The organism is Runella sp. R0.1_18 (assembly GCF_057652155.1).
In genome coordinates this window covers 57,672-115,342 of the sequence record NZ_JBYFCK010000019.1, presented here as the reverse complement: position 1 = coordinate 115,342, position 57,671 = coordinate 57,672, and the positions used below count along the sequence as shown (strand labels likewise).

The window sequence follows — 57,671 nt, the reverse complement described above, 5'->3', positions numbered from 1 at the left end:
TTGAAAAAATATTGTTGAATTTATTAAAAAAGCCAAAGTATAATTTTCCATGTATTAAGTATAACTATCTATCATAAAATCGCCTATTGACTTAAATTTTCCTTGGTGGTCATATAAGGCAATTGAGTTTGTAGATACAATTGTAGAGAATAAAAATATTTTTGAATTTGGTACTGGTGGTTCAACTTTAAGGTATTCAAAATTATCAAACTCGATAGTTTCTGTAGAAGATAATCTATCATGGTTAGAAATAGTTAGAGAAAAGTTGTTAAATAATGGAGTTGAAAATGTTGAAATAATGTATGAGTTTTATGATTTTAAAAATGGTAAAAATTTTGAACAAAGTGATTACCTTAAATCCTTTGATAAGAATTCAGATAAATATGATATTATAATTATTGATGGCCAGGATGAAACATTTAAAAAACGAATTAAATGCTTCAAATATGTAGAATCGAAGGTTAAAGTAGGTTCGTATATAATTGTTGACGATTTTTGGAGATATGAGGAGTTATTAAGTTGTAATAGGGCTAAAGAAATAAAGGTTTTCGAATCGGTTGGGCCGTGTAGGTATGGAGTTACATCTACCGCTGTATTTTTATATTAAATGGTATCTATACTTATTCTCACTAAAAACGAAGAACATGATTTAGCCGAGTGTTTAAACTCCGTGAGCTGGTGTGATGATGTTCATGTTTTTGATTCGTACAGTGAGGATAAAACACTTGACATTGCTAAGTCGTACGGTGCTATAATCACTCAAAGAAAATTTGATAATTATGCCAACCAGCGAAATGCTGCCCTGAGTACTCTTCCTTTCTTATACGATTGGATTTTTATCTTAGATGCCGACGAACGGATTCCTCTAGTACTGAAAAACGAAATAGAAAAAAAACTTCCTCTACTCGCTGAATCTACAAACGCTGTGCGTATTCGTAGAAGAGATTTTCTTGAAAATACATGGCTAAAACATGCCCAGCTATCGCCTTACTATGTTCGATTGATAAGAAAAGGAAAAGCTAAATACCACCGTGAAATCAATGAAGTACTTGAAGTTGAGGGGAAAATAGAGGAGTTTAGTAGCTATTTTGATCATTATCCTTTTTCTAAAGGATACACGCATTGGCTAGCCAAACATAATACATACTCTTCCATGGAAGCAGTACGTTGGATAGAAGAACATAAAGGTAACTTTGAGTTTTCCATTAAAAAGGCACTTTTCAGTCGCGATTTTTCGGAGCGCCGTTACCACCAAAAAGGATTATTTTACAAATTACCTGGGCGTCCATTCATCAAATGGCTTTACATGGTACTTGGGCGTCGTGCTTTTCTGGATGGCAAAGCAGGGATTACCTACGCTTTTTTGCAAGCAATTTACGAATATTTTATTGTTATTAAAACCAGAGAATTACAGCGTAAATCTCCCCGCTAATGCCCGCTTTTTCGCGTCTATTTGTCTTTGGTTTGGTCTTGGTTGGGATAGGGGTTCTTCTACTCAGCTGGCTTCCCGACCCCGATGTAGGCAACGTTCTGCCTGTACCCGCCGCAATTAGACAGTGGGTCAATGCCAACGGCAATCTTCGTACGGCTGTTCCCTTTGTGTTGTTAGGTATGTTGGGGGAAGGGTTACTGCCGCCCCACCGCTTCAACCTCATGGCTCGACTCAAAATGGGGGGCGTGTTTTTACTGCTTGTCGTCATTGCCGAACTGGGTCAGTTATGGCTTCCCAAACGCCACTTTGACTGGGGAGACATTGGATACGGTGCTTTGGGCACGGCCGTGGGCATGGGGATAGGCTTTGGTCTTAAACATTGGTTTTATCGTTCTCAACGTCATATCTAAACAAACACTCCTATGACAGCTATTTTCACACCTTCTGAGCAAGTTTTAGGCATTCCGTTTTACAAAGGCACCGCTGCCGACTGTTATCAGCGGCTCCACCGCCACGGCGGGCTGCTGACTGCCCCCTCGGGGCCAGGGCTTGCCACCGTGTTTAGTGACCAAGTCTATTACCAGTCGGTTTTGGCCTCCGACCTCGTGATTCCCGACAGTGGTTATTTGGTACTGCTGTGGAATACGTTTTTTGGTGGCAACCTCACGCGGCTTTCGGGGTTAGAGTTTATCAATTATTTTGTTGAAGCCTTTCCCCGTGAGTGCCAGCAGCGGTTGTTTTTGGTCAACCCAACCCAAAGCGAGCAGGATGCCAACCTTCGGTACTTGCGTAGTTTAGGCATCCACCTGACCGAAGATGACTGCTACATTGCCCCGCACTACCGACAAGGGGCGATTGTGGATAAGGTATTGCTGGCAAAATTGGAGGAAAAGCGTCCCCAATGGGTATTGATCAACATTGGCGGAGGAGTGCAGGAAATCCTGGGCGCTTGGCTCAAAAAAAGGCTGAGTTATTCGCCCGCTCTACTGTGTACGGGGGCGGCTATTGCCTTCAAAACGGGCAAACAAGTAGCGATTCCCAACTGGGCCGACCGCGTTTATTTGGGTTGGTTGTTCCGAATCGCCTCCGATCCCCGCAAATATTACAAACGTTACTGGGAAGCCGTACCGCTGGCCAAGCTGCTCTGGGTACACAACCGAACGGCGCGTTGGTTTTAACACCACACATCTACACTTACTGACTTTTAATCACAATTACTAAACACGTAATCACTATGAAAAAGCGCTCATTATCGCTCTTCGTGTACGTTCTAGCCCTTACGGCAGTCATGTACAATTGCAAAAAAGGGGATCCACTAGAACCCGATACCCAGCTGGTAGAAGAACTGACAAGTGTCAAGATGGACACGGTGACGTTGACCAAGCCCGCGCCTGTCACCAGTACACCTGCTACCGTCACGCCTTCGGCCCAAGCCACCGCCGTGTCTGGTGGAGTTGCCTCCATTGCCAGCACGGGGACGGTACCTGCTACCGTAACCACTGCCGCCAGTGAGGTGAAGGCCGCGATTACGCCCGCTGAAGTAACCAAACTCGCCACGATTACGCCTGCTACTATCAGCACTGTAGCTAGTGGAGGGGCACTTCCTGCCGACCTTAAAAGCATCTTGGACAAAGCGGGCGCCGATCCAAAGCTGAAAGCTTACTTGCCCACGTTTACATTGCCTACGGTCAACGGCAAAGCCATTCCTGCCCGTACGGGAGGGGTAGAAGGCATTGCCCATACCGATGGTATTGATGGAATCAACGCATCACCTGAGTGCATTGCCAAAGGGCAAGAGGCGTTTGATGCCAAAAAGGCGGAATTAGATAAGACCAAGGCGGATGAACTAGCGCGTGCGCAAAGCGCCTACACCACAGCGACAAGTGGTTTGACGGCGCAAGAAACTACCTGCAAAACGGGGGTGACCAGTAAATACAAGCCCCTCCGCGACGGGGCGCAAGCAGCCTACGCTACTGCTGCCGCCAACATCGCTGCCGCCAAGTCGGTTTTGGGCGAAGAAACGGCCAGTTTATTAGAAGCCCTCAATGCCCTTGCGTTGTTGGGTAACTTAACAGTGGTGAATAACCTAGAGTCGGCTGAAGGAAAAGCCTGTACGGAATTGGTAACGGCTTTGCGCAGTGCCGCCGATGCTGCCAAGAAAATCAACGAAGACGCCGTAAATGCCAACTACCAAAAAGCGTTGAAAGAAGCCGAAGCGAAAAAGGGTGAAGTGATTCAGAGTTGCCACGACCAAGGATAAGTGATGGATGGTTTTCTGTAAATGCACCGACCTATGATTGGCATTAGATGCTACCTAGTACTGGGGATACTGGCGGGTTTCTCTGGTTGGCTAGGCGCGCAAAACAACCTTTCGGGCAAGCCTGGTTTGCTCTTTACGCCTTCGGCGGTTGCCCTGAAAGATGGGGACTTTCGTTTTGGGTACAACTATAACCCCATTCGTTACGGATTACGTGCTAGAACAAAAAACCCCGAGCAAGTGTGGTTTGCCCACGTGGCGATTTTGCCTCGGTTGGAACTGACGGCCACGCTCTTACAGATGTTGGATTCCGACGTTCGGGACGTCAGCGAAGGCATTGGCGACCGCTCCATGGACATTCGGTATTTGCTCTTGACCGAAAAAAAATACCGTCCCTCCGTCGCCCTTATTATGACAATCCCATTCACGATTGACGGGGCCATGCTTACCCACGTCGTAGTAGCCACCAAACATTTCCAATTGCATAAAAACTGGCAACTAGAGGCCAACCTCGGTTTGGGAAGTCCGTATTTTATTTACCGACAAGGCAGCACCCACACCAATAATTCGTTTCTTTCGGGGTTTAGGTGGCAAAAGAAGAGTGAATGGCGTTATAAAAATCACTACCTCGAAGGTCCCTTTGGGGGGCTGGTGTTGCATTATCAGCACAAATGTGGAGTAATGGCCGAATACGATTCCCAACACCTCAACGTCGGCGCCTATGCCACACTCTGGCAACATTGGACGGTGCAAGCAGGATGGCTTAACGGCGATCAGTGGATGGTGGGTACGGCGTTAGGAGTAAATTTACTAAAACAACCAAAGCGTTTTCAAACTTCTCCTAAGCTTTGAAGAATTACTTATACTACCTAGGAACAGGGGTACTTTATTTTTTGCTGGGATTGGCTGCCTGCGCCCAACAAAACCCAGCAGGGGTGGAGTTAGAAAATATGTCATCGACCCACGGGACAGTAACGTACGAACAACGTCTGTATCGAAACCCTTTTCGAGGATTTGAGCGCGTACCATGGCGATCGTCAGATACGCTTGCATTGTTCGGTTACGCTCCGATGATTCAAGGGATAGTGGTCGGCCGTTATACGCTGGATAATGTACTTCGAGCACAGCCAGTAACTGCTTCCGAACGCCACGCGTTCCAACCTGAAAAGCGGTTTCTGCTGCAACGAAACTACCGATTTGATTTTTGGCTCCAACCCGTTTTTGCCGCCAAATTTGGGAATATTAGATTTCCAGTACGGAGTAACTCCAGTATATTACTACAAAGTCAGTTGTACCTGTGGCCAGGTATGAGTTTCAACTGGGGCATATTGCTACCGTTGAGCAACGATTTAGATAACCGTCCTAAAATTGTGCGGCCTGCTCCCCTGTTTTTAAATCAATTTTACGCCCGAGGAACCCATTTTTTTAGTGGCTCCGCAGGTTCGTTTCACAACGACCAGTACGGAATCAACCTCCAGTACCGTAGAAGCGACCTCCAGACCCCGTGGTCATACGGCCTTGAGTTGGGCTTGACGGGCATGTACTATTACCCTCGGGGGGGGCTGTATTACGAAAAGATGGATAACCTACTCGCCTTAGCTGATGTAGAATACCGTTTTCAAAAAATAGACTTGTTATTGAAAGCGACAGCAGGCCAGTTTTTATACGGCGACAAAGGGGTGCGCTTTGATTTTATTCGTCAGTTTACAAACGTAGAAATAGGCTTGTTTGCCGTTGCCACCCAAAATGGCTCTACGGCAGGGTTTAATTTTGCCATCCCGATTCCGCCAGGTAAAATTGTCCAAACCCGTGGCTTTCGATTGCGTACAGGGGAAGAATTTCGCTGGGAGTATTTGTATGCAGGGGGCTTTAAAATAGCGGAGCGGTACCAAACAGGTTACCAACTCGACCAACGGCTTCGTCAGTATCATCAATGGTACTTAAATCGCCAATATCAAAAATGAAATTTGTTGCACTCCTTTTATGCCTGTTGATGGGGTATTCGTCGGTTTTCTCCTCTGAACCCACTAGGACTCCATCGAAGTGGTGGCCGCAGGGAGTGAGCGTACATGCGGGGGTGACGGGGGTAGGGGTACAAGGCGCTTGGCGGTTGCCCAAATACCCGCAGTGGGTAGTACGCGTGGGAGGGAGCTACATTAGCTACAAAAAACAGCACCAAATTGATTTGGGCGACAGTTCTATCGTTGAGTTTCGGCCCGATTTTGTCATTGGCTTGGTGCAGAGTTCGGTCAAATGGCAGCCTTTTCGTCGTTCGTCATTCTTCCTAACGGCAGGGGCAGGCTACACTTGGCGGCCCGACGTTCGGCTTCAGCTCCAAGCATTAAGCCCCATTGAATTAGGCGGCATCCAAATGAAACCCGAAGAGTTTGGCACCATCGACCTACGCGTTCGGTGGTCTTCCGTGGTGGGTTACGCAGGCATGGGCATGGGGCGTTCGGTTCCCAAACGCCGTTGGGGCTTTGGTTTTGAGTTAGGTTGTTATTATTTGGGCAAGCCCAAACTAAGCGCTGATTACGAAGGGTTTTTAGAAACCACTACCCTCGACGAACAACTCCCAATGATAGAGCGCAACATGCGGGGGTATCGGTTTTTACCCAACCTCCAATTCGTTATTTCGTATTCGCTCGTTAGAAAAACTCAAAAATAATGTACCGCATTTCGGCGTTTTGTTTGCTCTTCTTTTGTTTTCTATGGGCGTGTAAAAACCCCTTGGATGGCTTTGAGCTGCGGTTCAAGAAGCCATTTCCAGTGGCGTTGGATGTGCAGTATTACACCAAAGGCGGATTGGAGGTGCCTACAGAGTCGCAGGTACTGATTACGGGCCCTGATGCGGGAAGAGTCATCACGACGGTAGAAACCAAGAAGTTTCGATTGACGGGAGACGGGACGTTGTTTTTGTCGATAGATTCGTTAGGCCCCCGCCCCTCCGAACAACAGCCTTTACGCTTTACGGTGGTGGTCAAATCACCTGGGGCGTTGGATGCAGTGTTACCCGTTGAGCTGAAGGCTGATAAGCAACGGTCGGTTACGTTGGTTTTTCAACCCCAAGAGGCAGTCAATACGAAAGTAAACGTTTCCCAACGGTCGAGCAGCAATGCGGGTCGAATCGACGCTGATTGGATACTCGAAACCCCTGAACTTGTGGGGGCTGCTCAATCAAAAGTCAAAGCTACGGTTTCGCAAGGAAGCATCGTAAAAGATGCGGTGGGAAAAGAAATTTCGGGGAATTTAACGGCCAGATTTCAGGTAGTGGACATTACCAAACCCCATGATAATTTTTTAATCAACCCTATTAGTAACGCTACCATTGCCCGCCCTCTGCTCAAAGATGGTAGCGGAGTGGCTAGTAACCAGCAGTTTACGCAACTGGCGGGGGCTTTTTTGCTGCAAATTTACAATGAACAGTTTCGTCTTGTCAAATCCTTGACCAGCCCCATCAAAGTTCGGTTTTCTGTTTCTTCACAGCTTTACCATCCGCAAGAACGGCGTTTGGTTAAAGAAGGAGATGAAATTCCGCTTTACAGCTACGACGCGGCGACAGATACATGGCAAACGGAGGTCTTTGGTAAGGTAGTAAAAGCAACAGATGGAAGTTTGGCTTACGAAGCTGAGCTGCCCCACTTATCGCTCTGGGTAGCAGGGTTTACCAAGCAAAAATGTGAAACGGGGCCGAGTTTTAAAATCAAAAGCAGCCTCCCCGCTACCGACGTACAGTATCAGTGTGAAGTACTCGCCGACGGTACCAATACGCGTTTACAAGTATTCAAATCGACGATTAATAACGGAGAAGTGATTCGGGTAAACGGTTTAGAAAGTGACCAATATGTACGATTACGAATATCAGATGCGACAAGCTCGGCCACGGTTACCTCAGAAGTAGTCAATGGATGTGGTGGTACTGAACAAGTGTTGGATGTGTCATCGTTCAAAAAACAGATAGTCAAATGCACGAATGGGCCAGGCTTTCAAATAAAGAGTAACCTTCCAACAAGCGATTACCGTTATAACTGTGTCGTTATCAACGCGGAAACGAATGCCACCCTTCAAAGTTTTCAAACGACGGCCAACAACGGGGAGGTGATTCGACTCAATGGTTTAGATAGTGACCAGAAAATTCGTTTGAAGCTATCGGACATTGTAAGTAGTGCCGTGGCAATCTCTGAATCGGTGGATGCGTGTGCCACCTCCGTACAGCCGTTGGATATTAGTTCGTTTAAACTTCCCCCGCAGCGTTGTACGACGTCGCCCATTTTTAAGATACAAAGTACCTTACCCGTCAGCGACCGTACTTACACCTTTGAAGTAATAAAACCTGATTCCAAAAATCGTTTACAAGTGTTTCAATCGACGGCCAACAACGGAGATTTTATTCGTCTGAGTGGGTTATACGACAATACGGGGCCGATTCAGTTACGTATATTTGACATAGTTAGCGCGACGGTTGCCACTTCTGCCGTGGTAGAAGCGTGCAGTAATACCACCTATTTACTGATTCTCGAAGGGTTTCAAACCCCCGCACCTCGTTGTGCTTCGACCCTAAATTTTAGAATAAAAAGCAGTTTGCCCAACAGTACGCACCAATATACTTTTGAAGTGATTAATGCCAAGACCAACGGTACGATGCAAAAATTCCAGTCTTCGGCCAACAACGGTGATATTGTTCGTATTAATGGCTTGTACAGCGATGAAACGGTTCGACTACGGATAACGGATTTGTTTAGTACAGCTACTGTCCAGTCTGTTGGTTTGGCGGCATGTACCACCACTACGCAAGAGCTCGACCTCGCTTCGTTCAAAGCTCCGCCTACCAAGTGTGCCACTCCGCTGACCTTTACGGTGAAGAGTAGCTTGCCAGTAAGCGATCGGGTATATGATTGTGAATTGCTTAATGCCACTACAAACGCGATAATGAGGTCATTTCAGTCCAAAATAAGTAGTGGTAGTTCAATAAGAATCAGCAACTTAGAGTCAGGTGTACAGGTGAAATTGAAAGTTTATGACAACCAAAGCTCGGCCATTGGAATCTCAAGTGCAGTAGATCCTTGTTCGGCCACTGCCCAAACGATTGACTTGTCGGCGTTTAAGGTGCCATCAAGTTTACAGTCAGGAGAAGTGCGTATTACGTTACAGTTCCCTTGTAAAGCATTGGATGAGCCCAAACTTCCGACCCGAGAGCTATTTGGAAGGTTTCGGGAAACGGGCACTTTACAGTGGAAAAACTTGCCAAGCATGAAATATATATCGGGTCAAACGTCTTTCAGCATTGTTACCGATTTATTGGTTGTTGGCAAAACCTACGATTTTCAAGTTGGGCCTGCGCCAGGCTACTATTCCTTCAGCGAAAATGCCTATACTCTCCGAAAAGCCGATTGGGTGATACGTATTGATACGGATGAATATTGCAAGAAATAGAGGTTTTAATATTCGACGATTATGACAGTATTAAATGTAGTATCACCCTCGCCTGATTTTCGTATCAGGCGACGAAAAAATCATTTAAGGTTATTAAGTGATTTAGTCGCAATAAGCATTATATATGTTTTGAGCTCGCTCTTTTGTCAAAGGATGCTCAATCAAGTGACTGTACTGGTTATTATTGGACTGCTTTTAACGTGGTATTTTTCAAGCAAGTTTGTTAAATTATATGATAGTTTTAGATTTTCACTTTTTATCGATGAACTGTTAATTTTAGTCCCTAATCTTATTGTTCAATTAATTGTATTAACTGTATCATTATTTTTATTGAATGACCACCAAAATGCACGAAGTTTTACAGTTGTTTATACTCTTTCTCTGACGGCATTTGTTGCGGTGAAAATGTATTTTACACGGAGGCTGTTATTGTACTGGCATATTAAAGGTGATTACCAAAAAAAGATTGTCGTGGTAGGTGATTTTACTTCAGTGCACGAGTTTATTGATTTGGTACAAAAAAAACCACAGTATGGCTATAAAGTTTCAGGAGCGCGCGTTCATGATTTTGTTAAAAATGATAAGATTTTATTAAAAGAGACACTAAGTTTTTTGCAATCTACATCCACAAATGAAGTGGATGAGTTAGTGATTGCGATCCAAAAATTTAGTGAAACGTACGTAGCGGGTTTAATTGAATGGGCAGATAAACAGGGTGTCCTTGTTAAGTTTACTCCTGGCTTCTTTCAGTTAAATGCGTCACGCTATTCGTTTGAATTATTTGGTCAATACCCGTTGGTAACGGTACGAAGTACTTTGCTCGATTTGAACTATTGGCAGGGAATAAAACGAGCTTTTGATGTTGTTTTTAGCGTATGTTTTTTGTTGCTGATAGCATCGTGGTTGTTTCCAATCATTGCGCTTGCAATCAAAATTAACTCCAAAGGCCCCGTGTTTTTTATTCAAGGTCGTTGGGGACAAAAAGGGAAGATTATCAAAGTGTGGAAGTTTAGGACGATGTATCACGGCGCATCGACCATCAAAAAGGAGGGAGGCTTTAGCCAAACCACTTCCAATGATCCACGGGTGACGCGTGTCGGTCAGTTTTTGCGCAAAACCAACTTGGACGAACTACCGCAGTTTATCAACGTTTTTTTGGGAAGTATGTCAGTAGTAGGGCCTCGTCCACATGCCACAAAGCACAGTGAAGAAACCCTACCGTTGATTGATAATTACATGATTCGGCACCGCGTGAAGCCAGGTATAACTGGTTGGGCGCAGGTAAATGGCTACCGAGGCGAAACCCACGAGATTGGTCTGATGCGTAAGCGAGTAGATTATGACATTTGGTACATCGAAAACTGGAGCCTTTTGTTAGACGTCCAAGTGATTTTTAAAACGGTGTACAACATGTTCAAAGGTGATCCGCAGGCGTACTGATCAAAACTGCATGACCGACTCAGCAAACTACACTTTCTGTTTAATGACTTCGAAGGCGGCGTTGTATTGACTTTGTACTTTTGCCATTGATTGTTTTACGCTCTTTTTAGCTGCGCCATAATCTGCTACCGTTTGTAGCAGCCTGTCGGTGATTTGTTGTCCCGTCGTCTCTTCAATCTCAAACGTCCAGTCTTTCAGTCCCAAGTCATAATACATCTGCCCCTTGATGGTGTCTTGGGGCTGACGTAAATAAAAGGCGGGCGTACCATTGGTCAGTGCAATGATGGGCGAATGGCACTCATAGCTCAACACAGCGTGGGCGTGGGCATACAACGAAGCGGCTTCATCGGGAAGCCAATAGCCGTGTTTTACCACCAATGGCTTGACGTCGTCGGGCAATGGGTTCACCAACAATTCATCAATAATATCTACTTGATAGGTCATTTCGGGGCAAACCACGATTTTGTTGCCCGTCTTTCTTACCCACGCTACCATCGCTTCACGGACTTTGGCGTGGTCGATTTCCTTCCACTTATCATTGAGTTCGTTGACTTGCTTGATACGTTCTTCACTCCAGCCGCTAGGCCTGATTTTATAATAAGGCGTCACGCGGAGGCGGGGAATTATGCAGATGAACTTGCGATGTTCCAACTTGTTTTCTTGAATAAACTGATTGGCTTTTTGGTCGTCATGGATTTCCAAAACAAAAGTTGCATCAGGCGCAAAAGCGATGTGCGGCCCTTGTACGCCCGCATCTTTTAGCTTTTGAATAGAGGCGGTTTCTCGCGTAAAAATGAACGAAGCATGTTGTAAAAGTTCTTTCAACGAAGTCGAAACATCCTGAGTAGTCACACCAAAGATACCAAAAGGCTTCTGGGTTTGCTTGTGCCAGGCTTGTAGATAATCGGTCGCAACAACGGAAGGCCCTGAGCCATGAAGGAAAAAATCGGCCGTTTGGAATGCCTGTTTGACTTCGTCCGTTTGGGGCACAAATTCCTTATCTACTGCCCCGTGAATAATCGTTACGTCGGGATAGTATTTATTGAGCATGGTTTCTACCATCTCACTTTTGCTTTTTTTCCAAAGGATAATCTTGGCTTTGGGAAGGCGTTTTTTCAATAAGCCAATCAACCCTGGCGTGTGGGCAATGTCGCCGATGTTGACATCTTGCCAACCCGACGTAATGAGTAATACGGGGTTGCTTTTCTGGGTTGCTTGCGACAAAAAAGGAAGCATCGCAGCTGCTGACAGCAGGCTGGTTTGTTGTATAAATTGACGACGATTGAGGGGCATGAGATTGGTTTTTTATGTGGATAATGATATACCTAGAACCTCCTCAAACCCCATGCCTTTAGGCTGGGGAAATAAAAGAGGTAGAATTTATTGGGCTTTAGCCCTGATTGTTACTAAAAAAGTCAAGGCTAAAGCCTTTAATTCTACTTAGCTAAGTCATCGCCAGTTTTTTCACGACCAGCATGGTTTCTTTTTGGCGGCTTCTGACAACATTCATGGCTTTTTGAGCTTTGGTTTTGGCCGTTTTGTACTCTTTATAAATTGCCAATACCGCTCCTGTGATGTCGGTAGAAGGAGCTTGGTCGATTTCAAAAAGCCATTCGGGTACGCCAATATCCCGAAACATCCACCCTTTACGACCGTGTTTGAGCGGACGGGCATGAACCACAGGCACGCCCAATGCCAAGCCCATAATGAGCGAATGGGGCTCCATTCCAAACATCGTGTGCGCTCGGGCATACACCGACATGGCTTCGTCGGCACTCCAAAAGGTTTCGCGACATACGACTTTGGCCTTGATGCTATCGTCCAATTGGTCGTAAAGCATCGTTTTGGCATACTTAGTCTCTTTTAACGCCTCGGGTGCAACCAAAACTTTCATGCCCGTAGTAGCAACCCACTGATTGATTAGGTCTTTTACTTTGCCCAGCCGTAGCGTATCTTGTTGCTGCTGCTCTGGTGTTGGCGCAGGGTTCATCATGTCTCCCTTTCCCGTCGTGTTTAAATGCGGCGTATTGGTACGCACTACTACTACCAAAAATTTCCCATCTTCCAATCCTGCCTGACGGAGATAGGCAAGCCCCTTGGCTTCGTCCCGCACGTCTATGCCAAAACATCCGTCGGGGCCAAATTCAATAATGGGCGTTTTGAACTGATTCTCTTTCAGGAATTTGACCGACTCGGTATCACGACAATAGATAAAAGAAGCACGACTCAGTACATCCCGAAAAAGTGATAATGCGGGCGGGGCAAACTTATCGAATGATTGCCCGTAAAGTCCAAAAGGAATGTTGTTTTCGAGGCAATAATAAAAGGGAGCAAGATTGGACATAACTCCAGTCCATTCATAATTGAACAAACCATAGTTCATCGACATTCCTGAGTTATGAATATATACGTCGGCTTGCTCGAATGCCGTTTTTAGTTCTCCTTGCAAACCTTCATCTTGGTTGAAAAACGCCCCATGCACGATTTTTACTTTTGGGAAATTCTTGGCAATCAATGCTTCTGTGACAGGCCGAGATTGGGCGTGCCACAAGATAATTTGTGCTTCGGGGATATGTCTTTCCAACAAACGTAAAGTGCCAGGCGTATGACCAATGTCCCCAATGTTGTTGTCGTTCCACGACGAGCGGAGTAGTATGGTGGGGGTTTTCGCGAGTGGCTTTTCAGGTACGCTCAGTCGTTCCTGTAGAGGCACTTGAATAGTAGTGGCTGCAAGGGTTGAAAGTTTAAGAAAATCTCGACGGGAAGTAGGCATGGCGTTTTTGGGTTTAGGTTGTAAAGACATTCTTTTTCAAGACATTCATGGTTTGTTCTTGCCGTTGTTTCACAAATGCTTGGGCTTTCTTAACCTTCATTTTTGCGGCTTTGGGGTTCTTAGCCATTTCGAGTACCGTGGGGACAATTTTGGCGACATCATTTGGCGTGTCCATGTCGAAGAGCCAATCGCCCAGCCCAATGTCTCGCCACATATAGCCTTTGCTAGTCTGTTCGTCAAATCGACAGACGATGGCGGGGATTCCCTGCGCAATACACATAATAGGCGAGTGCATTTCCAGTCCAAACAAACCCGCCGAACGAATGTACGTACTCACGGCTTCGTCGGTAAGCCAGTATTTATCTCGCCACACCACTCTCTTTTTGACATCCTCGGGGAGTGGGTCGTAGAGCATTTCTTTCCCAATGCGCATTTGGGTCGCATTTTCGGGCACGAGCAATACTTTGAGCGGAGTTTGGCGTACCACTGCAATGATTGCCTCCCGAATGGGGGCGTTATCCTGCTCTTTCATTTTTTCGTTGTGGGCGTGCTTGGCTTCATTGATACTTTGCTTTTTGGAAGGCAACTCCCACCAAGGGGAAAACCGTACTTGAGGAATCGCGCACAAAAACTTACCCGTTTCGAGGTCGTGCTCCCGCAAAAAAGCATCAGCCGCTTGGTCGTCTCGGACATCCACGGCAAAAGCGCCGTCGGGGCAAAATTCCATGATGGGGCAGTTGGCGCTGTGTTTTTTAGCAAACTCCATGGATACCGAATCCCTGAAATAAGCAAAACGGGCTTGGGTCAAGAGCTCTATTTCGAGAGGGGTTACCTTTTGTCGATCTTCTGGGAATCCATAAACGCCAGGAAACGTAATCCCGTAAATGCCGTAAGGTTTGCCCGTGGTTTTGCGCCAACGCTCCACGTCTTGCTTCGCTACCAACGAGGGGCCAGAGCCATGAAGTAAAAACACACATTCCGTAAATGCCTGTTGAATCTCCTCTGGTGTTTGGATGATGCGTAGTTTCGGGAAACGCTTTCGCAGCATTTCTTCTACACCGTTTTTGACATTAGAAGGCCAAAGACGTACTTCTACTTCGGGTAAATATTTTTCTAAAAGCGTCAGCACGCCTGGTGTATGGGCAATGTCACCAATGTTTTCCGTTTGCCAAGACGAACGCAAAATGATGGATTTAGGCACCGCAGCGGAAGCTTCTCCCAACGCCACGTGCAAAGAAGCGGCGAGGAGGGAGGTTTGTTTTAGAAATGTTCGTCGGTTGAGTGTCATATTCATCTTGAGAATTTAATTTTACACCGCAGAAATTCGCAGAGCTTTAAAACCGCTGATTTTCGCTGAAAGCCAAACATCTGCGCCATTCTGCGGTATTAAATCTGCGCTGGTCTGCGGGTAAAATTTAATTGATTAATAGCCTGGGTTTTGCTCAAATTTTGCTCCCGTATTGGCATCAATTACTTTTTGGGGAATGGGCCAAAACTTGTTAAAATCTTGGATTGTTTTGCCCGAAGAAGGACCATTTGCTACCGATGGCTCTGAATTATATTTTCTCACCCTATCCACCAACCGACCCATACGAATCAAGGTGCGCAATCTTGGCTCTTCCACAATCAATTCCCGCGTTCTTTCGTCCAGAATAAAGTCTTCGGTAACTTTTGTCGCACTGATTAAGGTAGCTTTTGCTCTTGCCCGCACTACATTTATGTCTTTCGCCGCATTTTCTAAATCACCCTTTCTAAAATAAGCCTCAGCTCTTAACAAATAGGTTTCGGCAACCCTCATGCGGCTGAAATCTTTAGACGTATTTCCCGATAATATGTCGTTATTGATGGAAGAACCCTCAATTTTTCGGAAATAAGGGTAATATTGGCGCAATGTATCAATGGCTATCGTCGTGAGTGTTCCGTCGTTACGAGCCACAAACAAATTGCCATTAGCTGCTTTTTTGACAATCATCGGCTTGCCAAAGTACTCTTTATCCGCAGGGTTATTGTAGTAAAAAGTGCGTCGGATGTTATAAACCGAATTTCTCATGTCTTTGGGGTCCAACGTCCACACGTCATATTTAGCGTAGTTGGTAGGTGAGTTGACGCCAATACCTCGCCCTATGCTATCAGCTACGATATTTAAAGTTCGATTGGGAGTTTGTAATCGGTCGTATTCGGGGCTCCAATACCGAATGCTGTTATTGGCAGACGAAGTTGAAAAACTCCCGCCTACGTTGGTGCTTTCAAACTGCCACGCCCACATTACCTCTTTGTTGCCCACCGAGTAGTTGATTTGCCCGTTGGCAAAAAGATCAGAAAAAACATCGCCAGGTCGCGAAGCCGCCGCGCCAAACCTCACCGTCATAATTTGATAATCACCCGCTTCTTTATTAATCACTTTGCTGGCCGCCCCGATGGATTTATCGTAGAAGGAAGCATCCTTAGATTCCATGCCTAGTGAGATATAAATTTCGCTCAATAAGTGAAACGCCGCCGCTCGCGGTATGCGGCCGTCTTTGACTTGTAGCGGCAGTAAAGTGATGGCCTCTTCCAAATCTTTGGCCGCAAAATTGAGTACTTCGAGCCGAGAGTTTCTTATAAAATCAAATTTAGGTTCGGTGATTGTTTGCTTTACAATCGGAACACCGCCATAAATATTGGCTAAAAAATTGTAGGTATATGCCCGAAAAAACAAAGCTTGTCCTTTGATGTTGTTAAGGTCTTCGGTTTTAATGCTGAGGTTGGGGTTATTGAGACCGTCGAGAATGGTGTTGGCGCGTAAAATCATGGTTTTGTAGGCCCAATCCCAATACACAATGGTTGCATCTAAGTTGGGGTTGAGAAGACTGTAATCTTTATTCCCGCGCGAGTCGTTTCGCCCCCATTGGGTTTGGTCGGTTCCTACGGTCATGTACTCAAAATTGTTGGACGCAATGATGTGTTCCTGACGTGATCCTTCGTATAAACCTACCACAGCGGCATCAAACCCTGCGGTGTTGGTCAGTAAATTTTCAGGGCTGAATCTATCCAAAGGCACTTCTTTTAAAAAATCGTCATTACAGGCACTGGTCATACCCAAAAGTGAGAGAAGCAATAGCGTTTTATATGTTGATTTCATGTTTCCTGAATGTTAAAATGACATGTTGATACCACCAATGAATGTTTTGAGCAACGGGCCATTGCTGCCTGGGTCGCGGCCGCCTCCACCAAACTCAGGATCCCAGCCGTTCCATTTGGTCCACGTAAATAGGTTTTTGCCGCTGATATACACTTGAAGATTGGAAATCTTGAGCTTCTTCATGAACGCATCCGAAAAATTGTAAGACAACGACACGTCTTGTAATCGGGTGAAACTGCGGCTTTCGTAAAAACCATAGCCGAGCGGATTACGGTAGTTGATTCTTGGATAGGTATTGATGGGGTTGGAAGGCGTCCAGTACGGAACATTGAGAAAATTGGCTTGGTCAAAAAAGTTGGAACCTGGATTTACGAGCGAGTTTGAACTGTAACCTCCTTCTCTGATATTGATGGTAGAAGACAGACTGAACTTCTTGTAGTTGATAATATTGGTAATTCCCAAAATAAAATTAGGCTGATTGCTGTGCAATACCGCTCGGTCTAAAGGCGTAATTTTGCCGTCAGGCACACCATTGGGGCCACTAATGTCCTTAAATTTTATGTCTCCAGGCTTAGAACCTGGTATCAGCGACAAATCGTCTCCTTGCTGAAAAATTCCGTCAAATACGTAGTCGAAATTACTGCCCAACGGCTGCCCGATAAACCATCCACTCGCAATGTCATCGTCTTCGATTCCGTCGTTGTTAATGTCCCTACCCGTGAGCTGTACGATTTTGTTTCTATTGAGTGAAAAAGCGAGGTTGGTATTCCATCCCCAATCGCCTCGTTCAATATTTTTGGTTTTGAGGTCTAATTCAAATCCTTTGTTTTTGGTTTTGCCAATATTCCGTAAGAAAACCTCAAAGCCGTTGGTGTTGGGAATCGTTTGATTGAGGAGGAGGTCGAAGGTATTAGATACATAGAAATTGAATGAGCCAGAGATGCGGCTGGAAAAAGCCTGAACGTCGGTGCCAATATTGAAACTTTCGGTGGTTTCCCAACCCAAATTCGGGTTGGCAAGCGTAGTAGGGACTAGGCCGATTGATACGGGCTGGCCGTCTCCAAAAACATAATTCCGCTGACCAACTTGGCTCAAAGACGAGTACTCGCTCACGCCTCGGTTTCCGTTACGCCCCCACGATGCCCGAAGTTTTAAGAAGTCAATCTTTTTAACATCTTTCATAAAACCCTCGTCACTCACGTTCCAGCTAAAAGCAACCGAAGGAAAAGTTCCAAACTTACGTCCTTCCCCAAAGGCCGAAAATCCGTCTCTCCGTACGCTCAAAGTAAAGAAGTATTTACTTTTCAGCGAATAGCCCAAGCGTGCCATGGACGAGATTTGACGGTTTTGGGTCGCGCCTACGTCAATGCTGTAGCCTTCGCCAATTTCCAATGAATTGTAGCCTAAGGCATCGTTGAAAATATTTTGGCTTGATAAAAATGAAAACTGATTGGATAACTGATAAATACCATAAAGTACTGTCAAGTCGAGGCTGTGGTCTTGGGCAAATCGGCGCTGGTACTTGACTATGTTTTCTAAGGTGAAATTTTGGGTTTCTCCGTGTCTTTTTGAACCTGAACCCAGGCGGTTGGTGGGGGCATAGGTAGGCGCATAAGCAAACGTTTTGGAGTCGGTTCGGGTGTAGCCACCGTTGAGCTTATAGGTCAAGCCTTCCAGCAAGGTTACATCGGCGTAGGCATTGGCAAATAGGATGTTAGTGATGGATTTGTTGGTATTCAGGAGCGTTCCTAACAATGGGTTTGCCACCAAGCCCCAGTTTTGTGGAAGGGGATTGGGCGAAACCCCATCTTCTAAATATAAACTTGCAAAAGGACTCAAATAAGAAGTTGGAACAAGGCTGGCCCTTACCCCTGAATTGTCTCTGGACGAATACCCAGAATTGATGCCCAACTTGAGCCAATCAGTGGCCTGTACGCCCAAGTTTAATCGGCTCGACAAACGATTGAAATTATCACCTTTGACGGGCGATTTAGAGTCGGTATAAGCTCCTGAAAAAAAGTAACTTACCCTGTCTGTTTTTCCCGAAACATTGAGCTCATAATTCGACATCGGAGCACTTTGTTTGATTTCTTGGAAAGGGTTGATTGTTTTTCCTGCGGCAATATTTGCTTGCTCAATCACCGAAAACGGCACACTTCCTCCTTCGGCTTCTTCGGCATCTTTGCGGGCGGCCAAGTACTGCTCGGGCGTGCGGTAGTTAGGCAAAAAAGCATAATCTGACGCCCCCAAATAGGTAGTGAATGTAAACTTAGGCTTGCCTGATTTTCCTTTTTTTGTGGTAATCTCAATGACTCCGTTGGTCGCCAATGAACCATAAATGGCCGTCGAACTGGCATCTTTCAGAATGTCGATGGTTTCAATGTCGTTGGGGTTGATGTCTGCCAAATTCCCTCCTGCATAAATAATACCATCCAATACGATAAGGGGAGAGCTATTGGCTGAAATAGAGTTGATTCCTCTGATTCGTATGGTTCCTGCTTGCCCAGGGCGGCCATTGTCAATGACCTGCACCCCCGCCGTTGTTCCTCTTAGGATTTGCGAGGCGTTGGTGTTGGGCTGTAATCGGGTCGCTTCTATGTCCACACTGGCGATGGCACCCGTCAGGTCTTTCTTTTTCTGAGTTCCGTATCCTACCACCACCACTTCTTCCAGCGATTTGTTGTCAACGTTTAGAGCGATAGGTAGTTGAGTGTGACTGCCCACCACCACCTCTTGCAATACATACCCCACAAAACTAAAAACCAAAACGGCATTGTCGTCGGGTACACTTAACGAAAACTCCCCGTTAGGATTGGTAGTAGTTCCTCGCTGAGTTCCTTTGATAATCACGTTTACCCCAGGCAAGGTTTCTCCTTTTTCGGCATCGGTTACTTTACCTTTGACAATTTTATCCACTACCTGATTGGTTTCAGCTACGGCAGGTGCGAGTGCTTCTATGGTTGCGGGAGAGGACTGGCTCAAGGCTTTTGGGGAGGACGGAACGTCACCTTCGGGAAATCGTGACGCATTTTGCTCCGACCTCCTTTCTGTACGTTTGTCGGTAATGACGTAGCCGCCATTTTTTGACTTTTTGTAATATAACCCCAAAGGTTTCAGCAGTGCTTCGAGATTTTGCTCCAGTTTCGCATTAGGATTGACTATATTGCTCATTACAATGAGTCCGTCAACGTTGCGGTCAAAAAAAAGAATATCTACCCGATACTGATCTTTAAGCTCTCGCAACACATCCTTGAGTTTTTTTTGGGCGGGCTTTTGGGAGGTATCTTTGCTGTGGTTGGTTTGCGCACTGGCCAAAAATTGGGCAAAACTTGGCTGTACTCCTCCCAGCAATACCCCCAACAACAGGGTTTGTATTGTTTTTTTCATTCTAAAAAAATGTTAGGGTTATGGATTGGTGGTTATGATTATTTTCTTCCCTGCTTTCTGGTAAGAAAGATTAGCCGCTTCGGTAAGTGTTTCTAAAAGTTCTTCGGCATTATGTGCCGTAAACGACCCCGTAAGTGTCCATTGAGCAAGTTCGGTCTCGGGGATTTCGACAGTTACGCCAAAATTATCTTTAAACAATTGGGCTACTTCCTGCAACGTAGTTTCTTCAAATACAAACCGATTATCTTGCCAAGCGGCGTAGTTTTGGGGAGCTTGGGTTTGATGTAAATTAACTTTCCCCCCTTCTCTGAGCGTAACTAAGTCACCTGGTTTCATCACAATTTGTTTTTGTTTGTTGCCTTCCTGATACCTTAGTTGGACTTTCCCTTTGCTTAGAACTACCTTCGCAACCTTGGGTCGGGTATTTACCACAAATTCGGTTCCTAGCACTACCACATCAAACTCTTGCCCTGTTTTGACAATAAACTTTTGATGATTTGGCAAATGTGTCACCGAAAAATTAGCCTCGCCCGTCAGATATACTTCACGGGTTTGGTGACCAAAACCAAAACGTGGCACTCGAAGCGACGAATTGGCATTGAGTACTACTTGACTCCCGTCAGTCAGTGTCAAGCGCTGGGTTTGACCATAAGTGGTATAGTAGTTTTGGTACTGAATAGCATCTCTAAATAGCCAACTACCCACTAATAATATCAATACTACCGATGCCGCTGCCCAAAACCACAAAGGCAACCGCCGAGGAGATAATTCCAATGTCTCTACCTCTTGTCTTTGGACTTGATAGCCACCTACTCGTTCTTGGTGCCGAACTAGGGCGGCGTTGGCATCGGCCATGTACTGTGGATGTTCGCTTTCCCACATAGCCAAATACGCATAAAACAACTCGCGATTTTCGTCGTTTTGTGCCCATTCCTCCACCATTTGCTTCTGGAAAACAGTAGCTCTACCAGCGAAGTAATTGAAAAGCATTTCTTTGGTTATGTGCATCTTCATGATGAAATGATTTAAAGACAAGACGTGTTGAAACGTCGATAACAATTAGCGATGTGGATTGACAGTTTACTTTGTTTTTTGCTTCAAAACCATCCGCCACCAATAAGCACTATGATAGCCAGCCACTTATCTTTCAAAGAAGTCCGAATCTGACGGATAGCTTGGTACAAATGAGCCTCAATGGTACGCAGGGATAGGTTCAGTTCATTGGCAATTTCTTGGTACTTTTTTCCTTCAAAACGGTGCATAACATAGATCTGGCGGCGTTTCAAAGGCATACTATTGATGGCGTTTTCGACATCATGATAGAGTTCTTCGTACTGAGTAATGGAATCAGGCTCGTAGGTTGTGGCTGTCGAAAACTGCGTGGCATTGTCTAAAGAGGTATTTCGACGCATTTCATTTCTTACGTAGTCGAAAGCACGGTGCCTTACCGATGTAAACAAAAACGCCCGAAAAGAAGTAGTAATGGTGCGGTATAAATGCTGTGTATGAAACTCGAAAAAAATATCGGAAACAATATCTTCCGCAATGGCTTTGGAAGAAACATAACGTACGGCATGGCTGCATAACAATGGATAATATTGCTGAAACAACAACGCTATGCCAGTGTCGGGGTTGGTCTCAAATGCGACTCTAATCATCCGTTCGGGGTCAAGCACCGTATGTTTGGTTGAGGGGTTTACCTGCTCATGCCTCCCAAAAATCGGTTGCGCCTTATCTTCTTCTTCCATAGTATGCTTGACCATTCTCATTTTCTATCTAAAGATAAGTTTTTTCTTGGAAACGTTTTATTTAAACCCGTGTTTTGAGATAGACGTTTCTGCTCGAAAAAAACACTTAGTGAGAAATGAGTTTTTTTTGCTTATTTATTAGATTTATATCAAAAGAAGGCGTTGGAGATACCAACGCCTTCTTTCTTAACAAACTATTGCAAAATTATTTTTACGGTTTCTCCTGATTATCAACAAAAGACAAACTTGAACACCGTTTGCTCTTTTACTCTAATGCCAATACCTGTTTACCTTCCAGCAGTTTGGCTTTCAATTGGCCATAGTTTACGTTTTGAATCGTAGTTTTATTGTCTAGTGCGAGCGCCACAGCTGTACCCGTCGATTGCCCCAAAATCATAAAAGTCCATTCCAGGCGAATCGCTCCGTAAGCAATATGACTTGATGAGGGGCAAGTAGGCGTAATTAAGTTGGTACATTGGGATGCTTTAGGAACCAACGATCGGTACGAAATTGGCAACGGTTGCCAATAATCTCCCCCAAACACAAACCCTTCGTTGTAAGCGTAGCCGTATTTGACGATGCGCCGCACGCTGTGTACATCTGTAGGCCAATACGCCATACCGATAGGGTCAGATACGGGCGTGGGGTTTTGTTTTTTGACATGATGTTCCGTAATCACGTAATCAGACACCATACGGCGCGCGTCACGTACATAAAACATTCGGGGCCAGCCGTCATTGTCAGTAAATTCGTCTTTGGCCAATCCCCAACTAGCCCATTCTTTTTGCAGAGCGGAGTCGAGTTGACCTACTTCAGAGTCATTGGTTAAGAAATAAAAAAGCCCTTGCGTAAACGTTTTATGTTCTTCCAATATCCTTTCTCGTACAGCGTAGCTACCTTCTGGGTAGTCGATATTCATGCCGTAGAGGTTATGCGATAGGTCGTGCCACGCACCTAAGTCCGTTTTGTCGTTGGGGAGTCCCGCGCCAGGCCGATACAATTTTCCACCTGCTTTGATATACCGCAGATAAATCTCGTATTGACCTCGGTCGTAGTCCTTAGGTTTGGTAAAAAGAATTTGATTGTCAGGGTTTTTGGTCAAACACATCCGAAAACAAAACGCCTGTAGGCGTTTATCTCCCGCGCCAGGTGTTCCTAGAGGTTCGTTCTGAATCGTCGGAATTAACCCACTGTTTGGGTCATTGGGGTCTTTATAAGGGTTTACTTTGACCAAAAACTGTGCATGATCGGTTTCGGCACGAATACCGTTACGGGTTTCATGGTAAACAGAATTGGCCTCACGTCCTACCGTTGTACTGACACCAGCCCGCGCTAGTAAATCTCCTTCAATGGTCGCATCTACGAAGAATTTTCCCTTGAATACTTCTCCTTTTTCGGTACGAATTTCGGTAATAGTGGTATTTTTTTTACTTACTGCTTGGGGCGTTTCGGCCAAGCGCCTCCCCAGAAATACTTCAATTTTGTGTTCTTTTATCCAATCATTAAACACCTTTTCCGCTACCTTCGACTCAAACCGCCAGAGACTTGTGTTTTTTACTTTGTTTTTGAGCGCACTCTCAAAAGCCTCTTCTCTTCCATAGACTTTGGCGATACGGCGATAAAACTCCAAAGCCAGTCCTCCCACGGCGGGGCTATTTTGGAAATCTTTATGATTGTCAATGTCAGTTCCACCAAGCCCTTCTACACTCATTCCGCCAATGTGCTTAGTGGGTTCGAGAAGCGCTACACTTTTCCCCATTTTGGCCAACTGAATCGCCGCCGTCACTCCCGCTGCCGTTCCGCCATAGATGACCACATCGTAAGAAAATTTGGTTTTTTGGGGCTGAAATGAAGTAAGCCCCAAAAAAGTGAAGAACAACGTCAGTGTTTTTCTCATTTTTTACCATCTTTTTCTCCGTCCCAAATTTGGTGATTAATGCTCAAAATCACTCCTTTCTCTTTCAAATTTGTCTGTAAATCAGCGATGTTTAATTTCTGAACGGATTTTTTTTGACGCGCGGCCATCGCTGCGGCAATGCCAGCACTATTTCCTAGCTGCATCCAGGTACATTCCACCCGTGCTGAACAAAACGCGACATGCGACACCGATAAGCATACTGGCACAAGTAGATTGGTGCATTCTTGCTGCTTGGGCAAAATAGTACGGTACGAAAATTCGTAGGGTTTGGTCAATACTTCCCAGATTCGTCCTTCATTGACAAATTGGGTTTTAGATACAGCCACGCGTTGTACGTGATGACTATCTATCCAATGGGAGCCCAAACAAATCGCATCAGGTTTTGTACGTTCTTCCAAAATATCCTTTTGGGTCTGCACCAATTCGCCCTTCATTCGTCGTGCCTCACGAATGTATAGATAATAGGGGAAATTTCCGTTGTCCTTGAACTCATCAGCCGTAAGACCGTATTGATTTACCGCATCGTGTAAATTACGTGGGACCGAGGGGTCATTGGCCAAGTAATATAAAAGACCCAAAGTCCAGTTTTTATGGTCGTCATAAATAGTTTGTCTTTCGGGATAATCGGCATCGGGGTAGTTGACATTCCCGCCAAAGTGCCCTAAAGAGATGATTGATTTCTGTTTGTTGTTGGTTTCGTATTTCCCTTTGGGATAATTCCAACCGTACAAATCAATGATGTCTTTGAACTTGACATTGGGCTCATTTTTAAGCCATCGCGAAAGCAATATATAACGCTGAGGTTCGTAACGTTCGGGTTTGGGAAAAGGAACTCGGTCGTCTCTTGTTGACATCATCACCCGAAAGTTATAATTCATCACTCGTTTATCGGCTTGCCCTTCGGTAAGTGTGCTTCGCTCGGCAAATCCAGGTAGTAGTTTGCCATTATCATCATAGGGAGAAGCTTCAATGGGAGTATCAATAAACCTTACACCCGCCAATGACTCACCATACTGGTCTTTGCTTTCACGCCCATAGGTGTAAGATACTCCCGACCGTGACATCAAATCTCCTTCATAGGTAGCATCAATGAATACTTTGCCCGTAACGGTGGTGCCGTTTGATAATGTAATGGTCTGAATAGCAGCATTTTTCTTTCTTACTTTTTGGGCAAATGCTTCATAGACAACCTTGACGTTTGCTTCTCTCAAAAGGTCATTGAAGACTTTCTCGGCTACATGCGATTCAAAGTAAAACTCGGTTTTAGGTTTTCCGTAAAATTGACTCATACGACTATAAAACTCTAACGGTAATCCCGAAATAGTTTCTTCAATCATGTGTTCAGACTCGGCAGTGCCAATACCGCTGGTATTTAGTCCTCCGACATGTTTTGTCTGCTCTATGAGCATCACTTTTGCTCCTTCACGAGCGGCAGCCACGGCAGCAATGACACCGCCTGGTGTGCCGCCATATACCACTACATCGAAAGAAGCCTGAGCATATACAATCCAAGTATTCAGTATTAATAAGAGGGTAAGACAAATTTTCATATTAAAATAAAAGTGTAAAAGGTGAATATCAAAGCCATTCTGAGGGGTTAACCTTTAAGCTCAGAATGGCCATACTAGTATCAACAATCAATAACCAGGGTTTTGTACCAAAGCTGGATTTACATCAATCTCTTGAATTGGAATAGGATAAAGCAGGTGCTTTGCTTCGGCATTTATTCCTATTTTTTTCATCTTTTCAATGTATTTTCCTGTTCTTAGCAAATCCCAACGACGATGTCCTTCAAAACAAAGCTCCCAACTTCTTTCTTGCCAAATTGCCTCACGCAATTGTGTTTGAGTCAGGTTACTGAAGTCTTTTAAATCTGTTGGCGTTTTTCGTGCCCTTGCCCGCACGGTATTAATGGCTGTATAAGCCTCGGTGGTAGGGCCACTTAATTCATTGAGAGCTTCGGCATACATCAACAATACATCGGCATAGCGAATAACTAAAAAGTTGTTTCGCGCCGACTGCGACCCACAAGCCTGTGGATCCCAATATTTGTCCAAATGAGGCCCCGTACGTGAGGCTACTACGGTGCCGTTGGCTATTTTTTTCTCATAAATCACCGTTACGTCTTTCCGTAAATCTCCTGATAAGTATGAAGCCGCGTGCTGTGGTACTACTTGATAGCTTCCCCCCGTCAAATTAATAGGATAGCTGAAGTATATCGAAAAATTCACGGCCATTGGGCTGCCATACGCAGGCAAGACACAACTGTACTGAATCGAAAAAATATGTTCAGGGCCATTCTCTTTTTCGGGTAAAAAGACATCCTTAAAATCAGGGACTAAAGCGTATGTTTTTGAATCTATGACCTCTTTTGCTTTAGAAGCCGCATTGGCCCAGTCTTTACGGGTTAAATATACCTTTGCCAACATGGATTTAGCTGCCCCAATCGTTGCTCTGCCATTTTCGGAAGCTACGGTATATTTTACTGGGAGCGTTTTTTCAGCCTCTTGTAAATCAGAAATTATTTGCTGATAAACTTTTTCGGCTGGTTCGCGGGGGATTTGCACATTGATAACATCATTGGAAACACTCGTTACAAGGGGTATATCTCCAAAAGCTCGTACCAAATTAAAGTAGGCCAACGCCCGTAAAAACTTGGCTTCGCCCACAATTTGATCCCGTAGCTTGGTATCCATCGTAATCTTAGGAACATTGGCAATCACCCGATTGGCGCGGTCAATTAATACATAACTATTGGTGTAAAACCCATCAAACAAGCTTGTGCCACTGTTAAATAGATTCTTATGTATTTCATCTCCACTGCCATTGTCTTCGCGTACTTCACATTCATCACTATTGAGGTCTGCCAAATTAATCATGGTCATGCCATAGACATTTTTGAGTCGGTCATATACGCCATTGATGGCAGAAGTGGCGTCGGCGGCAGAATTAAAGGAATTTGATTCTTCAAAAAAACTGAGAGGCACCTCCTCCAAATTTTTTTCACATGCTGTCAACAGAAATACTGTGAGCAATGCTGAAAGTAAGGTTGTATTTTTCATCTTTAATTTTTTTAATCTGATTAAGTATGTGTGCAATAATAGACTTTCCAAGTTTTAGGCTCATACTATTGATAATCAGAAGAGTTATAAACTTGGAAAGTCTCGACTAATTCTGCTTAGTTACTTAGAAAGAAAGAGTAGCCCCGCAAGTAAAGGTACGAGCGGCAGGATAAGCGTAATTATCGATACCGTATTGCACATTGCTCGTAAAATCAGAGTTTACTTCTGGGTCAAAACCACGATAAGAAGTAAACGTCCATAAGTTTTGGCCACTTATGTAAACGCGTGCTCGTTTAACAAACTTTGTCCGAAGAGGGAGTTGATAGCCTAACGATACATTTTTGACGCGGAGAAATGAACCATCTTCAATATAGAATGAGTCTGTTCCAGTGTTTCGCCACTGCCGAATCGACGGCAATGTATTCGAGGGCTTATCAGCCCGCCAAGCACCCTCAATGACAGTTCGGAGTAAATTATCACTCGGGTCTGACTGTTCCATTGATTTCCGTGTGACATTCAAGATTTTGTTTCCCTGTGTACCTTGCAGAAAAATAGAAAAATCAAAAGATTGATAAGATAGAGTATTAGTCAGGCCAAAAATGAATTTGGGAAGTCCAGTCCCCAAAATCTGGCGGTCGGTGGCTTCATTAAAGATACCATCTCCATTTAAGTCCTTATAACGAATAGCGCCAGGCAAATCTCCCGAACGAGCCAACGTGCCTGCTGCTTTGATTTCTTCGGCTGTTTGCCAAATACCATCAAAGACGTTTCCGTAAAATGAGCCAACAGACTCTCCAACTTTCACGATGGAATTGCCCGTAAAAAACTGGTCAGCATTGTTGAGGCTGATCACCTTATTACGATTAAATGAGATATTTCCGTTGGTTTTCCATTGAAATTTGCCGTCTATATTGACCGAATTGACGCTCAACTCCACGCCTTTATTCTCCAAACTACCCACGTTTCTAGTAACACTCGTAAAACCAGTGGTGGCGGGTAGTTCAACGCCTAGTAACAAATCGGTGGTCGTTTTGATATAATAATCAGCAGTCAATTGAAGACGATTGTTGAATAATCCCAAATCAAAACCAGCATCAAGTTGGGCGGTTTTTTCCCAGCGCAAATCTGGGTTGGCGATGCGTGAAGCCTGAATCATCAACACTTCTTGGTCACCAAATACCGTGCGTGAAGTGCCATACTGTGAAAGTGAATTGTAAAGACCAATGCCGTCGTTGCCCGTAATACCATAGCTCAAACGCAATTTTAGCTCACTTACCCAACGGTTATTTTTTAGAAAGTTCTCATCCGAAACCCGCCAAGCAAAAGCTCCTGATGGAAAAAATCCGTACTTATTATTAGCTCCAAAACGCGACGAACCATCTACCCGACCTGTTAGGGTCAGTAAATAGCGATCTTTGAAACGATAATTGACCCGTCCTAAATAGGAGTTCAAGCCCCATTCTTGCACAGAGCCCGTTGATGGAAGCGGTTTGTTGGCTAAACCAATATTATTTGCACCAAGGGTATAATTAGGAAAATCTTGCGCTTCGGAGTAGGTGCGTTCTTCACGATTACTCTGAAAAGTTACCCCTGCTACGGCATCAAACGTGTGCTCTTTAAATGACTTTGTATAAGACAAGATGTTTTCATTCAGTAAATTAATGTTGTTAGAGGTACCATTACTTCCATAGCCATTCACGGTATTAGCGATGAGGGTCTGAGGCGTATAGAAGATGTCGCGACGAGAATTGAGAATATCCGTCCCTACACTGATGCGTGCAGTCAAACCCTCCGCGAGCGTAATATCCCCAAAAATACTTCCTAGGACACGGTCACTGGTGAGAAGATTGGTGCTAGTCCTAGCCACCGCTACAGGATTGGCAACTGAGCTAAATCCCGAACCTGGTCCTATATTTAGAAGCTGGTAATTGCCCGTTGCATCATAAATAGGACTGGCAGGGGAAATTCGCAGTGCCAAGCCTAGCAAGCTACTACTTCCCACTTCGTTGACACTGTTGTTATAACTGCGCGTTATGGTAAAATTGGTCCCTATTTTCAGTCGTTTACTGACTCTGGCGTCCAGACTGATACGAGAGGTATAACGCTTGAAATTGGAAGTAATCACGATGCCGTCTTGGTTAAAATAGTTGCCACTAACGATATACCGCAACTTATCTGTCCCACCCGAAACTGACAACTGGTAATTCTGCATTGGCGCTCCCTGAAAAATTTCTTTTTGCCAATTAGTACCTACTCCGTACTCTGATGGTTTTTTGGGGTATGCACCCGTGGGATTTCCGTAGCGTTCGGCAAAATTTAGGTTTCTTAATTGCTCGTTTTTGGAGGCTGTATGCTCCTCAGCGGTAGCCATATCAAGCATCTTGGTGACTTTTTGATAGCCATAATAAACGTCGAAATCAACCGTCGCTTGCCCTTCTTTTCCACGCTTGGTAGTAACCAATACCACTCCATTGGCACCACGAGAACCATAAATGGCTGTAGCAGAGGCATCTTTTAAAATTTCGATAGATTCGATATCGTTCGGATTGATTGTCGATAGTGGGTTAGCGTATAGTGTCGAATTGCCTGCGCCTGTTGCGGGTGCAGGATTAGTAACTGGAAAACCGTCAATTACATATAATGGGTCATTACTAGCTGAAATAGAATTACCACCTCTAATCCGAATCGTAATTCCTCCACCTGGGGCGTTGGAAGAATTGGTTACTTGCACTCCTGATACTCGCCCTTGCAGGGCTTGATTAAATGAACTCACGGGTTGAGCTTTCAATTCAGTTGCTCCGATGGAACTTACAGCTCCCGTCAAATCTCGTTTTTTTACAGCACCATATCCAACTACTACTACTTCACTAAGGGCTTTGGTATCAGGTTTTAATGACACATCTAAGGTAGTTTGGGTGCCGATTGGAAACTCTTGGGTAAGATAACCCACGAAGGAAAAGACCAAAATCTCATTATTGTCGGACAGTACTATGCGGTATTTGCCAACGGCATCGGTGGTAGTTCCTTGTTGGGTTCCTTTTACCAAAATATTTACTCCAGGCAAGCCTTCTCCTTTTTCATCGGTGACAATTCCCGTAATTGTTTGGTTTAGTTGAAGTTGAGAAGCGATAGGAGTGGGCTTGGGTTCGACCTCTTCGGGGACGTTTCCCAAACCACGACGGGTCAAAACAATTTTATTGGATTTAAGCACTTGGTAGTTGATTTGACGCGGGGATAGAATTTGCTGCAAAACGGACTCCAAGGTCTCGTGGTTAATGTCGAGGCTCAATTTTTCGTTATTCGTCAGAACGCCCTTTTGGTAAGAAAAAACAACGTTGGCTTTTTGCTCAATGGTTTTGAGTACCGTCTTAAGCTCGGTATTTTTTAAATGGAGCGTAATTTTTTCTTGCAGTCGTTCTTGGCCAAACGTGTTCTCCGCAAAACTGAGGGTAGTCAGCAGACAAACAAACAGCAAGGGGGTGAGGGTGATTTTCATAAGGTAGAAAATCTCTTTTCTGGTAAAGAAATTTGACATAAATTTGATTGTTTTTGTTGTGAAACGACAAGACGTGAATACGCGAAGCTTCCTACACTTTCGCAGATTCAGTAAGGGAAAGATGTTAGCGCATCTTTCCTCTTTTTTTGATTGTTATACGTTGCTACATATTGGTTAGGTTTAAAAGGTTACTTGTCATGCCGAGGAACGCGGCATCTAAATAGCCGAAATAGATGCCTCCTGTCGTCGGCATGACAAATTTACTTGCATCCTTTGGATTCAATAATAATCTGAGCATCAATCTCTTTGTAAGCCGCACCGATGGTTTGGCAAATCACTTCAAGCTGGTCGTACAGCGAATCATCGCTGATGGTGGTGGTGAGGATACAGTCGGAAAGTGTGTCTTCGTTGTAGCGGATTTCAACGCCAAATAATTTCTCTAATTCTTCAAATACGTTGGCCACTTTTACTTCGTCAAATTGCCTTTTAATCAATGGTTTTTGCGCTACAATCGGCATAGGTGTTTCTACCAAACTTCGGTTTAGAAGCTCGTTACTTCGGTTAAAAACTGCTTGTTGGTTGGGCAGTAGAAGCAATCCTTTGGTTTCGGGGTCGGCGATGTCAATTCGGTTTTGTTTAAAAACGGATACCCTTCCTGTCTTCACTTTTACGGTTACTTGTTTGCCGTTTTCTAAAGCCAAAATGCGAAAACTTGTTCCTAGTACTTTGGTAATTAGCTCGTTGGCGTACACGTAAAATGGTTTTGCAGGGTTTTCGGCAACTTCAAAGAATGCGTCTCCGCTGAGGACTACTTCGCGTTGTTTGGGGTCAAAATGAACAGGAAAACTCAAACGGCTTCCGTGTTCTAAATGGACCAATGTGCCATCTTCGAGGTGGACTATTTTGGTAGAGGTGCCGTTGTTGACTACCTCTTGTCGGGGGCTTTTTTCTTCAATAACTGCGACCAAATCTTGATAATTGACTTGGTGTGCAGGGCGTCTGATGGCCCAAAGCCACGCGACTCCCGCCAAAATTACTAGACTCGCCGCCCACCTAAATGCCCTGGCGTGCCAAAAGCGCGATAAGGGCTTCATTTCTTTGTTGACAGTTGTTTCCTCTGAAATGATTGTAGTGATATTGGTCCAAATGGCTTTTCGGTCAAGGGGTGGGGTATTTTGTTCTTCAGTTTTCTTGACGGTCAAAATCAGTTGTTTGGCTTGGGCTATTTCACTGGCTTTGGCGGGATGTTGTTGGAGAAATTGTTGCCAAAAATGATCATCATCTTGAAACAATACCCATCGTACAAACGAGTCATTGTGCAAAAAATCGTTGTATTGAAATTGGTTATAGTTCATGTTGCTGAAAACAAAAAGTGATTAATGAATAAGGTGGGATAGTTGTAAAAAAAACAGTATGAGCGGCTGTATTCTTTTGATAGTGAGGCGCAATACGCTGTAGGCTTTAAAAAGTAGATTACTGACAGATTGCTTACTGAGCCCCATGAGCTGGGTCATTTGGTCGAGGCTCATGCCGTGGTAGAAACGTAAGTTGATGGCTTCCTGCTGGCGCTGGCTTAATTGCGCAATCGCTTTGGCTACGGCCTGCGTTTGGGTGGTGTGTGTTTCTTGTTCGATGGATTGCTGCTCGGAAGAAAATGAGACCAAAAAATCTAAAAAATCGTTGATGTCTTCTGAAGTTTCAAGCAAATCGTTTCGAGTGTTTCTGATGACTTGATGACGTAAGGCGCGAAACAGGTAAAATTTTACACTTTCGACGTCGGCAAGGTGCTCACGGCGTCGCCATACATCCACAAAGACGTCTTGAATAGCGTCTTCAAGTTGTTGTTTGTCAGTGCTCAACCGATGTCCATAGCTGGCCAACACCTCAAAATAGCGGTTGTACAACTGTTCAAACGCTTGCACATCGCCTTTTTTGAACGCAATCCAGAGGGTTGTTTCGTCGGTATGGTTGGGGTAGTTTTTCTTCATGTTTTGCAAACGCTTGGTTGTCTGCTTGGTATATTGATATTTATTCTCAAACGAGTGATAAATGTCTCACAAGTACAGGTACAAGGTTCGCTAAAAAATACCCTTCGTTGAGGAATTTTTTTTTGGGGGGGGGAAGATAAAGCGAGAAATTTCTCGGGAGCTTGCTTTAGGGAGGTAAGAGGTGGAGATGTTTAATGAGTTATTTTCTAAGCCAAGCTTTTAGAGGTTAATGTATTGGATTAAAAAGTTTTATACCTTCTATCTTTTCAAAATCGACAATATTATTGGTATTGAGTTCAGCGTTGTAATGCAGCGCAGTGGCAGCTATTAGCGCGTCACCAAGTGAGTATTTGCGCTGTTGCTTTAACGAAACCGCAATGTTTATTACGTATTGGTCAATGGGTAGTTGAGGCACAACTTCAAAAACACTCTCAAAAAAACGTCGTTCTTCTTCAGTTAATTTGTGATAGCCCAATGTTTCGGCTTTTGAAATAACGGATACATGGACATCTTCTGAAAGCAGCAAAGGCCGTAAGTACGCAAATTCATCTTTAGCTGCGTAAATAATGATGTTAGAATCAATTAATCTCATTCTGCTCTAAAAGGAAGTTTTCTGCCTTGACGAGCCTGTTTTACATGTTTTTGCATCTTAGCTACATCTAATGTATTCGCTCCGTGCATGATGATTTCTTTTGCACGTTCACGTTTTTTAGTTTCATTAGCCTCTACCTCAAAAGGTACTTGTAAACGATTGAGAAGCTCAACGAGCCATTGAGCTTCGGCTTCGTTGGGTAGGTTGATGGTTATCTGGGTCATCGCTTTCTTTTTTACCCAAATATAAAGATTTTACTAATAACTCGCCACGCTGGCACGAAAGCCAAAGGTAGAAATGGCGGGGTTTTGTCCTTACTGTTTTAGGCCAAAACCAAAAAACATCCAACCATGAAATGTAGAAGTAACCTGCTTTTTTCTCTTTTATTTTTTCTATCCCTGAACCTTTTCGCCCAAAAACCTTGGCAAAAAATTGTGACGGTGGAGGATGTTTGTGAAAGTTATCCCAAAGAAATGCAACGGCTTTTGGGGCAGCTCAATTTGGAAACCAAAGGTTTGGAACAAACCCGTGAAGCATATCAAAAAGGGGACTTGGTAAATGCCTGCAAAGCCTTGTTGGCGTATTATAAAAATAATGGAAAAGTAGCTTTCCTACGCAAAACTCAGCCTGTTAAAGGCACAAAAACAGTTGCCAGCGCCGACACGATTTTGAAGGATGTATTTGTGGTGCAAAATGTAAAAGGGAAAGTGGCGTACGGCGCTGATGGTCACCGCGATTGGTACTACAAAGGCCCCAACAACGACCGTGAATGGGCCTGGCTTTCTAATCGTCATAGTCAGGTGTTGGAGGTGTTTGAGGCGTATTTTGACACAGGAAACCCGAAATATGCCCAGTATATTGATGGTTTTTTGCGCGATTTCATCATTAAAAGTTGGCCTTATCCTGCTGCCAAAGGAAGTGAATCCATCTGGAGAGGACTGGAGGTGGCGGCTCGGGCAAAGGCATGGTCGAAGGTTTTTTATGGCTTTATCAACAGCGAATATCTATCGCCAGCTACTCAATTACTGATGTTGAGTAGTTTGCCTGACCACGCTCACTACAATCGGTATTTTCACGGAGGAAACAATTGGCTTACGATGGAGATTTCGGCTTTGGCAACGGTGGCTACCAATTTTTCTGAGTTTAAATCGTCAAACGAATGGCTTGATTACTCCATTGCGACAATGGCCGAGAGCATGAAAGGACAGGTCTATCCTGATGGTATTCAGACCGAACTAACCTCGCATTATCACAATGTTGCCTTGGATAATTTTGTGCTTTTCAAAGAGATTTGTGACCGTGCTAATAAGCCTTTACCCGCTTTTTTCAACCAAACCATAGAAAATATGTATAGCTACATTGCCCACGCCATACGCCCTGATGGTTTTCGGATTTTAAACAACGACGGCGACCGAGGAAGTGACCGAGCAATCGTATTGGAAGCAGCCCAAAAATTCAATAAAAGCGATTGGGCGTATATTGCGTCCAATGGAAAAACGGGTTTGAAACCAACGGATGGGCCTTCCTATTTTTTCCCTTGGGCGGGGCAACTTGTTTCGAGGAGTAGCTATGACGCTCAGGCGCATTGGTCTTTTTTTGACATAGGACCTTGGGGAAGTGGACACCAACACAACGACAAACTTCACCTTTCAATATCGGCCTACGGCCGCGATTTGTTAGTGGACTCGGGGCGGTTTGCCTATACGGGAGAAACGGCGGACAAGTTTCGTCCCTACGCCAAAGGCAGCGAAGGCCATAATCTTTTGTTGATAGACGGTCACGGCCAAAAGCCAGGCCCGACACACGCCAAAAGCCCACTGGGGGATTCGTATTTTAAGCTACACAAAGACTTTGATTATGCTTCCAATTCCATGAATGATTTTATTGATTTGGAAGGCAAGGCCGAACACAGAAGGGCGCTTTTTTACGTAAGAGGAGCGTTTTGGGTGGTGGTTGATCAAATCAAAACCGATAAGCCTAGGCAAATTGAGGCGCTTTGGCATTGGCACCCGACCTGCCTAGTGGTCAAAGATAACGCAGTCGTAAAAACTCAAAATCAGTCTGGCAACTTAGCCATCGTTCCAGTTAGTTCACAGAAGTTTGACATAACGTTCATCAAAGGGCAGGAAAAACCGACGATTCAGGGATGGTACAGTCGGGAGTATAATTTGTACGAGCCCAATACCATGAGCAAATACAGTACGACTATCCAAGGCAATGATACGTTGGTTTGGTTACTACTTCCTTCTGAAAAAGAAACGCCCACGGTGAAAGCTAAGATTTTAACCCAAAACGAAACTGAAATGAGCCTTGAAGTGAAAATGAAGGGAAAAACATGGCAGCTAACCATTCCCTACGCGGATAGCCGTGGTGCAAGTGTCAAATGAGAAAAATGACAAATTAATCTGGATATAAAAGATATTTTGCCCGAATCGCCTTGAATTTTTGCAATTCAGGCTCCCAACTTTTCCTGATGTCGGCTTCTGACATCCCCGCGATGATTTGCTTTCTAAGTTGATCTGTCCCTATACGTAAATCAAAGGGAGATACACCGTTGGCTCTTTCCTGCTGGAAGAAAATAGCCTTGTCAGGATAGGCATTGTATAGTTCAATGACCCACGCTAAATTAATCTGACGACTTTTGCGTAAAGGGCTTATGTCATAGCCACGAAGGTCGATTCCATAACAAACAGAATCTTTTTGATTGGGGCGTTCGCTCATTCCAGGAATGCTTACTGGTTTGTACGAAAAAGAATATTTGCCTTTCAATGCAGGCGCTCCCAAAATGGTGAAGGGCATGTAAGTCCCTCGGCCTTCGTTGATTACTGTCCCTTCAAACATACATAAACTCGGAAAAAGTACCACCGCTTGTTGTGTATTTAAGTTTGGAGAGGGATTGATAGGTAGGTCATAAGGGGTAGTATGATCGTAATTGGCAACTTTTATCACCTTAATTTTGCATGGTTCTTTGAGGTAGCCTTCACCGTTGAGGTAGTGGGCAAATTCCCCGATGGTCATGCCATGGGTCATAGGCGTATAATGTATCCCAATGGCTGATTTATATTTATCTTCCGTCATTACGGGACCATCCACGACGTAGGCGTTTGGGTTTGGCCTGTCAAGAATCAGCAGTTCTTTGTTGTTTTCTGCACAAGCTTCCATCACATACTCAAGCGTATTGATGTTGGTATAATAGCGGCAGCCTACATCCTGAATGTCAAACACCATCAAGTCGATATCTGCCAACTGTTCTTTGGTTGGTTTCTGATTTTTACCGTATAAAGAGATAATTGGCAGACCCGTTTTTGCATCTTTTTCGTCGCTTACGACCGCTCCATTGCTGGCATTGCCTCTAAAACCGTGCTCAGGTCCAAACACTTTTACAATCTTAATTCCGAGACTCAATAAACTGTCCACACTACTTTTTTTGCCAATAATAGAACTCTGATTGGCAACCAGAGCGATTCGTTTTCCTTTTAAATAAGGTACATATTTTTCAGTCTGGTCGGCACCCGTAATAACTCCCCGCTTGTTGGATTGTGCAATACCTGTACAATTGGAGAGAGTCAGAAGGCTAAAAAAAAGGAAGGAGGCGAATCTCATTATTTTAGAGGGACTTTATTGTTAGTTTTTGTAGGATACGGGGCTAAGTTAGTAAATTTTGGTTAGTGAATGATATATATACGTTGAGTTGCAGGTTAAGTAGCTAAACCTATAAGGTTTTTGAAGCCTTATAGGTCTGAAGGTGAGTTATTTATACGTCAACCAAGCCGTAGCTTCGCAGTTTTTGTTGGCTGAAAAACGAACCCAACGCGCTTGAAAACCAGCAGGGAAAGTGTAGTTGAAAGTTTCCCCCGCCTTCACGGTTACTTCTTTATAATTCATCCAAGGGCCATGACCAATCGGTTCTACTTCTACCGTAAAGGTGACGGCTTCGCTACTTTTGTGGGAAAGTTGGAGGCTTTTTTTGTCATAGAAACCAATTAAATACGGGTCAGAAGGAGTATTGGCACGTACTTGGCTATTTTTCCAAGGCCCACCTTGTCCTGTGGGTTTCCCCAGTTTCCAAAGGTCGTCGATGGTACCCGCCCATACTTTCGCTTTGCCGTCGGTGGAAGCAATGATGTGGTTACTGTTGGGCGTTTGGGCGTCTAAACCTGTCATCACAAATAACCCACGATAAGAGGCATAATCGTGAATCGTCAACGAGTGCGAAGCTACTGGACGAATCTTGGCAAAACCGTCGGCGTTTTCGGCAGGTAGTTCGTAAAAAGTGCCGTGTACGTTCATCAAGTCACGCTCGGTAGCTACTTCCCGACAAATCCGCAAGGAAGCATTGTGCGTTTTGGCGGTAAATGCTTCATTTCCTTTGGGTACGCGCCAGCGGCGGCCTGAGTCATCTACAATCAATACCGAAGCTTCGTCCACACTGACCACGTCTTTGGGAATGGCAAATTCTTTACGAATAAACTGCGCCGTAGCGGCATCCTCTTTACGGATGAGATTGAGCGCGCTATCGAGTTCATAATAACCGTTTTCGCTAAATTGCCCGTTCACAAAATCTCCCGCTAAAATCCCCAACTGACGGCGGTTTTTGCCCAAACCATACAAAAGCCCCGCTTTATAATTGTTGCTATTGATGCTGGCCAATCCGTCAAATGATTTGTCTTTGGCAACGGCAAAACGGCTTTCGTCTGTGTAGTTGAAGTTGACTGTGGCAGTGGTGTTTTTATTGGTTTTTACCCGAATCCATTCACCTTGTTCGGTGGCGGCAAAGGCAACTGACGCTGCTTGCCCCGCTTTTACGGTGACTGATTTGGCTGATTTCCAGCTCCCTTTGCCGTTCGTGTCTATGTCAAACGTAAACGTCACGTCTTCGTTACCCGCATTTTTCACCCACGCCATGCGCTGTTTCCAACCCGCAAATAAAAACGGATCAGAGGCCACGTTTGCTTCTATCTTGTCGTTGAGCCAAATCGCGCCTTGGGCGGTGTTAGGGCCTAATTGGTCGGGCATATTGAAGGATGTAAACCACAAATTAGAGTTCGACTGCCCTGGGCCTTCGATGTTTCCTTTGGTTTTGCGTTTGTTCAAAAACTCTTTTTGAGCTGAATCATCGCAGCCAAAAACGAGGCCATTTTGCCAACGGGTATAGTCGCCAATGACTTTCAAATAAGCCGAACGTGGACGAATACCAGCGGTGTTTTTAGACGAAAACGATTGAGGGAAACGCCAAAATAGTCCGTGCATGGTCATCAAATAATCGGGCTGTGTGGCTGTGCCAATGTCGCGGATTCGTGGCCATTCGGTATTCCAGCCGTGCGCACCGTCGTAGCTGTGGCTGGCTTTGGGAAGCCTAAAGAAAGACCATTTGCCACCATCGCGAACGCCCAAAAGTACCGAACGATGGTCCCAGCCCGTTGCCCAAATGGGGTCGGTTTCGGGGTTTTTGTTGCCATAAATTCCGCCAGGCCCTGTCACCTCCACAAACTGATTACGACGCACCACCTTCCAGTCTTTGCCATTCCATTCGGCCAGCACACCCGCTTCAATATCAAACTGCTTGAGGGCTTGCGGGCCAGGCTCACCGTTGTTGGAATACACCATCACGCCTTGTCCCGAATACAAGCCTTTTCCGTGCGCTCCAGGTAGCAAAGTGCCGTTGTGGTTGTTGGCTACATCGTTGTCTTTTTTGTTTTTGACGTTCCCATCTTGATACAAAAGTTTTGATTCCAATGTTTTAACATCCACCTCGTAAAACCCTTCCTCCATGGTGCCATAGTAAATCTTGTGAGTAGGGTCGGTCAAGTGCCGAGCATTGCCCGTATGACGGCCAGGCATTTGGGTGTAAGGAATGGTTCTAACATTTCCATTGCTGCCAATGGCGTAGGGGCCAATAAATAACTGATTGCTTTCGGCATGAACCATGCGATTGGCGGGCGTTCCACCGATGCTTTCCGAACGGATGGTTTTGTGCAAATCAGGGGTGATTTCGTAAAGCCTGTCCGAAGAGCCGAAGGGCAAGTGCGGGCCGTACGTAATCACCCAGAGCTTTCCGGCCCAAGGGACGACTGCGCCCGTGCCGCACTCTCCTTCGTTGTTATAATAAGCAAGGTGTGGATATATGCCGCTGATTTGTCGGTAGGTGGGATTGTTTTGAGCAGTTGCATTGCTATGTGCTAACACAGCTGCCAGTAGTCCTACGGATAGAGACTTAATTTTTGATTTAATCATAACTTTTAGTTTCGTCTATTCACTTTTTTCACTGCCTGGTTTTTGCATTAAACTGTGCAATTCACCCAAGTAATCAGTATAAACTCCCCTTGGGTTTGTTGACTTTTTAATACAAATAGCTGCTGCTTTACCGACTATTTCACCCATCATTCCACAGGTTCGCATCACCCTAACAGGTCCAAGTCCTGTCTTTGACACACTGATACACCTACCTGCCATGAAGAGATTTTTGATGTTTCGGCTGTAAAGCGTTCGGTAGGGAGCCCAATAAACTTCTCCGTACTGGTATTCAGCACCTCGGGTATAATCCGAAATGAATTCATTGCCCTCAAACCCATTTTGATATTCTTTTTTAGGCGTGTGGAGGTCCACATGCCAAGAACATGGGAAAGCGCTATCTTCAAATTTTCGCTGTTTTTTAAAATCCTCGGCCTCTAAAATCACATCGCCCATCAGTCTGCGTGATTCTCTCTTTCCCGCAATAAAAGCCGACCAACCTAATCGGTGCTTTGGGTACATGTTATCTATATTTTTGAGAACATCCCAAGCCCCGTACATTGCCCTGAAATTGTGGTCACGTATGAGTTCAATTTCATTGACTTGGTCTTTATTAAACCCACTTTCCCAATACCACATATTGGCAAAAGATGAAAGGTCTTCTTTGCCAAAAGTTTTTACCCCCTTTCTTCCTGGAAATGGTTTGTCAGATAAATCCAAAGCCCAAGGACAGCGAGGGAAGGGCTGTTCGTAGTCGCCAATCTCACATTTTAGGGCCAAAGCACTTTTGTCTTTGCATTCGCAGGCCAATACCTCTTCCTTGTTTGTTGTATCAAGTACATTGAAAAGATTTGAGCTACCCATTAAATTTTCGACCTTGTACTCATAATCTGCCCCTGCTTTAAAACCAACAGTTGCATCGCCAGTACAATCGGCAAATAACTTTCCTTGTAGTCTAAGTTGACGAGAAGTAAGGGTGCTTTGAATGATTAGAGACTTAATTTCGCTGGCTTCTGTTTCTACTTCAACCACTCTATGATTCAATAAAAGGGTAATATTGGGTTCTGATTGGACCACCTTTGCTTTGCGGGCATCATCGTAATAAGCAGCGGCGACACCATTTAAAACCTCCCCCGAACGCTTCGTAATGGGAGGGAGAATTTCATTGACTATATCACCTATGTGCGGAAAAAGGCTTTTATTGGTATGACCTTCTGGCCAAACGCGCACTTCTGAGCTACCGTTTCCTCCAAGTACGGGTCTGTCTTGCACAAGGGCAACTTTGATTCCATTGCGTGCCGCAGAAATAGCCGCACAAGTACCTGCTAAGCCTCCACCAGCTACAATAAGGTCAAATTTGCCACCATTTTCAGGTTTTTGGGGAAGCCCAAGCAGTCTGCGCCGAAATTGAGTCAGCGCTGCAATATCATTGGTAGGTGTAAAATCGGTGTCTTTACAAAACAAAATGGCTTCACAACGGCCTTCGAAGCCTGTCAAATCGTGAAGGGCTAGGGTAGCGCTTTTTCCCACGTTCACAATACCTCCGTCGTGCCAATGCCAAGTAGCACTTTTTGTCCCAAAGACTTCTGGAATGGCTTTTCCGTTTAGTAGCAGTTGAAATTTGCCTGGGGCACCTGGGGCATTCCAAGGAGCTACCCAATCTTTTGTGCGTACCCATACCCGATAAGAACCCGCTTTCGGAAATTGAATTTCTGTGGTGGCATCTTGTACTGGTATTCCTAAACCATGCGCTAAAAGATAAGGAGAGCCCATTTGTTCCATGGATTGTTGGTCTAATTCCCATCCACCATGGTTGGCAAATTGTTCTGCTTCAACAAAGACAAACTCCTGGGCTGTTTTTTTTGGTTTACCCTGTCCCAGCGCGGGTAGTTTACCTGCCAATAAAACAAGGCTTGTATTTCCGAGTATTCCAATAAATTGTTTTCTTTTCATCTCACAAAATGTTTAGTAAAAGAAGCAAAAGAGTATTTTTAATACCCCTCGTTTTGTTTCATGTTGGAGTTGATTTGAATTTCGGCAGTAGGAATTGGCCACAAATATTGGCGGTCGTTCCAAGTGGTAGGAACCAAGTTTTTGATGAGCCCCGTTTTTTCCATTTCGCTAAAATCAGGCGTGCCATCTTCGTCAATTTTGGGCGTACCAGGGAAAAACCACAGGTTTTTATCGACTACTTTGGCGCGTAAGTCAACGGGGTCGAGCATTCCATAAATGGGGCGGTTGAGCACTTTGCCCGCGATGCGCCAACGAACGATGTCCATGTAGCGAAGCCCTTCAAAGGCCAACTCCATGCGGCGTTCTATGCGTAACTCACGGCGCAATTCGGCTTGATTGGTGGTTGTAATAGCAGGGTAGGAGCCAGTTGCGGTCAGGGCTACTTTGTAGGCGCGAGCTCGCACAGAATTAATGGCATCCAAGACTGATTTGTCAATTTGATTTTGTTCAATTTTGGCTTCGGCATACATCAGAAGCACATCGGCATAGCGGATGATAATTTGCTCAGGTTCAATAAGTCGTCCATTGAGCAGCCAAGAATCATCCACACCTTTTTTCCACACCAATCCATTGAACGAGGCAAATTGTGCGTTGGCGCGGTTATCGTTGTTGGTCACTTTGGTATTGGTACTGATGCGGGTTACTTGCAGTGCGTTGGGGTGTGGGTCATAGATAAAACCTAGATGCGGTTGTCCAAACTCCACGATGGTAGCCGTACAACGCGGGTCGCGGTTTTTGAAGGGGTTTCGGGGGTCATAAAGGGGGGACTTGTCAATGGTTTTGCCATCGGTGCAGAGGTAGGAACAAAACAAATCCCAGCTCGGGTCAGCTGCGGCAAATCCGCCTGAGTTACGACTGATAATATCTGAGGTCGGGCCCGTGGTTACTTTCAATTCTAACGAGCGAGGAATGGAAAAAATAACCTCTCTTGAGTTTTTGGTGCTCTGCAAAAACAAATTGGCGTAGTCGGCATGTAACACGTATTGGTTCAGATCTATGCACGCTTTGGCAGCATCACTGGCTGTTTTGTAGTCTTTTTCATAAAGAGCAAAACGCGCTTTCAAAGCCAATGCTACACCTTTTGTGGCGCGCTTGAGCGCTGAAGTGGCGTAGCTTGTCGGTAAATTGGCAATGGCATAATCAAAATCTTCGTAGATTTTTGTAATGACCGTTTTTTTGTCGGTTCGCCCTTTGGTGTACGCCTCTTCGATGCTGATGACACCGTCGCTATACACTACATCGCCAAACTTGTTGACCAACTTCGCATATTGGCCTGCCCGATGTAAACGTGCTTCAGCCAAATATACATCCAATTTTACTTGGTTTACTTTGGCCTTGGTTTCGGGACTATTTAAGGCTACAATCGCTCTATTTGCACGAGCAATGGCCTTATAAGAATTACGCCACAGTGCGGTCGAGAAAGCCCACTGGCTCGTCACAGTACCAGATTTAATGGGCGTGAGGGTTTGGCGGTAAAAGCCGTCGTCAGAAAGATAATTAATACTTGTACCGTCTTCGTCCCACTGCCAAAATTCAATGCGGTAGAGGTCATTGAGCGCCAGTTGGATTTCGGTCTCGTTAGAGTACCACTTTTCAGCGGAGGGTTCAGCCAACGGATAAAGGTCAAGAGAGTTTTGGCAGGAAGCTAACAATAAGAAGCTAAGGACTGCAATGTATATGTTCTTTTTCATTGAAAGTCAAATGGTTATATTAAAAGCCGATGGTAAAGCCACCCAACACGGTTGTCACGATTCCCATTCCTTCTGGATCCCAACCTTTGGGGTATTTGTTGAGCGTAAATACGTCGGTGGCGTTGAGATACACGCGGACGTTGTTTGACAGAATCTTACGTGAAATCCGTTGTGGAATGGTATAACCCAACGTGATGTTTTTCAAACGGAAATAACCTCCATTGAATAACCAAAAATCAGACATGGCGCGGTTCAAGCCCTTGTTGGTTTCGGTAAATCTTGGGTACTTCGCTGCCAAGTTTTGCTCAGGGGTGTTATTGAGGCTCCAAGTGCTTCCGTCCATATACACGGGAAATACCCCCCAGTTTTCGGCGTTGTAGTCGGTGTAAGGCAACAGTGAAGTGTTCTGAAAGCCAATACCCTGAAATGAAACGCCCAAATCAAATCCGTTGTAGTCTAACTTGAAATTTCCGCCGTACATCCACTGAGGCTGTGAGCTACCGAGCAATACGCGGTCATACTCAGGAGAAATTTTTCCGTCAGGTACGCCGTTGGGTCCGCTGATGTCGCTGTATTTCATGTCACCAACTTTGACGTTTGCGTTGATTTTGGGAGAATTATTAACGTCTTCTTGGGTTTGGTAAATGCCTTCCGAACGGTAGCCGTACCACTCATCAAACTGACTTCCCAATTTTCGGATGCGGTCGCCGATAAACTCAGTTCCGCCCAAATCTCCCATGACAGATTTAAACTGTGATAGGTTGAAAGAGGCCGAATAACGTAGCTTGCCGATGTTGTCGTTCCAACCCAAATCCAAATCAATACCCTTCGTAGTCATGGTTCCTGTATTTTGGTTTGGGTTTTCAAACCCTACAAAAATCGGAATCTGCAAGGCCAACAACATATCTTTGGTTTGTTTGTAATAAACGTCGGTTGTGAAACGCAACCGATTTTTAAAGAAATAAGCATCCAAACCCAAGTCGGTTGAGGAGGTCTTTTCCCACGATATATCCTTGATTGCATATTGCACTTGCGCGGCAGTTTGCTGAGCCACAGCTACGTTGTTTTGGTAGAACAAAGCATTGCTAAAATTCATAATACCGACCGACGGATAGTTCCCGATGCGCTCGTTGCCCAGGTTGCCCCAAGAGGCACGTAGTTTCATGAATGATACCACGTTTTGTCTTTTGAAGAAATCTTCTTCGCTTACTACCCAGCCTGCCGATACTGAAGGGAACGTACCCCAGCGGTAGTTGGCATTAAAGCGCGACGACCCATCGCGGCGAATGTTGGCCTGAATCAGGTATTTATCCTTGAAACTATAGGTCAAGCGTCCGAAATAAGAGCGATAAGCCGTTTCAAAGGCTGACCCAAAGTTGTCTCTAAAAGCAGCAGGGCCTTGGTTGAGATAAGGATAGGTGTCAAACAAATATTGGTCACGCGAAGCCCCCATCGACTCGCCTTTGAAGTAGTAGTTTTCGTAACCTGCCAACGCCGTAAAGTCATGATTACCAATGGTTTTTAGGTAGTTGCCCAAAAACTGAGTTGTCACACTAAAATTAGTCGTGCGGTTTTCGTCCAAGCGCGTAGTGAGGCCACCTCCAATCAACGATACGATAAACTGATTGGGGTCGTTGGCGGCATACACATCTACTTGTCGATTGAAGCGCTTTTGGATGTTGAAATCAAAAATAGGGGCAATGATTCCTGATAGTTTCAAGCCTTCAATGGGCTTTAAATCAAGGGCTAAACGTCCTCCAATTTGATTATAATTGAGGCGATCAGTGCCTCCATATTTAATTTTAGCGTAAACATTTTCACCCGCTTTTCCGTCAGCAATCCGACCGTCGGCCCAAAGAGCAGGATAAATAGGTGATGAAATCAGGATACGTTGTAACGGAGTATTTGAAGGAGTGCTGTTTCTAGAATCACCGCCAATCAGACTCATATCTACCTGACTATTACCTGCTGTAGGAGACAATGAGTTGGTTCTCTTAAAGTTAAAATCGACGGTACCACCAATGAGTTTATTGATGGTGAAATCGTTGTTTGAACGAACAAAAATCCGATTGTAGTTTTTGTTGTCGTAAAAACCGCCCACTTTCTCAAAGCGAACCGACGCGTTTGATTTTACAAATTTTGAACCACCCACCACGCTAATGCTGTGTGCTTCTCTTGGCGCAATTTTGTTGAGGGTCAACGCCATCCAATCAGTGTCAGGATATTTGTCAGGGTCTGACAGGTGTTTCTTGTTATAATCTGTCAACAAATCTTGGCTGAACGTTGGGAATCGGTTGGCGCCGTTACCCGCGTCGTTCCAGCGGAGTTCGTTGACAAGCTCCATGTAGCGCTGCGCCCGCATATAGTCAGGTAGCTGCGTAGGCGTGTCAATACCGTTTTCGTAGCTATACTGAATCGAGGCTTGGTCGGTTTTAGCCCTTTTGGTAGTTATCAAAATCACCCCAGCTGCCGCGCGTGACCCGTAAATAGAGGCCGATGCCGCATCTTTCAATACCGTCAGGTTTTCAATGTCGTTGGGGTTTACTTGATTGACATCACTTACTGGAACGCCATCGACAATCACCAGTGGATCAGAACTGCCAATCGTCGTAATCCCCCGAATCCGAATCGTGGCGCCGCCCATCGCGCCATTGGTACCACTACGCGTCACCATCACGCCTGACATCGCCCCTTGCAACGCTTGCGCTACTTGGGTTTCTTTGCGCTCCTTAAACATTTCAGCGTTGACGGTGGACACGGCGCCCGTGAGGTCTTTTTTCTTTTGAACGCCATAACCTACCACCACCACTTCTTCCAGCGATTTGGTATCGGGCTTGAGCGAAATATTCAAAGCAGTTTGATTGGCGACATTGATTTCTTGACTCAAATAACCGACAAATGAGAAAACGAGGATGATGTTATCGTCGGGAATCGAAAGGCGGTAATTGCCATTGGCATCGGTATTGGTACCACGCTGCGTGCCTTTTACCAAAATACTTACCCCAGGTAGCCCTACACCTTTTTCGTCCGAAACTGTACCCGTGATATTTCTATCGACATTACGGAATAATTCAAGGCTTGAGGCTTCGCCGTTTGGGAGTACTTCTTTCTCGTTTTTTACTTTTTTTAGCAAAATCCGATTTTCAATCACTTCGTACGTTACCTCGATGGGCTTCAGAATTTGGTCTAACACTGTTGAAAGACGGCGGTTGTTGAGACTCACAGAAAGCCGTTGGGTTGACTTGATTTTGGTACTGTACACAAACTTGACGTTTGCTTGCTTTTCAATGTCGCTCAAAATTCTACTTAACTCAAGCTGCTCCCCCGCGACGGTAATGGTGCGGTTGAGCACCTCTTGGGCACGTGTATCGTGTGCGATTGCCATACCACTGCACAACACGATTAGCAACAATTGTGATAAGGTAATTTTCATGAGATTCCACCAGATTTTGGGAATTGGTAACGGTTTTTGCATACATTTACTTGTTTTTTGATTGAACAAATTGGGAAACTAGGCCCTCCCACAGATTGGCGTTTGTAGAGGGTTTTTACTCTTGGCCGAAAATGTTCGCTGCATTTTCGGCCGCTTTTTTTACTTAGCAACCGTCTCCATAAATGAAGACCACCGTGCCACGTTTTTCATAAGTGGCATCTATGGATTTACAGATAAGTTCGAGTTGGGTAAACATCGAAAGCCCGTTGAGATCGGCAGTGATGTGGCAATCCTTGGCGTTGGGATTGGCAATCACAAACTCTAACCCGTACCTCAAAGAGAGGGAGTGGAGGACGTCCTCCAACGAGGTTTCTTTAAACACCAAAGGAAGATTCACTACCTCTGGCGTCACAACTGGAATGGGGTTGTCAACAATACCTGGGACGATGTTTTTGGAGGTGACGTCGTAAAGTACCTTTTGATTTGGGGTTAAAATAACGCCATTTTTCTCCGCTTTTTGGTTGGGCTTTTCGGTATAAACCGACACTTTGCCCGTCGTTACCGATACTTCGATGGTGTTTGATTTTTCGTGGTGACTTACCCAAAAGCTTGTTCCCAATACCTCGGTCGTAAGCTCTCCCGCGTGTACCACAAAGGGTTTGGTAACGTTGCGTTTTACTTTAAAGAAGGCTTGCCCTTTCAGATAAACGGTGCGTTTGGTTTGGTTGAAAGTTTTGTCATACACGATGCTGCTGTTTTGTTTTAGCCGCACAATCGTGCCGTCTTCGAGGCGCACTTCTTGTTCGTGCGATGTCGTGTTTTTTACTTCAATACCCTTATTTTCGGCTTGTGTCGTAATGGCTTGTAAAGCGGTGTTTGAGTTTGTCGGTTCGTTGGCATTCCACCAAATAAAGCCCATCACCAAACAAGCCGCCGCCACCGAAACCCACGTCCAAGGCATTTGTAAGAGGCGAGCGCTAGGGCGGATATGCCCGTGGATGCGTTGCCAAAGGCGTTTTTCAAGCGTATTGCGCTGATTTTCTGCTAGGTTAGTGGGGTAGGAGGAAGGCTGTTGCCGAAGCCATTGCTCCAAAAATCGCTCCTCTTCTTCGGTGGTTTTCCCTTCTAGGTAGCGCTTTGATAGCTCGTTAAATTCCTGCTGAGTCATCTTTATTGGGGTGTGTTTATAGCCTAGTTGTAGGATTGATACGATTTTAGGTTTTCTTTCAAAAACTTGAGCGATTTGGTGATGTGGTACTCGACCGCTTTTTCACTCAAGTTGAGGCCATGGGCGATTTCTTTCACCGATTGATTCTCAAAACGGCTTCTCTTGAAAACCTCCGCACTTTTTTCAGGCAAAAGATTGAGCACTTTGTCCACCGCTTCGGCTAATTCTACGTAATTGACGATTTCGTCGGTGGTATAATTTTGATGGATTTCCTGAAAAATGAGGTACTCTTGGTATTTGCGGTAGTTTACTTGCGACTTGATGTAGTCATAAACCTGATTTTTGATGGCAATGGTCAGGTACAAATCCAAATGGCGAATGACGACCTCAGAGCGACGATTCCAAATGGTTAAAAATACCTCTTGTACCAACTCCTCTGCTTCTTCCCGAACCCCCGTTTGGTGGTAGGCAATGCCGTAGAGTTTGTACCAATACCGACGGTAGATTTCTTCAAAAGCAGGAATTTTACCTTCTCTGAGAAACTCCACCAATCGCTCGTCATCCCATTGCTTCATTGTCATTATTGTGTGATTTACCAGTACAGTAGAGGAAAGGGTATAAATCCCTAAATAATTTTAAAAAATAATTGAATTATCTTGTTTTGAGGCTGTGTGGCCATACAATAAAAAAGGAGGCTACGCACTGTAACCTCCTTTGGAATAGCTATTTGGCCGATTTTATTGATAAACGCGCACAAAATCCACTTCCATCGAAGCAGGGAAAACGCTTTCATCAACCCCTTTGGCGCCACCCCAATTGCCTCCAACGGCTAAGTTGAGCAACAAATAGTGGGGTTTGTCAAAAGGCCATTCGTTGACCGTTTTGTGTTCGTTGGGAATGCTCAAGTAAACAACGCCATCCAACAAGAAATCCATCTTCTCGGGCGTCCAGTCCACGGCATACACGTGAAACTCGGAATAAGGATTTTTGATAAAAATTTTCTTCGATTTCTGCGTTCCTTTGACGTGGTTGTAGGCTTGGGTGTGAATTGTCCCGACGAGCGTGTCGGGATCGTAACCAACGTGTTCCATGATGTCGATTTCTCCGCATTTGGGCCAGCCGACTTCTTTGATGTCTTTTCCAAGCATCCAAATGGCAGGCCAAGTTCCACGGCCTTTGGGGAGTTTTGCCCGAATTTCAATCCTGCCGTACGTCCATTCGCCTTTGTCGCGCGTCACCAAACGAGCAGAGGTGAATTTGCGATTTTCCATTGCCTGTGGACGGGCAGTAATGGTCAAAACACCTTTCCGAACGACGGCGTTGTTGGTGTCTTCCTTCGTATAATATTGCAGTTCGTTATTTCCCCAGCCATTTCCTCCGATGTCGTAGCCCCATTTTTTTGAATCAGGCAAGCCCGTATAGTTAAACTCGTCACCTCCTACCAATTTGCGTTTGGTTTTGGCAAAATAGGCATCACGTTGGAGTCCTTTTTCGGGCTCATCGGTTGTAAGAAAATCAATGTTTCTGCCCAAAAAATAATCCATGAGCAAGGTATCGTTGACCGTCCAAGCATTGGTGACAATTCCCTCTTTTTTGGCTTCATCCAGCCATTGTTCATCCCGTTGAAAAACACTGAAATGATAATCTGCGCCACCAATGTTGTCGGCTTTTAGTTGGGCCGCAGAAATATTTCCGTTGAGGTATTGTAGCTTCGCGTCTTTGTCGAGTTCGCGCACTTTTTTCAAAATGTCATAATCAAAACTGATATAGACAATCCACTTTTGGGCTTTCATTTTGCGCACCATTTTTACTACTTTTTCGGCCAGAAGCACCGCCCGTTCTTTGCCCGCGGGCGAGGGTTTGATTTCGGTAACGAGCATGGTCTTTTTCTGCTTTTTACCTTCTTTCAAGTATTCCTCCAGCGTAGGAAGCAGTTCGCCGTTTTTAAGGGGTTTTTTACGCAGTTCGGCAAAATCGGTTTGTTCGATGTCCATCCCTTCATAATGCGCGTCGTGGTTGATGACCAATACTTCATCTTTGGTCATTCGCACGTCAAATTCAGAACCTACGCATCCCAAGCGAACGGCTGCTTGTAAGGAAGCGATGGAGTTTTGAGGAACCCCCGTTTTTTTCCAAGCGCCACGGTGTGCCACGATTTTGTTGTTGTGAAAAGATTGCGCATTACTTAATTGAGTGCTTAAAAATAGGATTGCGAAAAGGAAAATCAAATGGATTTTTGGAGTCATGATGAAAACAGGGATAGGCTACTAGGTTGACTACTGTACTTTTATTACTTTCAAAATCGTTTGTTTATCTTTAAAATGAACACGTAGAAAATAGACGCCATTGGATAACTGACTGACGTTAAATTCTTCGTGGTGGATACTCGTTTCGGGAACAAAAACCCGTTTAAAAACCTGACGACCTGAGGCGTCTAGTAAAATAGTTTGCACATCTTGCCCCTTGCTCTCTCGTATTTTTAGGCGAATGGTGTTGGTAACGGGGTTGGGCATCACTTCGGCGAAAGCCCCATTATCTGTCATTCGTTGTCCATTGTCCAAAACAATTGCTTTTTGCCGCAAGGCACCTGCTCCAACGCCGTCTTTAGATTGAATTCGGAACCAATATTCTTGATAGGCCAAAACAGTTCCTTGTGGTTGCCGCGTCGAAGGGTAATTGCTGCCCCAACCTTTCTGATTCCAATAGCGGATGGACAACTTAAACAAACCTTTGGACAAACCTGCATCGTGAATATTTACCCCTTTGTCATCCAGTTGATAAAAGCCGTAGGCGGGGTGGTTTTGGGCATAAAGTTCGGTAAAACCGTCGCGATTGGCAAACATAAAATAAGGGGCATTGTTTTCGTGGGTATTGTACGAACGCACAGTGCCTGTTTCTGAAACGGCCAGCAAGTCAAAGGTAAGCGAGCCGTCGGTGCCAAGCGCACAAGTTTCTACGAAGGCTGTCCAAAAACGAGGTGCGGTTTTGTTAGGGTTTTCGCTGTAATAAATGGTCGGATTTGTTTCGGTACTTAGTGGCAAAATGGGGCCTGCGTCAGGAGCAATGTACTGAGAAGTCCAAGCTGCCAAGTCGTTGGTTTTGGTGGCCGATTTTGATTGCCCAACGTTGATAAGGCTAATATTGATTGGCGTAACCCTCACGAGGGCACTGCCGTTTAAGCTGGCTGAGGGTAGGGTTGCGCCACTGGCATCTGTCACCGATACCAAGGTATAAGTCGTCGTCAGGGCAGGAGTTACACTTATTTTCTGTCCGCTACTGTAATTGTTGACAGTAAAAGTGTTCCTTCCATTGCTATATACAAGGTTATAGGGAGCGGTGCCGCCCGTGATAGCCGCCCTAATATCGGTACTTGCACCTGCACAAATGGTGGCTTCGCCGCTGAGGACGGCATTGGTGAGCGGCATTGATGAACAGCCAGCGATGGGTTGAAAACCAACGCCAGTATTTTGGTCAGAACCACTACTCAGCACTTGGTTGAGGCTGATGGTACCGTTGCCTGCATTTTCAAAACCATTTCTGATGGTGGAGGGTGTCGTGGAGCCATGCCAGTTACAGTTTAGGGTGACAGTACCTTGGGTTCGGTGGATGAGCGCTTTGTGGGCGAAGCCAAAACTTAAATCATTTTGTTCAACGATGATTCCAACGGGTGTGGCATTGATTTTTCCAAACTCCCCAAAACGAATGCCATTTTGCGGCCCAGCAATCCAATTGTTTTTTAGGATAACCCCCGACAACGTGGCAGGGAGGGTGTGGTACAACGGCGCATCGTCTCGGGCTTTGATGGCAATGGCCGAAGCACTTTGTGGGTCTAAGGCCGCACCGTTTGCCCCCGAATTAGTAATATCTGAGTTTTGGAGGGTAATGTTGGCGTAAGTACCGTATTTTAAGTTTATATCAATGCCGTTGTTGAACTCATAGTTGGGGTCAGTGCCGTTGTTGTCCATTGTCAAATTAGACAGTAAGGCGTTGCTCAATTTTTCAAAATACAACCCCTTCTGAAAATTATTGCTAATGGTACTGTTTTGAATGGTGATTTGGTCAAAGGCAACGGGCGTGGTTGACTGGGTGACCAACATTCCTTGGGTATTGCCCGAGATTAGGCAATTGTCAATCAGCATTCCGCTGACTGCGTTGGTGGTAAGTACTTGAATCCCGACGGTACTTGCTTTTGCGCTGGTGCGTTGAATACTTGTTTTTGAAATGGTGACATTGGTTGTGAGGCCACTGAAATTGATTCCTTTTTGACAATAATCTACCAAAGCCATGTCTTGGAGTGTCGGACGGGCAACTCCGCTTATTTGTACTGCTACCTCGTACTGGGTAAGGTACAATTGTTGAAGGGTGACGTTGGAAGCCGTAATGGTAAATCCGACACCTTGGCAGGCTGAGGTGGGCGTTAAAATAGTATTAGTGGCAGGGGAGTCGCCTTTTCCTGCTCCTTTGATGGTCAATTCTTTCGTCACCATGACGTTTTCTTGGTAAGTTCCTGCTGCGACGTTAATTACGTCGCCAGTTGACGCGGCATTGATTGCGGCTTGTATCGTACGTTTGGGCGATCCCGCCGATCCCGCATTTGAATCGTTGCCTGCGGTGGAAACATACCAGTCAGTTGACCAGCATACATTGGTAGTTATCAAAATGGTAACTAAACTAAGGAAGAAAGAGGCTGTTTTTTTCATGAAATTTGGAATAGAAAAGGTGTATGGGGGTAGGAGGCTAACAATGATGTAAAAATACGCAGGTGCATCAGAATTGCCTAGTTTTTTATTTTTTTTAAGCAGAAGATTTTTATTATCTCTCTGTGTCATCCTAAATGAGCGTATCCAAGGTGGATGAGATAGGCATGAGTATAGGTGGTTTTGTGTTTAAAGTGCTTGTAAATCAGTGTTTTAAAAAAGGTGTCTTTTTGACACAAAGCAAAGAGACTCAATACACCTTCAAGTACCCTAACAATTTTATAGTTTAGCCTTCAAAAAAATGGAAAACCGTTAAGTAATATTTAGATAACATAGCCTTTGTAATACCAAATGAAATTCCTTAATTGCCACCAAAAGGCAAATTAAGCACAATTAACTAATGAAATTACCCATCAAAACCATTGATTTCTGCTGCTTAAAAGACTATTTATCCTTTTAGCAATTGGTGCTTATTGTTAAAAAAAACTTACGAATAGCAGATCTTTCAAACCATACTTCCTTGAAACCGACAGAAATTAAAAACCCTGAGTATTTCCACAAAGTGGTGGATTGCCAGTACGCTTGCCCTGCGCATACGCCTGTACCAGAGTACATTCGGCTGATTGCGGCAGAGCGCTACACGGAGGCGTACATGGTCAACTGGGAATCCAATGTTTTCCCAGGTGTGTTGGGTCGTACTTGCGACCGTCCGTGTGAGCCTGCTTGCCGCCGTGGACGCGTTGAGGAGGAACCCGTTGCGATTTGCCGCCTCAAGCGCGTTGCTGCCGACAACAAAGGGGATGTGAAGGCTTTTATGCCGCAAGGCCCTTTTGCGTCAAACGGTAAACGTATTGCCTTGATTGGAGGTGGTCCTGCGGCCCTGACCGTTGCGCGAGATTTGGCACCGCTTGGTTATCAAATCGACCTTTACGACGACCAAGACCGTGGCGGAGGAATGATGCGTAGTCAGATTCCTTCGTTTCGTTTGCCTGAAAACGTGCTGAACGAAGAGGTAAACTTTATCCTTGATTTGGGGATTCATACACATTTCAAAACGCGCGTCGATAGCCTTCGTGGTGTATTAGACAAAGGTTATGATGCGGTTTTTGTGGGAACAGGTGCGCCTAAAGGGAAAGACTTGGCCGATTTGCCTGGCCGTTGGGATTCGAAAGGCAATATCCACATTGGGATTGAATGGCTGGCCAGCGTAGCGTTTGAACACACGCAAAAAATCGGTAAAAAAGTACTTGTTTTGGGTGGCGGAAACACCGCCATGGACTGCTGCCGCACGTCTCGCCGCTTGGGTGGCGAAGATGTGAAAGTGGTGGTTCGTAGCCCTCGCAAAGAAATGAAAGCCTCGCCTTGGGAAATTGAAGATGCCTTGCACGAAGATATTCCTATTTTTGAAAACCACGTCCCAAAAGCGTTTGTGACCGAAAACGGTAAACTGGTAGGGATGACGTTTGAGAAAGTAGAGCCAAAATACGAAAATGGCCGCCGTAAGCTCGTGCCAACGGGTGAGCCACTGGTGTTTTTTGAGGCCGATGATGTGCTGATTGCCATTGGTCAAGAAAACTCTTTCCCGTGGATTGAGCGCGATTTAGGCTTGGAATTTAATGAATGGGGATTGCCTGCGTTGAATGAAACGACATTCCAATCGACGCTGCCAAATGTGTTTTTTGGTGGTGATGCTGCACTAGGTCCGAAAAACGTAATCACGGCCGTAGCCCAAGGCCACCAAGCGGCGGTTTCGATAGATTTGTACTGTAACCAACAATCGCTTACTGAGCGTCCGTCGCCTTATACCAACTTGATTAGCCAAAAAATGGGTATTCACGAGTGGATTTATGATAGCGATGTGACGACTGATATTCGCTACAAAGTTCCGCACGCCGATAAAAGCTTGACCCTAAAAGACCGCAAAAAAGAGGTGGAGTTGGGCTTTAGCCAAGATACGGGCTTCAAAGAAGCACAACGGTGCCTCAACTGTGACGTCCAAACGGTCTTTTCTGAAAGCCGCTGTATCGAATGTGATGCTTGCGTGGATATTTGTCCAACGACTTGTATTACGTTTACCACAAATGGTGAAGAAGAAGACCTTCGTACTCGTTTGAATGCCCCCGCCAATGATACTAGCCAAGACTTGTACGTGTCTGACTCGTTGAAAACAGGGCGGGTGATGGTGAAAGACGAAAACGTGTGTTTACACTGTGGCCTTTGTGCCGAACGCTGTCCTACATCGGCTTGGGACATGCAGAAATACTTATATTCAGTTACCAAAGCAGGGAATCAATGCGGAATCTTACAGGAATTAACGACTTAGTAGTACGATTTGCCAACGTTAATGGGACAGGGTCGGCCAGTGCCAACAACATGTTTGCGATGTCTATTTTTAGAATGGGCATTCCCATGACGGCTAAAAATATTTTCCCCTCTAATATCCAAGGATTACCAACTTGGTACGAAGTTCGGGTGAGCGAAAAAGGCTATTTGGGCCGCCGTGAAGGGGTGGACGTGCTTGTGTGCGTCAACCCACAAAGCATGAAACAAGATATTGCCTCGGTCAAATCAGGAGGATACTTTGTGTATGATAATACCAAAAATTTACACAAAGATTTTATCCGTGAGGACATCAATTACATTGGAATCCCGATGATTGGCATCTGTATGCGTTTGTACCAAGACCCCCGTCAGCGTCAGTTGTTTAAAAACATGATTTACGTGGGTGCCTTGGCGGCTTTGTTGGACATCGAATTGGAGGTAGTAAAAGGAATCATTGCTGATGAGTTTGCCAAAAAACCAAAACTCATTGAACCGAACGTGCAAGCAATGATGGAAGGTGTAAAATATGTGCAGGACAATTATAGCTATCCGCTCCATGTACGCGTCGAACGCCGTGACTTGGTAGGCGACAGCATCGTGATTGACGGAAATACGGCTTGTGGTCTTGGTGCAGTGTATGCGGGAGCGACCGTAGCGGGTTGGTACCCGATTACGCCTTCTACCTCACTGGTAGAAGCTTTTGCTAAATACGCCAATAAATACCGTCTTGACCCCGAAACGGGCCTGAAAAAGGTGGCGATTGTGCAAGCGGAAGACGAGCTTGCGGCTTTCGGGATGGTCTTAGGGGCATCTTGGAACGGAGCGCGCGCCTTTACGGCAACGAGTGGCCCAGGGGTTTCGTTGATGAACGAATTTTTAGGATTAGCGTATTTTGCCGAAATACCTGCGGTACTGGTCGATGTACAACGTGGAGGACCTTCAACGGGGATGCCAACGCGTACGCAGCAGTCTGACTTGCTGTTGGCGGCCTATGCGTCGCACGGGGATACTAAACACGTTTTGTTGTTGCCAAGCACGCCTACGGAGTGTTTCAATTTGATGGCAGATGCGTTTGATTTGGCCGAGCGTTTGCAAACGCCTGTCATTATGATGACAGACTTGGATTTGGGAATGAATGACCACTTGACGGCACCCTTAAAATGGGATGATAGCCGCCGCTACGACCGTGGTAAAGTATATACTGCTCAAGATTTGGATGATTTGACGGCGGTGGGTAAGCAATTTGGTCGTTATTTGGACGTGGACGGCGACGGCATTCCGTACCGTACCATTCCAGCCACGCACCCTACCAAAGGTTCATTCTTTACACGCGGTACGTCGCACGACGAATACGCTCGCTATACCGAAGATGGGGTGAAAAATGCCGAAGTGCTTGACCGTTTGCTCAAAAAATGGGATACGGCCAAAGAAATTACGCCAAAACCTGAGTTTTATCAAACTGAAAATAAGAGCAATGTCGGGGTAATTTTCTTCGGAACGACGACCTATGCGGCTTTGGAAGCCATGGACTTACTCCGTGAGGAAGAGGGTATTACGCTAGATGCGATGCGTGCCACGGCCTTCCCATTCCATTCGTCGGTAGAGGAATTTATTGCGGCGCACGACCAAGTGTTTGTGATTGAGCAAAACCGTGATGCACAGTTCCGTACGTTGTTGATCAACGAACTGGAAGTTAATCCGAAGAAACTCATCAAAATCCTCAATTATGACGGAATGCCAATTACGGCAGAAGCAATTCGCCGTCAGATTGCGGGAGTTTTAGCAACGGTGTAAATAAAATTCGACATTCTAAACACCTTCCCGAAAGTTTAAAACTTTTGGGAAGGTACTGAAACTAACCTCCCGAAAGTTCTAAACTTTCGGGAGGTTACAAATTCGACATTCAAAATGACTTACATAAAACCAAAATTTCGTCACCCTGAAATGCCCAAAAATACCATTGGGTATGCCAAAGCCGATTATGAAGGGGTGATTTCGACGCTTTGTGCAGGTTGTGGCCACGATTCCATCAGTGGTGCTATCGTACAAGCTTGTTATGAAATGGCGATTGAGCCACACCGCGTGGCCAAGTTGTCGGGGATTGGTTGTTCGTCTAAGACGCCCAACTATTTCTTGAACAACTCTCACGGCTTTAACTCCGTTCACGGCCGTATGCCTTCGGTGGCGACGGGCGCCAACATGGCCAACCGCGACTTGATTTACCTTGGGGTTTCGGGTGATGGCGATACGGCTTCCATCGGGATGGGGCAGTTTGTTCACGCCATTCGTCGGAATTTGAACATGCTTTACATCGTGATGAACAACGGCTGCTATGGACTGACCAAAGGGCAGGATTCGGCAACGGCCGACCAAGGCTCGGTGAGCAAAAGTGGCTCGGTTAACCCGTTTGAAGGCATTGACTTGCCAGGGATGGCTTTAGAACTTGGAGCGACCTTTGTAGCGCGTAGTTTTTCGGGTGACAAAACCCAACTCGTTCCACTCATCAAAGCCGCGCTTTCTCACAAAGGTTTTGCGTTGATTGACGTGATGTCTCCGTGCGTTACGTTCAATAACAATGCAGGCTCAACCAAATCGTACGACTACGTTCGCGACCACATCGAAGCCTTGGCCGAAATAGGTTTTGTGCCTGAAAAAGAAGAAATTACGGTTTCTTACGATACAGGTACAACGGTGGATGTGGAGTTGCACGATGGTTCGGTTGTGCATTTGCAAAAATTAGCCGATGGCTGGGATCCTCGCGATCGTCAAGCGGCAATGCGTCGTTTGCAAGCAGCAAAAACAGAGGGAGAAATTCTGACGGGTTTGTTGTATATTGACCCCAATAGCAAAGATTTGCACGAAGTGATTAAATCTGATTTGCGTCCGTTGAATAGCCTTAAAGAAGAAGACTTGTGTCCAGGCTCGGCTATTTTAGACCTAATCAATGAGGATTTTAGATAGCAATCCAAAGTAATTGAATTGAAAAAACGATAAGTATTTCGGTGCGCTTTTGTGTCGTGTGCATTCTCAATAGGCAACTTCGTAGAGCATCGAAATATTTATCGTTTACATCATTTATCCAACGGTTTTTCGCAGCGACGATGCCCGAATTACCAAGTTGGTATGTAAAACTTCGGTGATTGATTGGGTATTTTCGTTGGGTTTTTTGATGAGTTTAATCAGCAGTTCTGCGGCCGAACGACCCATTTCAAAAGCAGGCTGTGCCACCGAACTCAACGGCGGGTTGAGCATGGCAGCCATGGGTAAATCAGAGAATCCAATCAAAGCAATGTCTTTGGGCATGGTCAGTCCTGCTTCGGTAATGGCCGCGTGGCATCCAATGGCAATGTTGTCGCTGGCAGCAAAAATACCGTCGGGATGAATAGCGCTTTTGAGCAATTGTCGCGCTACTTCAATCGACTGCTGTGAGTCAAAATGGGTGGACCATACATAATCCTCGTGGTACGGC

At 45.1% G+C, this 57,671-nt stretch carries 38 protein-coding genes (1 of these 38 only partly in view); 13 read left to right on the top strand and 25 right to left on the bottom strand.

Annotated features, from left to right (window positions below; all coding sequences use genetic code 11):
* Window positions 1-607: 607 nt before the first annotated feature.
* Genes AC23P2_RS25150 through AC23P2_RS25110 form a run of 9 tightly spaced genes read left to right on the top strand, consistent with a single transcriptional unit; the run spans window position 608 to window position 10,562 of the window.
* Window positions 608-1,432 (top strand): glycosyltransferase family 2 protein, encoded by an 825-nt coding sequence (locus AC23P2_RS25150; RefSeq protein WP_487775746.1) that lies wholly within the window; start codon window positions 608-610, stop codon window positions 1,430-1,432.
* The gene (locus AC23P2_RS25145; protein ID WP_487775745.1) at window positions 1,432-1,842 is read left to right on the top strand and encodes a hypothetical protein; all 411 of its coding nucleotides are present in this window, start codon (window positions 1,432-1,434) and stop codon (window positions 1,840-1,842) included. Before AC23P2_RS25150 ends, AC23P2_RS25145 begins: the two co-directional genes overlap by 1 nt.
* 12 nt (window positions 1,843-1,854) lie before the next feature.
* Window positions 1,855-2,610 (top strand): WecB/TagA/CpsF family glycosyltransferase, encoded by a 756-nt coding sequence (locus AC23P2_RS25140; RefSeq protein WP_487775744.1) that lies wholly within the window; start codon window positions 1,855-1,857, stop codon window positions 2,608-2,610.
* 56 nt (window positions 2,611-2,666) lie between these two features.
* Window positions 2,667-3,692, top strand: a complete 1,026-nt coding sequence (locus tag AC23P2_RS25135; protein ID WP_487775743.1) for a hypothetical protein — start codon at window positions 2,667-2,669, stop codon at window positions 3,690-3,692.
* 33 nt (window positions 3,693-3,725) lie between these two features.
* Window positions 3,726-4,541, top strand: a complete 816-nt coding sequence (locus AC23P2_RS25130; RefSeq protein WP_487775742.1) for a YjbH domain-containing protein — start codon at window positions 3,726-3,728, stop codon at window positions 4,539-4,541.
* Window positions 4,538-5,653: a YjbH domain-containing protein gene (locus AC23P2_RS25125; RefSeq protein ID WP_487775741.1), complete on the top strand. Its 1,116-nt coding sequence runs from the start codon at window positions 4,538-4,540 to the stop codon at window positions 5,651-5,653. The genes AC23P2_RS25130 and AC23P2_RS25125 overlap by 4 nt, the downstream gene beginning before the upstream one ends.
* A complete protein-coding gene (locus AC23P2_RS25120; protein ID WP_487775740.1) occupies window positions 5,650-6,357 on the top strand; it encodes a hypothetical protein in 708 nt (235 codons plus the stop codon). The genes AC23P2_RS25125 and AC23P2_RS25120 overlap by 4 nt, the downstream gene beginning before the upstream one ends.
* Window positions 6,357-9,122, top strand: coding sequence for a hypothetical protein (locus AC23P2_RS25115; protein ID WP_487775739.1), 2,766 nt, complete (start codon window positions 6,357-6,359; stop codon window positions 9,120-9,122). The genes AC23P2_RS25120 and AC23P2_RS25115 overlap by 1 nt, the downstream gene beginning before the upstream one ends.
* 21 nt (window positions 9,123-9,143) lie before the next feature.
* The gene (locus AC23P2_RS25110) at window positions 9,144-10,562 is read left to right on the top strand and encodes an exopolysaccharide biosynthesis polyprenyl glycosylphosphotransferase (RefSeq protein ID WP_487775738.1); all 1,419 of its coding nucleotides are present in this window, start codon (window positions 9,144-9,146) and stop codon (window positions 10,560-10,562) included.
* A 27-nt stretch (window positions 10,563-10,589) separates the two neighbouring features.
* Here the strand turns inward: AC23P2_RS25110 and AC23P2_RS25105 are convergent, their stop codons facing one another.
* The 15 genes from AC23P2_RS25105 to AC23P2_RS25035 form a co-directional block, all read right to left on the bottom strand.
* Window positions 10,590-11,855 carry a polysaccharide pyruvyl transferase family protein gene (locus AC23P2_RS25105; RefSeq protein WP_487775737.1) on the bottom strand — a complete coding sequence of 422 codons (1,266 nt, stop codon included), beginning with the start codon at window positions 11,853-11,855 and terminating at the stop codon, window positions 10,590-10,592.
* Window positions 11,856-12,006: 151 nt separating this feature from the next.
* The gene (locus tag AC23P2_RS25100; RefSeq protein ID WP_487775736.1) at window positions 12,007-13,335 is read right to left on the bottom strand and encodes a polysaccharide pyruvyl transferase family protein; all 1,329 of its coding nucleotides are present in this window, start codon (window positions 13,333-13,335) and stop codon (window positions 12,007-12,009) included.
* Between the two features lie 13 nt (window positions 13,336-13,348).
* A complete protein-coding gene (locus tag AC23P2_RS25095) occupies window positions 13,349-14,629 on the bottom strand; it encodes a polysaccharide pyruvyl transferase family protein (RefSeq protein WP_487775735.1) in 1,281 nt (426 codons plus the stop codon).
* Between the two features lie 129 nt (window positions 14,630-14,758).
* A complete protein-coding gene (locus tag AC23P2_RS25090; RefSeq protein WP_487775734.1) occupies window positions 14,759-16,456 on the bottom strand; it encodes a RagB/SusD family nutrient uptake outer membrane protein in 1,698 nt (565 codons plus the stop codon).
* A 12-nt stretch (window positions 16,457-16,468) separates the two neighbouring features.
* Window positions 16,469-19,843 (bottom strand): SusC/RagA family TonB-linked outer membrane protein, encoded by a 3,375-nt coding sequence (locus AC23P2_RS25085; RefSeq protein ID WP_487775733.1) that lies wholly within the window; start codon window positions 19,841-19,843, stop codon window positions 16,469-16,471.
* A gap of 18 nt (window positions 19,844-19,861) precedes the next feature.
* On the bottom strand, window positions 19,862-20,857 hold the full coding sequence (locus AC23P2_RS25080; protein ID WP_487775732.1) for a FecR family protein: 996 nt from the start codon (window positions 20,855-20,857) through the stop codon (window positions 19,862-19,864).
* 83 nt (window positions 20,858-20,940) lie between these two features.
* Window positions 20,941-21,606, bottom strand: coding sequence for an RNA polymerase sigma-70 factor (locus tag AC23P2_RS25075; RefSeq protein WP_472487550.1), 666 nt, complete (start codon window positions 21,604-21,606; stop codon window positions 20,941-20,943).
* Between the two features lie 250 nt (window positions 21,607-21,856).
* Window positions 21,857-23,488 (bottom strand): FAD-dependent oxidoreductase, encoded by a 1,632-nt coding sequence (locus AC23P2_RS25070; protein WP_487775731.1) that lies wholly within the window; start codon window positions 23,486-23,488, stop codon window positions 21,857-21,859.
* On the bottom strand, window positions 23,485-25,059 hold the full coding sequence (locus tag AC23P2_RS25065) for an FAD-dependent oxidoreductase (RefSeq protein ID WP_487775730.1): 1,575 nt from the start codon (window positions 25,057-25,059) through the stop codon (window positions 23,485-23,487). The genes AC23P2_RS25070 and AC23P2_RS25065 overlap by 4 nt, the downstream gene beginning before the upstream one ends.
* A gap of 87 nt (window positions 25,060-25,146) precedes the next feature.
* Complete coding sequence (locus AC23P2_RS25060; protein WP_487775729.1) at window positions 25,147-26,571, bottom strand: RagB/SusD family nutrient uptake outer membrane protein; 1,425 nt, start codon at window positions 26,569-26,571, stop codon at window positions 25,147-25,149.
* Window positions 26,572-26,695: 124 nt separating this feature from the next.
* A complete protein-coding gene (locus AC23P2_RS25055) occupies window positions 26,696-30,067 on the bottom strand; it encodes a SusC/RagA family TonB-linked outer membrane protein (protein ID WP_487775728.1) in 3,372 nt (1,123 codons plus the stop codon).
* Window positions 30,068-30,327: 260 nt separating this feature from the next.
* A complete protein-coding gene (locus AC23P2_RS25050; protein WP_487775727.1) occupies window positions 30,328-31,422 on the bottom strand; it encodes a FecR family protein in 1,095 nt (364 codons plus the stop codon).
* 21 nt (window positions 31,423-31,443) lie between these two features.
* Window positions 31,444-32,055: an RNA polymerase sigma factor gene (locus AC23P2_RS25045; RefSeq protein WP_487775726.1), complete on the bottom strand. Its 612-nt coding sequence runs from the start codon at window positions 32,053-32,055 to the stop codon at window positions 31,444-31,446.
* Window positions 32,056-32,281: 226 nt separating this feature from the next.
* Complete coding sequence (locus tag AC23P2_RS25040; protein ID WP_487775725.1) at window positions 32,282-32,647, bottom strand: type II toxin-antitoxin system VapC family toxin; 366 nt, start codon at window positions 32,645-32,647, stop codon at window positions 32,282-32,284.
* Window positions 32,644-32,871, bottom strand: coding sequence for a hypothetical protein (locus AC23P2_RS25035; RefSeq protein ID WP_487775724.1), 228 nt, complete (start codon window positions 32,869-32,871; stop codon window positions 32,644-32,646). Before AC23P2_RS25035 ends, AC23P2_RS25040 begins: the two co-directional genes overlap by 4 nt.
* Before the next feature lie 126 nt (window positions 32,872-32,997).
* Here AC23P2_RS25035 and AC23P2_RS25030 point away from each other — a divergent pair, with 126 nt between their 5' ends.
* Entirely contained in the window at window positions 32,998-35,034 is a 2,037-nt protein-coding gene (locus AC23P2_RS25030; protein ID WP_487775723.1) for an alginate lyase family protein, read from the top strand.
* Window positions 35,035-35,047: 13 nt separating this feature from the next.
* On the opposite strand, the gene AC23P2_RS25025 is transcribed toward AC23P2_RS25030, so the two are convergent.
* The 9 genes from AC23P2_RS25025 to AC23P2_RS24985 all read right to left on the bottom strand — a co-directional run bounded on the left by AC23P2_RS25025 (window position 35,048) and on the right by AC23P2_RS24985 (window position 51,883).
* Window positions 35,048-36,250, bottom strand: coding sequence for an exo-beta-N-acetylmuramidase NamZ family protein (locus AC23P2_RS25025; RefSeq protein ID WP_487775722.1), 1,203 nt, complete (start codon window positions 36,248-36,250; stop codon window positions 35,048-35,050).
* A gap of 147 nt (window positions 36,251-36,397) precedes the next feature.
* Window positions 36,398-38,881 (bottom strand): hypothetical protein, encoded by a 2,484-nt coding sequence (locus AC23P2_RS25020; RefSeq protein WP_487775721.1) that lies wholly within the window; start codon window positions 38,879-38,881, stop codon window positions 36,398-36,400.
* Between the two features lie 15 nt (window positions 38,882-38,896).
* Window positions 38,897-40,831, bottom strand: a complete 1,935-nt coding sequence (locus tag AC23P2_RS25015) for an FAD-dependent oxidoreductase (protein ID WP_487775720.1) — start codon at window positions 40,829-40,831, stop codon at window positions 38,897-38,899.
* Window positions 40,832-40,869: 38 nt separating this feature from the next.
* Window positions 40,870-42,582 (bottom strand): RagB/SusD family nutrient uptake outer membrane protein, encoded by a 1,713-nt coding sequence (locus tag AC23P2_RS25010; RefSeq protein WP_487775719.1) that lies wholly within the window; start codon window positions 42,580-42,582, stop codon window positions 40,870-40,872.
* Between the two features lie 19 nt (window positions 42,583-42,601).
* Window positions 42,602-46,015 carry a SusC/RagA family TonB-linked outer membrane protein gene (locus tag AC23P2_RS25005; RefSeq protein ID WP_487775718.1) on the bottom strand — a complete coding sequence of 1,138 codons (3,414 nt, stop codon included), beginning with the start codon at window positions 46,013-46,015 and terminating at the stop codon, window positions 42,602-42,604.
* 163 nt (window positions 46,016-46,178) lie between these two features.
* Window positions 46,179-47,183, bottom strand: coding sequence for a FecR family protein (locus AC23P2_RS25000; protein ID WP_487775717.1), 1,005 nt, complete (start codon window positions 47,181-47,183; stop codon window positions 46,179-46,181).
* A gap of 23 nt (window positions 47,184-47,206) precedes the next feature.
* On the bottom strand, window positions 47,207-47,758 hold the full coding sequence (locus AC23P2_RS24995) for an RNA polymerase sigma factor (protein WP_487775716.1): 552 nt from the start codon (window positions 47,756-47,758) through the stop codon (window positions 47,207-47,209).
* Window positions 47,759-47,920: 162 nt separating this feature from the next.
* The gene (locus AC23P2_RS24990) at window positions 47,921-49,336 is read right to left on the bottom strand and encodes a family 16 glycosylhydrolase (protein WP_487775715.1); all 1,416 of its coding nucleotides are present in this window, start codon (window positions 49,334-49,336) and stop codon (window positions 47,921-47,923) included.
* A gap of 123 nt (window positions 49,337-49,459) precedes the next feature.
* Entirely contained in the window at window positions 49,460-51,883 is a 2,424-nt protein-coding gene (locus AC23P2_RS24985; protein WP_487775714.1) for a T9SS type A sorting domain-containing protein, read from the bottom strand.
* A 517-nt stretch (window positions 51,884-52,400) separates the two neighbouring features.
* On the opposite strand from AC23P2_RS24985, the gene AC23P2_RS24980 reads away from it, so the two are divergent.
* From AC23P2_RS24980 to AC23P2_RS24970, 3 genes are all read left to right on the top strand, one after another.
* Window positions 52,401-54,203 (top strand): FAD-dependent oxidoreductase, encoded by a 1,803-nt coding sequence (locus AC23P2_RS24980; protein ID WP_487775713.1) that lies wholly within the window; start codon window positions 52,401-52,403, stop codon window positions 54,201-54,203.
* Window positions 54,173-55,996 carry a 2-oxoacid:acceptor oxidoreductase subunit alpha gene (locus AC23P2_RS24975; protein WP_122934288.1) on the top strand — a complete coding sequence of 608 codons (1,824 nt, stop codon included), beginning with the start codon at window positions 54,173-54,175 and terminating at the stop codon, window positions 55,994-55,996. The genes AC23P2_RS24980 and AC23P2_RS24975 overlap by 31 nt, the downstream gene beginning before the upstream one ends.
* A gap of 114 nt (window positions 55,997-56,110) precedes the next feature.
* Window positions 56,111-57,163 carry a 2-oxoacid:ferredoxin oxidoreductase subunit beta gene (locus AC23P2_RS24970; protein WP_487775712.1) on the top strand — a complete coding sequence of 351 codons (1,053 nt, stop codon included), beginning with the start codon at window positions 56,111-56,113 and terminating at the stop codon, window positions 57,161-57,163.
* Window positions 57,164-57,277: 114 nt separating this feature from the next.
* Here AC23P2_RS24970 and AC23P2_RS24965 read toward each other — a convergent pair whose 3' ends face one another.
* A protein-coding gene (locus tag AC23P2_RS24965) for a LacI family DNA-binding transcriptional regulator (protein ID WP_487775711.1) crosses the window boundary here: on the bottom strand, window positions 57,278-57,671 show its final stretch. It continues 632 nt past the right edge of the window; the window shows 394 of its 1,026 coding nt (coding positions 633-1,026); the start codon falls outside the window, past its right edge; it ends in the stop codon at window positions 57,278-57,280.

What these genes read in the sequence shown, in the direction of transcription:
- AC23P2_RS25005 (WP_487775718.1), bottom strand. Translation starts at nt 46,015, where the DNA reads ATGAAAATTACCTTATCACAATTGTTGCTAATCGTGTTGTGCAGTGGT.
- AC23P2_RS24975 (WP_122934288.1), top strand. Translation starts at nt 54,173, where the DNA reads ATGCGGAATCTTACAGGAATTAACGACTTAGTAGTACGATTTGCCAAC.
- AC23P2_RS25115 (WP_487775739.1), top strand. Translation starts at nt 6,357, where the DNA reads ATGTACCGCATTTCGGCGTTTTGTTTGCTCTTCTTTTGTTTTCTATGG.
- AC23P2_RS25105 (WP_487775737.1), bottom strand. Translation starts at nt 11,855, where the DNA reads ATGCCCCTCAATCGTCGTCAATTTATACAACAAACCAGCCTGCTGTCA.
- AC23P2_RS25030 (WP_487775723.1), top strand. Translation starts at nt 32,998, where the DNA reads ATGAAATGTAGAAGTAACCTGCTTTTTTCTCTTTTATTTTTTCTATCC.
- AC23P2_RS25120 (WP_487775740.1), top strand. Translation starts at nt 5,650, where the DNA reads ATGAAATTTGTTGCACTCCTTTTATGCCTGTTGATGGGGTATTCGTCG.
- AC23P2_RS25095 (WP_487775735.1), bottom strand. Translation starts at nt 14,629, where the DNA reads ATGAATATGACACTCAACCGACGAACATTTCTAAAACAAACCTCCCTC.
- AC23P2_RS25070 (WP_487775731.1), bottom strand. Translation starts at nt 23,488, where the DNA reads ATGAGAAAAACACTGACGTTGTTCTTCACTTTTTTGGGGCTTACTTCA.
- AC23P2_RS24970 (WP_487775712.1), top strand. Translation starts at nt 56,111, where the DNA reads ATGACTTACATAAAACCAAAATTTCGTCACCCTGAAATGCCCAAAAAT.
- AC23P2_RS25015 (WP_487775720.1), bottom strand. Translation starts at nt 40,831, where the DNA reads ATGAAAAGAAAACAATTTATTGGAATACTCGGAAATACAAGCCTTGTT.
- AC23P2_RS25065 (WP_487775730.1), bottom strand. Translation starts at nt 25,059, where the DNA reads ATGAAAATTTGTCTTACCCTCTTATTAATACTGAATACTTGGATTGTA.
- AC23P2_RS25010 (WP_487775719.1), bottom strand. Translation starts at nt 42,582, where the DNA reads ATGAAAAAGAACATATACATTGCAGTCCTTAGCTTCTTATTGTTAGCT.
- AC23P2_RS25085 (WP_487775733.1), bottom strand. Translation starts at nt 19,843, where the DNA reads ATGAAAAAAACAATACAAACCCTGTTGTTGGGGGTATTGCTGGGAGGA.
- AC23P2_RS25050 (WP_487775727.1), bottom strand. Translation starts at nt 31,422, where the DNA reads ATGAACTATAACCAATTTCAATACAACGATTTTTTGCACAATGACTCG.
- AC23P2_RS25150 (WP_487775746.1), top strand. Translation starts at nt 608, where the DNA reads ATGGTATCTATACTTATTCTCACTAAAAACGAAGAACATGATTTAGCC.
- AC23P2_RS25040 (WP_487775725.1), bottom strand. Translation starts at nt 32,647, where the DNA reads ATGAGATTAATTGATTCTAACATCATTATTTACGCAGCTAAAGATGAA.
- AC23P2_RS25130 (WP_487775742.1), top strand. Translation starts at nt 3,726, where the DNA reads ATGATTGGCATTAGATGCTACCTAGTACTGGGGATACTGGCGGGTTTC.
- AC23P2_RS25020 (WP_487775721.1), bottom strand. Translation starts at nt 38,881, where the DNA reads ATGATTAAATCAAAAATTAAGTCTCTATCCGTAGGACTACTGGCAGCT.
- AC23P2_RS25135 (WP_487775743.1), top strand. Translation starts at nt 2,667, where the DNA reads ATGAAAAAGCGCTCATTATCGCTCTTCGTGTACGTTCTAGCCCTTACG.
- AC23P2_RS25025 (WP_487775722.1), bottom strand. Translation starts at nt 36,250, where the DNA reads ATGAGATTCGCCTCCTTCCTTTTTTTTAGCCTTCTGACTCTCTCCAAT.
- AC23P2_RS25000 (WP_487775717.1), bottom strand. Translation starts at nt 47,183, where the DNA reads ATGACTCAGCAGGAATTTAACGAGCTATCAAAGCGCTACCTAGAAGGG.
- AC23P2_RS24995 (WP_487775716.1), bottom strand. Translation starts at nt 47,758, where the DNA reads ATGAAGCAATGGGATGACGAGCGATTGGTGGAGTTTCTCAGAGAAGGT.
- AC23P2_RS24985 (WP_487775714.1), bottom strand. Translation starts at nt 51,883, where the DNA reads ATGAAAAAAACAGCCTCTTTCTTCCTTAGTTTAGTTACCATTTTGATA.
- AC23P2_RS25145 (WP_487775745.1), top strand. Translation starts at nt 1,432, where the DNA reads ATGCCCGCTTTTTCGCGTCTATTTGTCTTTGGTTTGGTCTTGGTTGGG.
- AC23P2_RS25075 (WP_472487550.1), bottom strand. Translation starts at nt 21,606, where the DNA reads ATGGTCAAGCATACTATGGAAGAAGAAGATAAGGCGCAACCGATTTTT.
- AC23P2_RS25140 (WP_487775744.1), top strand. Translation starts at nt 1,855, where the DNA reads ATGACAGCTATTTTCACACCTTCTGAGCAAGTTTTAGGCATTCCGTTT.
- AC23P2_RS25080 (WP_487775732.1), bottom strand. Translation starts at nt 20,857, where the DNA reads ATGAAGATGCACATAACCAAAGAAATGCTTTTCAATTACTTCGCTGGT.
- AC23P2_RS25060 (WP_487775729.1), bottom strand. Translation starts at nt 26,571, where the DNA reads ATGAAAAATACAACCTTACTTTCAGCATTGCTCACAGTATTTCTGTTG.
- AC23P2_RS25090 (WP_487775734.1), bottom strand. Translation starts at nt 16,456, where the DNA reads ATGAAATCAACATATAAAACGCTATTGCTTCTCTCACTTTTGGGTATG.
- AC23P2_RS25045 (WP_487775726.1), bottom strand. Translation starts at nt 32,055, where the DNA reads ATGAAGAAAAACTACCCCAACCATACCGACGAAACAACCCTCTGGATT.
- AC23P2_RS25110 (WP_487775738.1), top strand. Translation starts at nt 9,144, where the DNA reads ATGACAGTATTAAATGTAGTATCACCCTCGCCTGATTTTCGTATCAGG.
- AC23P2_RS25035 (WP_487775724.1), bottom strand. Translation starts at nt 32,871, where the DNA reads ATGACCCAGATAACCATCAACCTACCCAACGAAGCCGAAGCTCAATGG.
- AC23P2_RS25055 (WP_487775728.1), bottom strand. Translation starts at nt 30,067, where the DNA reads ATGAAAATCACCCTCACCCCCTTGCTGTTTGTTTGTCTGCTGACTACC.
- AC23P2_RS25100 (WP_487775736.1), bottom strand. Translation starts at nt 13,335, where the DNA reads ATGCCTACTTCCCGTCGAGATTTTCTTAAACTTTCAACCCTTGCAGCC.